Annotated in this window: 58 protein-coding genes and 1 pseudogene (1 of these 59 only partly in view); 28 read left to right on the forward strand and 31 right to left on the reverse strand. The window is 44.8% G+C overall.

The window, feature by feature from the left end; genetic code table 11:
• Window positions 1-260, reverse strand: a pseudogene (locus ACTJKG_RS25920) (cytochrome b/b6 domain-containing protein); the annotation flags it as partial.
• Between the two features lie 208 nt (window positions 261-468).
• Between ACTJKG_RS25920 and ACTJKG_RS25925 the strand changes: the two are divergent.
• The 6 genes from ACTJKG_RS25925 (at window position 469) to ACTJKG_RS25950 (ending at window position 5,962) form a co-directional block, all read left to right on the forward strand.
• Window positions 469-1,143, forward strand: a complete 675-nt coding sequence (locus tag ACTJKG_RS25925; RefSeq protein ID WP_440740799.1) for a response regulator transcription factor — start codon at window positions 469-471, stop codon at window positions 1,141-1,143.
• Entirely contained in the window at window positions 1,143-2,393 is a 1,251-nt protein-coding gene (locus tag ACTJKG_RS25930) for a sensor histidine kinase (protein WP_440740800.1), read from the forward strand. The genes ACTJKG_RS25925 and ACTJKG_RS25930 overlap by 1 nt, the downstream gene beginning before the upstream one ends.
• Before the next feature lie 177 nt (window positions 2,394-2,570).
• A complete protein-coding gene (locus ACTJKG_RS25935; protein ID WP_440740801.1) occupies window positions 2,571-3,302 on the forward strand; it encodes a hypothetical protein in 732 nt (243 codons plus the stop codon).
• A gap of 384 nt (window positions 3,303-3,686) precedes the next feature.
• Window positions 3,687-4,850 carry an ATP-binding protein gene (locus ACTJKG_RS25940; RefSeq protein WP_440740802.1) on the forward strand — a complete coding sequence of 388 codons (1,164 nt, stop codon included), beginning with the start codon at window positions 3,687-3,689 and terminating at the stop codon, window positions 4,848-4,850.
• Window positions 4,851-5,086: 236 nt separating this feature from the next.
• Entirely contained in the window at window positions 5,087-5,395 is a 309-nt protein-coding gene (locus ACTJKG_RS25945) for a hypothetical protein (protein ID WP_440740803.1), read from the forward strand.
• Between the two features lie 270 nt (window positions 5,396-5,665).
• Complete coding sequence (locus ACTJKG_RS25950) at window positions 5,666-5,962, forward strand: nucleotidyl transferase AbiEii/AbiGii toxin family protein (RefSeq protein WP_440740804.1); 297 nt, start codon at window positions 5,666-5,668, stop codon at window positions 5,960-5,962.
• Here the strand turns inward: ACTJKG_RS25950 and ACTJKG_RS25955 are convergent.
• From ACTJKG_RS25955 to ACTJKG_RS25965, 3 genes are read right to left on the reverse strand one after another with little or no spacing between them, the layout of a single operon-like run.
• Window positions 5,843-6,211 carry a response regulator gene (locus tag ACTJKG_RS25955; RefSeq protein WP_440740805.1) on the reverse strand — a complete coding sequence of 123 codons (369 nt, stop codon included), beginning with the start codon at window positions 6,209-6,211 and terminating at the stop codon, window positions 5,843-5,845. The genes ACTJKG_RS25950 and ACTJKG_RS25955 overlap by 120 nt on opposite strands.
• Before the next feature lie 40 nt (window positions 6,212-6,251).
• Window positions 6,252-8,222 carry a PAS domain S-box protein gene (locus ACTJKG_RS25960; protein WP_440740806.1) on the reverse strand — a complete coding sequence of 657 codons (1,971 nt, stop codon included), beginning with the start codon at window positions 8,220-8,222 and terminating at the stop codon, window positions 6,252-6,254.
• On the reverse strand, window positions 8,222-8,425 hold the full coding sequence (locus tag ACTJKG_RS25965) for a hypothetical protein (RefSeq protein ID WP_440740807.1): 204 nt from the start codon (window positions 8,423-8,425) through the stop codon (window positions 8,222-8,224). The genes ACTJKG_RS25960 and ACTJKG_RS25965 overlap by 1 nt, the downstream gene beginning before the upstream one ends.
• A gap of 89 nt (window positions 8,426-8,514) precedes the next feature.
• Here ACTJKG_RS25965 and ACTJKG_RS25970 point away from each other — a divergent pair, with 89 nt between their 5' ends.
• The 3 genes from ACTJKG_RS25970 (at window position 8,515) to ACTJKG_RS25980 (ending at window position 9,687) form a co-directional block, all read left to right on the forward strand.
• The gene (locus ACTJKG_RS25970; RefSeq protein ID WP_243483820.1) at window positions 8,515-8,955 is read left to right on the forward strand and encodes an Hsp20/alpha crystallin family protein; all 441 of its coding nucleotides are present in this window, start codon (window positions 8,515-8,517) and stop codon (window positions 8,953-8,955) included.
• Between the two features lie 235 nt (window positions 8,956-9,190).
• Entirely contained in the window at window positions 9,191-9,484 is a 294-nt protein-coding gene (locus ACTJKG_RS25975; protein WP_440740808.1) for a hypothetical protein, read from the forward strand.
• Window positions 9,481-9,687, forward strand: a complete 207-nt coding sequence (locus ACTJKG_RS25980) for a hypothetical protein (protein WP_143013796.1) — start codon at window positions 9,481-9,483, stop codon at window positions 9,685-9,687. Before ACTJKG_RS25975 ends, ACTJKG_RS25980 begins: the two co-directional genes overlap by 4 nt.
• 133 nt (window positions 9,688-9,820) lie before the next feature.
• Here ACTJKG_RS25980 and ACTJKG_RS25985 read toward each other — a convergent pair whose 3' ends face one another.
• On the reverse strand, window positions 9,821-10,201 hold the full coding sequence (locus tag ACTJKG_RS25985; protein ID WP_440740809.1) for a single-stranded DNA-binding protein: 381 nt from the start codon (window positions 10,199-10,201) through the stop codon (window positions 9,821-9,823).
• Between the two features lie 495 nt (window positions 10,202-10,696).
• Here ACTJKG_RS25985 and ACTJKG_RS25990 point away from each other — a divergent pair, with 495 nt between their 5' ends.
• The 8 genes from ACTJKG_RS25990 to ACTJKG_RS26025 all read left to right on the forward strand — a co-directional run bounded on the left by ACTJKG_RS25990 (window position 10,697) and on the right by ACTJKG_RS26025 (window position 15,377).
• A complete protein-coding gene (locus tag ACTJKG_RS25990; protein WP_440740810.1) occupies window positions 10,697-11,551 on the forward strand; it encodes an SDR family oxidoreductase in 855 nt (284 codons plus the stop codon).
• Window positions 11,552-11,605: 54 nt separating this feature from the next.
• A complete protein-coding gene (locus ACTJKG_RS25995; protein WP_440740811.1) occupies window positions 11,606-11,785 on the forward strand; it encodes a DUF6496 domain-containing protein in 180 nt (59 codons plus the stop codon).
• A 21-nt stretch (window positions 11,786-11,806) separates the two neighbouring features.
• Complete coding sequence (locus ACTJKG_RS26000; protein WP_440740812.1) at window positions 11,807-12,811, forward strand: SDR family oxidoreductase; 1,005 nt, start codon at window positions 11,807-11,809, stop codon at window positions 12,809-12,811.
• 82 nt (window positions 12,812-12,893) lie between these two features.
• The gene (locus ACTJKG_RS26005; RefSeq protein WP_243483826.1) at window positions 12,894-13,439 is read left to right on the forward strand and encodes a YciE/YciF ferroxidase family protein; all 546 of its coding nucleotides are present in this window, start codon (window positions 12,894-12,896) and stop codon (window positions 13,437-13,439) included.
• Between the two features lie 99 nt (window positions 13,440-13,538).
• On the forward strand, window positions 13,539-13,727 hold the full coding sequence (locus tag ACTJKG_RS26010; RefSeq protein WP_243483828.1) for a hypothetical protein: 189 nt from the start codon (window positions 13,539-13,541) through the stop codon (window positions 13,725-13,727).
• A gap of 47 nt (window positions 13,728-13,774) precedes the next feature.
• Window positions 13,775-14,455: a flavodoxin family protein gene (locus tag ACTJKG_RS26015; protein ID WP_440740813.1), complete on the forward strand. Its 681-nt coding sequence runs from the start codon at window positions 13,775-13,777 to the stop codon at window positions 14,453-14,455.
• 27 nt (window positions 14,456-14,482) lie between these two features.
• Window positions 14,483-14,782 carry a DUF3175 domain-containing protein gene (locus ACTJKG_RS26020; RefSeq protein WP_090463195.1) on the forward strand — a complete coding sequence of 100 codons (300 nt, stop codon included), beginning with the start codon at window positions 14,483-14,485 and terminating at the stop codon, window positions 14,780-14,782.
• A gap of 112 nt (window positions 14,783-14,894) precedes the next feature.
• Entirely contained in the window at window positions 14,895-15,377 is a 483-nt protein-coding gene (locus tag ACTJKG_RS26025) for a CinA family protein (protein WP_440740814.1), read from the forward strand.
• A gap of 52 nt (window positions 15,378-15,429) precedes the next feature.
• Here ACTJKG_RS26025 and ACTJKG_RS26030 read toward each other — a convergent pair whose 3' ends face one another.
• From ACTJKG_RS26030 to ACTJKG_RS26050, 5 genes are all read right to left on the reverse strand, one after another.
• Window positions 15,430-15,984 carry a YciE/YciF ferroxidase family protein gene (locus ACTJKG_RS26030; RefSeq protein WP_440740815.1) on the reverse strand — a complete coding sequence of 185 codons (555 nt, stop codon included), beginning with the start codon at window positions 15,982-15,984 and terminating at the stop codon, window positions 15,430-15,432.
• Between the two features lie 96 nt (window positions 15,985-16,080).
• A complete protein-coding gene (locus ACTJKG_RS26035) occupies window positions 16,081-16,569 on the reverse strand; it encodes a DUF421 domain-containing protein (protein WP_440740816.1) in 489 nt (162 codons plus the stop codon).
• Between the two features lie 144 nt (window positions 16,570-16,713).
• The gene (locus tag ACTJKG_RS26040) at window positions 16,714-17,196 is read right to left on the reverse strand and encodes an inorganic diphosphatase (RefSeq protein WP_440740817.1); all 483 of its coding nucleotides are present in this window, start codon (window positions 17,194-17,196) and stop codon (window positions 16,714-16,716) included.
• A gap of 3 nt (window positions 17,197-17,199) precedes the next feature.
• On the reverse strand, window positions 17,200-17,661 hold the full coding sequence (locus tag ACTJKG_RS26045) for a low affinity iron permease family protein (protein ID WP_243483844.1): 462 nt from the start codon (window positions 17,659-17,661) through the stop codon (window positions 17,200-17,202).
• Window positions 17,658-19,874, reverse strand: a complete 2,217-nt coding sequence (locus ACTJKG_RS26050) for a hypothetical protein (RefSeq protein ID WP_440740818.1) — start codon at window positions 19,872-19,874, stop codon at window positions 17,658-17,660. The genes ACTJKG_RS26045 and ACTJKG_RS26050 overlap by 4 nt, the downstream gene beginning before the upstream one ends.
• A gap of 197 nt (window positions 19,875-20,071) precedes the next feature.
• Between ACTJKG_RS26050 and ACTJKG_RS26055 the strand changes: the two genes are divergently transcribed.
• Genes ACTJKG_RS26055 through ACTJKG_RS26075 form a run of 5 tightly spaced genes read left to right on the forward strand, consistent with a single transcriptional unit; the run spans window position 20,072 to window position 22,423 of the window.
• Window positions 20,072-21,019, forward strand: a complete 948-nt coding sequence (locus ACTJKG_RS26055) for a manganese catalase family protein (protein ID WP_440740819.1) — start codon at window positions 20,072-20,074, stop codon at window positions 21,017-21,019.
• Window positions 21,019-21,180 carry a hypothetical protein gene (locus tag ACTJKG_RS26060; RefSeq protein WP_243483848.1) on the forward strand — a complete coding sequence of 54 codons (162 nt, stop codon included), beginning with the start codon at window positions 21,019-21,021 and terminating at the stop codon, window positions 21,178-21,180. The genes ACTJKG_RS26055 and ACTJKG_RS26060 overlap by 1 nt, the downstream gene beginning before the upstream one ends.
• Window positions 21,181-21,196: 16 nt before the next feature.
• Window positions 21,197-21,370 (forward strand): hypothetical protein, encoded by a 174-nt coding sequence (locus ACTJKG_RS26065; RefSeq protein ID WP_183566016.1) that lies wholly within the window; start codon window positions 21,197-21,199, stop codon window positions 21,368-21,370.
• Window positions 21,371-21,378: 8 nt separating this feature from the next.
• Window positions 21,379-21,801, forward strand: a complete 423-nt coding sequence (locus ACTJKG_RS26070) for a DUF1810 domain-containing protein (protein WP_440740820.1) — start codon at window positions 21,379-21,381, stop codon at window positions 21,799-21,801.
• 40 nt (window positions 21,802-21,841) lie between these two features.
• Window positions 21,842-22,423 carry a DUF4142 domain-containing protein gene (locus tag ACTJKG_RS26075; protein WP_440740821.1) on the forward strand — a complete coding sequence of 194 codons (582 nt, stop codon included), beginning with the start codon at window positions 21,842-21,844 and terminating at the stop codon, window positions 22,421-22,423.
• A gap of 100 nt (window positions 22,424-22,523) precedes the next feature.
• Here ACTJKG_RS26075 and ACTJKG_RS26080 read toward each other — a convergent pair whose 3' ends face one another.
• The 3 genes from ACTJKG_RS26080 to ACTJKG_RS26090 all read right to left on the reverse strand — a co-directional run bounded on the left by ACTJKG_RS26080 (window position 22,524) and on the right by ACTJKG_RS26090 (window position 25,591).
• Window positions 22,524-23,417: a glycoside hydrolase family 130 protein gene (locus tag ACTJKG_RS26080; RefSeq protein WP_440740822.1), complete on the reverse strand. Its 894-nt coding sequence runs from the start codon at window positions 23,415-23,417 to the stop codon at window positions 22,524-22,526.
• Between the two features lie 172 nt (window positions 23,418-23,589).
• Entirely contained in the window at window positions 23,590-24,054 is a 465-nt protein-coding gene (locus ACTJKG_RS26085; RefSeq protein WP_440740823.1) for a hypothetical protein, read from the reverse strand.
• A complete protein-coding gene (locus tag ACTJKG_RS26090; protein WP_440740824.1) occupies window positions 24,044-25,591 on the reverse strand; it encodes an FAD-dependent oxidoreductase in 1,548 nt (515 codons plus the stop codon). Before ACTJKG_RS26090 ends, ACTJKG_RS26085 begins: the two co-directional genes overlap by 11 nt.
• Before the next feature lie 270 nt (window positions 25,592-25,861).
• On the opposite strand from ACTJKG_RS26090, the gene ACTJKG_RS26095 reads away from it, so the two are divergent.
• Genes ACTJKG_RS26095 through ACTJKG_RS26105 form a run of 3 tightly spaced genes read left to right on the forward strand, consistent with a single transcriptional unit; the run spans window position 25,862 to window position 28,669 of the window.
• Window positions 25,862-26,716, forward strand: a complete 855-nt coding sequence (locus ACTJKG_RS26095) for a COG1470 family protein (RefSeq protein ID WP_172338304.1) — start codon at window positions 25,862-25,864, stop codon at window positions 26,714-26,716.
• A 23-nt stretch (window positions 26,717-26,739) separates the two neighbouring features.
• Complete coding sequence (locus ACTJKG_RS26100; RefSeq protein WP_172338303.1) at window positions 26,740-27,720, forward strand: ABC transporter ATP-binding protein; 981 nt, start codon at window positions 26,740-26,742, stop codon at window positions 27,718-27,720.
• The gene (locus ACTJKG_RS26105; protein WP_440740825.1) at window positions 27,671-28,669 is read left to right on the forward strand and encodes an ABC transporter permease; all 999 of its coding nucleotides are present in this window, start codon (window positions 27,671-27,673) and stop codon (window positions 28,667-28,669) included. Before ACTJKG_RS26100 ends, ACTJKG_RS26105 begins: the two co-directional genes overlap by 50 nt.
• A gap of 124 nt (window positions 28,670-28,793) precedes the next feature.
• Here the strand turns inward: ACTJKG_RS26105 and ACTJKG_RS26110 are convergent, their stop codons facing one another.
• From ACTJKG_RS26110 to ACTJKG_RS26190, 17 genes are all read right to left on the reverse strand, one after another.
• The gene (locus ACTJKG_RS26110; RefSeq protein ID WP_440740826.1) at window positions 28,794-29,102 is read right to left on the reverse strand and encodes a DUF1275 family protein; all 309 of its coding nucleotides are present in this window, start codon (window positions 29,100-29,102) and stop codon (window positions 28,794-28,796) included.
• Window positions 29,103-29,424: 322 nt separating this feature from the next.
• Window positions 29,425-30,714, reverse strand: coding sequence for a TolC family protein (locus tag ACTJKG_RS26115; protein WP_440740827.1), 1,290 nt, complete (start codon window positions 30,712-30,714; stop codon window positions 29,425-29,427).
• A 12-nt stretch (window positions 30,715-30,726) separates the two neighbouring features.
• Entirely contained in the window at window positions 30,727-33,828 is a 3,102-nt protein-coding gene (locus tag ACTJKG_RS26120; RefSeq protein ID WP_440740828.1) for an efflux RND transporter permease subunit, read from the reverse strand.
• A gap of 18 nt (window positions 33,829-33,846) precedes the next feature.
• A complete protein-coding gene (locus ACTJKG_RS26125) occupies window positions 33,847-34,968 on the reverse strand; it encodes an efflux RND transporter periplasmic adaptor subunit (protein WP_440740829.1) in 1,122 nt (373 codons plus the stop codon).
• 94 nt (window positions 34,969-35,062) lie between these two features.
• Window positions 35,063-37,774, reverse strand: a complete 2,712-nt coding sequence (gene mgtA, locus ACTJKG_RS26130; RefSeq protein WP_172338298.1) for a magnesium-translocating P-type ATPase — start codon at window positions 37,772-37,774, stop codon at window positions 35,063-35,065.
• A 20-nt stretch (window positions 37,775-37,794) separates the two neighbouring features.
• Entirely contained in the window at window positions 37,795-38,502 is a 708-nt protein-coding gene (locus tag ACTJKG_RS26135) for an MgtC/SapB family protein (RefSeq protein WP_440740830.1), read from the reverse strand.
• A 387-nt stretch (window positions 38,503-38,889) separates the two neighbouring features.
• Window positions 38,890-40,257 carry an ATP-binding protein gene (locus tag ACTJKG_RS26140; RefSeq protein ID WP_440740831.1) on the reverse strand — a complete coding sequence of 456 codons (1,368 nt, stop codon included), beginning with the start codon at window positions 40,255-40,257 and terminating at the stop codon, window positions 38,890-38,892.
• Window positions 40,254-40,934 carry a response regulator transcription factor gene (locus ACTJKG_RS26145; RefSeq protein ID WP_440740832.1) on the reverse strand — a complete coding sequence of 227 codons (681 nt, stop codon included), beginning with the start codon at window positions 40,932-40,934 and terminating at the stop codon, window positions 40,254-40,256. The genes ACTJKG_RS26140 and ACTJKG_RS26145 overlap by 4 nt, the downstream gene beginning before the upstream one ends.
• A 297-nt stretch (window positions 40,935-41,231) precedes the next feature.
• Window positions 41,232-44,288, reverse strand: coding sequence for an efflux RND transporter permease subunit (locus ACTJKG_RS26150; RefSeq protein ID WP_440740833.1), 3,057 nt, complete (start codon window positions 44,286-44,288; stop codon window positions 41,232-41,234).
• Window positions 44,285-45,229: an HlyD family efflux transporter periplasmic adaptor subunit gene (locus ACTJKG_RS26155; RefSeq protein WP_440740834.1), complete on the reverse strand. Its 945-nt coding sequence runs from the start codon at window positions 45,227-45,229 to the stop codon at window positions 44,285-44,287. Before ACTJKG_RS26155 ends, ACTJKG_RS26150 begins: the two co-directional genes overlap by 4 nt.
• Window position 45,230: 1 nt before the next feature.
• Window positions 45,231-46,430, reverse strand: coding sequence for a TolC family protein (locus ACTJKG_RS26160; RefSeq protein WP_440740835.1), 1,200 nt, complete (start codon window positions 46,428-46,430; stop codon window positions 45,231-45,233).
• Window positions 46,431-46,611: 181 nt separating this feature from the next.
• Entirely contained in the window at window positions 46,612-47,871 is a 1,260-nt protein-coding gene (locus ACTJKG_RS26165) for a sensor histidine kinase (protein WP_440740836.1), read from the reverse strand.
• On the reverse strand, window positions 47,868-48,545 hold the full coding sequence (locus tag ACTJKG_RS26170; RefSeq protein ID WP_172338290.1) for a response regulator transcription factor: 678 nt from the start codon (window positions 48,543-48,545) through the stop codon (window positions 47,868-47,870). Before ACTJKG_RS26170 ends, ACTJKG_RS26165 begins: the two co-directional genes overlap by 4 nt.
• A gap of 105 nt (window positions 48,546-48,650) precedes the next feature.
• On the reverse strand, window positions 48,651-49,655 hold the full coding sequence (locus tag ACTJKG_RS26175) for a YncE family protein (protein WP_440740837.1): 1,005 nt from the start codon (window positions 49,653-49,655) through the stop codon (window positions 48,651-48,653).
• Between the two features lie 489 nt (window positions 49,656-50,144).
• Window positions 50,145-50,897 carry an MBL fold metallo-hydrolase gene (locus ACTJKG_RS26180; protein ID WP_440740838.1) on the reverse strand — a complete coding sequence of 251 codons (753 nt, stop codon included), beginning with the start codon at window positions 50,895-50,897 and terminating at the stop codon, window positions 50,145-50,147.
• A 353-nt stretch (window positions 50,898-51,250) separates the two neighbouring features.
• The gene (locus ACTJKG_RS26185) at window positions 51,251-53,683 is read right to left on the reverse strand and encodes a TonB-dependent receptor domain-containing protein (protein ID WP_440740839.1); all 2,433 of its coding nucleotides are present in this window, start codon (window positions 53,681-53,683) and stop codon (window positions 51,251-51,253) included.
• 122 nt (window positions 53,684-53,805) lie between these two features.
• Window positions 53,806-54,153: a hypothetical protein gene (locus ACTJKG_RS26190; protein WP_440740840.1), complete on the reverse strand. Its 348-nt coding sequence runs from the start codon at window positions 54,151-54,153 to the stop codon at window positions 53,806-53,808.
• A gap of 114 nt (window positions 54,154-54,267) precedes the next feature.
• Between ACTJKG_RS26190 and ACTJKG_RS26195 the strand changes: the two genes are divergently transcribed.
• Together ACTJKG_RS26195 and ACTJKG_RS26200 are read left to right on the forward strand one after the other, a co-directional pair.
• Window positions 54,268-54,816, forward strand: coding sequence for an RNA polymerase sigma factor (locus tag ACTJKG_RS26195; RefSeq protein WP_440740841.1), 549 nt, complete (start codon window positions 54,268-54,270; stop codon window positions 54,814-54,816).
• Window positions 54,817-54,819: 3 nt separating this feature from the next.
• The gene (locus tag ACTJKG_RS26200) at window positions 54,820-55,230 is read left to right on the forward strand and encodes a hypothetical protein (RefSeq protein WP_440740842.1); all 411 of its coding nucleotides are present in this window, start codon (window positions 54,820-54,822) and stop codon (window positions 55,228-55,230) included.
• 254 nt (window positions 55,231-55,484) lie between these two features.
• Here the strand turns inward: ACTJKG_RS26200 and ACTJKG_RS26205 are convergent, their stop codons facing one another.
• Window positions 55,485-56,066, reverse strand: coding sequence for an RNA polymerase sigma factor (locus tag ACTJKG_RS26205; RefSeq protein WP_440740843.1), 582 nt, complete (start codon window positions 56,064-56,066; stop codon window positions 55,485-55,487).
• A gap of 139 nt (window positions 56,067-56,205) precedes the next feature.
• Between ACTJKG_RS26205 and ACTJKG_RS26210 the strand changes: the two genes are divergently transcribed.
• A protein-coding gene (locus tag ACTJKG_RS26210) for a FecR domain-containing protein (RefSeq protein WP_440740844.1) crosses the window boundary here: on the forward strand, window positions 56,206-56,667 show its 5' portion. It continues 699 nt past the right edge of the window; the window shows 462 of its 1,161 coding nt (coding positions 1-462); its start codon is at window positions 56,206-56,208; its stop codon lies off the right edge, out of view.

The following is a 56,667-nucleotide window of genomic DNA, read 5'->3' on the forward strand; positions in this document are numbered from 1 at the left end:
TTCCAGACGCTATCGCCAAGCGCGTGTGCAACTGAACCAGCCTGTTCGTTGCTTACTGTGGCACCGGCATTTTTTAATTGAGTTTTAATCAATGTTGATACAGGTCTTTCATCGGTAATAGTTGAATTGATCAACACGGTAATCAGTGAACCGCTGATAGCAATGGTGTTGGCCCAATGCCATAAGCGCAGTGAAGCAGAATATTTTTTTATAGGCTCGGGATGCCAAGTATCTTTACGGACAGGTGATATAATTGCCATAGTGGTCTTAAGTTAGTGCTGGCTTCTAAAGTCATTTTGACGTTAATCAGATTTGATCTATTGATCTTGATCAATTGTTTGTAAATTACTGAATGAATATGAAGCAAATCTGTAGTCGCGATACGATTATCCAATTAATAAAATGATAGGTCGCATTATACTTCAGGTTCTCTTCAATTTTAAGCTTTACATTTGAATAAAAGCAGCTTTGAAAATCCTGGTAATAGAAGACGAGCAAAGTTTACGTGAGAATATCACAAACTATTTGAATGTAGATGGCAATATCTGCGAGAGCTGTAGCGCGCTAAATCCAGCCCTGCAGAAACTATCAGACTATGATTATGATTGTGTTTTGCTGGATATCGGGCTGCCTGATGGAGAAGGGCTAGATGTGCTGCAATACCTTCGGACCAACCAGAAGAACGAAGGGGTATTGATCATATCTGCCCGGAACTCCCTGGAGGATAAATTAAAGGGACTGGATATCGGAGCTGACGACTACCTGACCAAACCTTTTCATTTAGCAGAGCTCAAGGCCCGCCTGATGGCAGTTTATCGCCGAAAGGCTTTAAATACCAACAATAAGTTAATATTTAATGAAATTACCATCGATGTGCAGGGCCGGACGGTTGAAGTTAATGAAGCCTCTATTATCCTCACCAGAAAGGAATATGATATGTTATTGTATTTCATTGCCAATAAGGGAAAAGTTATCTCTAAAAATGCCATAGCTGAACATTTATGGGGCGATGAGATGGATATGCATGATAACTTTGATTTTATTTATACGCACGTCAAAAATCTGCGCAGGAAGTTATTGGATGCAGGTGGTAAGGACTATTTAACTTCCATTTATGGGATTGGTTATAAATTTATAGGTTAATGAAATTATCGGCACATTATACCAGGACGAGTATTTATATTACTTTGACCGTCTTACTGGCCGGGGCCGTCATCTATTATTTTGCTATTAATTACATTGCTCAACAACAGCTGGACCAGGGACTTCAGCAACAATTGATAGAAGCAGAAGAGTATGTCAGGAGCAGCAATCTGAATCCACAACAGTATGACCTCGATCGCGACCATGCCGTGTTTACCAGAACCAATGAGCAGGAATTACGGAAGCGTTTTTTTGATACTACTTATTTCAACCCTAAGGAGCAGCGGAAAGAAGCTGGACGTGCCGTTGAAGACCTGGTTAAATTAAAGGATACGAATTACAAAGTTGTTATAACCATCTCCAGAGCAGGGCAAAAATATCTCATAGAGGTTATTACCATCATTACACTGGTGCTGCTTGCTGGCCTGTTATTGGTGTTATTTATCACCAATAAGTACATGCTCAACGGGCTTTGGAAGCCATTTCAATTAACTTTGAAGGAGATTAAGCAATTTAACATCGCGGATGTTGACCAGTTTAAAGGAAAACCAAGTAAGGTAGATGAATTTGCTGAACTCAACGAAGCTATTAGGGAAATGTCGTTAAGGGTAACCTATGATTACCTGAGCCTGAAACAATTTACGGAGAATGCCTCTCACGAAATGATGACACCTTTGGCTGTAGTGACTACAAAGCTGGATACGCTGATCCAGGATGAAACATTAAGTGCCGGGCAATTGGAGCAGATCACAGACATTTACGGCTCGATCAATAAATCCACCCGACTTAACCAATCGTTATTATTGTTGGCCAAACTGGAAAATAAATTGATTACCGAAAATGAGTCAATTAATCTGGAGGCAGTACTGTCCGAGAAAATGCTGCAGTTTCAGGAACTGATGCAAACTAAAGCCCTTTCGTTTGAGCACAGCCTACAGCCAAAACGGGTGCTGGCCAGTAGATATTTGATCGATATCTTATTAAATAACCTATTTAGTAATGCGATCAGGCATAATAACCCTGGCGGCATAATTATTATTGAATTGAACGGAGCGCAATTATCCATTAAGAATACCGGTGCTAATCACTCGTTAAATGAGCAATTGATCTTTGAGCGTTTTCAAAAAGGGAAGGAATCGCAGGGTACTGGCCTTGGATTAACGCTGGTTAAAAATATCTGTCAGCATTATGGTTATGGTATTCACTATGAGTATGATTCCGGGTGGCACACTTTTATCCTCAAGTTCTGAAAAACCTTAGGTAATCCAAGATTAAAAGTCCCTGTTCTGTCAATTTTTTAATACAATTAAGATCTACCATCCAACTACAATTTTGCTTCAGATTGCGGAGATAGTTTTAGGACGAATGTGATTTTACATGCGTTTTAAAGCTAAATACTAATGAAATATCTATGCTTGCTAATCCTTATGTTTTCTATCCTGAAACTTAAAGCACAGGACAATTATGAGATCCAGGTTTATGGTTCTGAAACAGTTGAAAAGGGTAGAACAATGTTGGAGCTGCACAGTAATTTTACCCTCAATGGAAGTAAAACGATCACTAATGGTGAGCTTCCAACAAATCATGTAGAACATGAAACCATTGAGATAACCCATGGCTGGACTACCTGGTTCGAAACCGGTTTTTATTTTTTCAATTCTGTGGGAGATGCCGGACGCACTGCTTACGTAGGCTCGCATATCAGACCAAGAGTTGCCGCACCGCAGAGCTGGAACTGGCCCATAGGTGTGAGTATTTCGACCGAATTTGGCTTTCAGAAAAGTGCATTTTCAGCAAATACCAGCACGTTGGAAATAAGACCCATTGTAGATAAAAAATGGAATAAATTATATATTTCCATTAACCCAACACTGGAGAAAAGCTTTAAAGGCCCGGATGAAAACCGGGGATTTACCTTTTCACCTAATGTTAAAGGCAGCTATGATGTAACCAAAGTTGTTGCCCTCGGATTAGAATATTATGGTAGTACCGGGCCCTTTTTTCATTATGACATTTTCAAACAACAGGATCACCAGTTATTCGTAGCAACCGATCTGAATTTTGATCCGCAATGGGAATTTAATGGGGGAATAGGTTATGGCTTTACACAAAATGCAGATAAGGCCATTATCAAAATCATTATAGGCAGAAGGTTTTAAATAATCTCAACTCTTCATCAATTGCTACTTCATTTAAACAACGCAAAGCAACCCATGTTTAATCATCATCTTTTCTTTTCGAGGATAACAAAGGCACTTCGCTTGGGTGCCGGCATTACGGATCCCTCCCCTTTTACTGATTTTCCGATCACTTCATTCAAATCGAGATCGGGTACGGCATCCTCCTTGGCGAAATTGAATTGTTGTGAATGTTTAGAATCCCCACGGACATGCGGGGATTTGGTATCCTTTACTTTCTAGCAGAATTGGTTATCATCCATAGTTTAGTATAAATCTCCATTTTATGTATATTGCCAATTAAAGTCATGTAAATTGAAAGTTTTTGCTATGTAAATTGTAACTTTGTCTGTAATTTCGTAAGAGATGAGCAAATTTATACCAAGGCAGATAGCACCTATTATTAAGGCCCAACAAACAAAATTTCCTGTTTTAGCTGTTACTGGTCCCCGGCAATCAGGTAAGACAACCTTGTTAAAAGAGCTTTTTAGTGATTATCGTTATGTAACACTGGAAAATCCAAATACACGTTCATTCGCATTAGAAGATCCTATTGCTTTTTTGAATCAATACGATCAGAAAGTTATTTTGGATGAGGTGCAACGAGCGCCAGCTTTGTTTTCTTATATACAGAGCAGGGTTGATGAATCCAAAATAATGGGACAATATATTCTATCGGGCTCACAAAACTTCCATTTGTTAAATAGCATTACTCAAACCCTGGCCGGCAGGGTAGCCCTGTTCAAATTACTCCCTTTGGATTTTACTGAATTAAAGCGTGATGACTTGTTAGCAGATTCCTATATCCAAACCTGCGTTAAGGGTTTCTATCCGGCTATTTTCGACAGGGATATTGACCCTGTTATTTTTTATGCAAATTACATTCAAACCTATATAGAAAAAGATGTAACAGAATTAATGAATATCAGGGACTTAAAACTTTTTAGGACATTCTTAGGTTTGTGTGCAGGGCGTGCAGGGCAATTATTAAATTTCAGCGCATTAGCTAATGAGTGCGATATTTCACATACAACCGCTAAAGCTTGGTTATCTATACTCGAAAGCAGCTACATTATATTTCTTTTGCAGCCTTATCATCAAAACTTTAATAAGCGCCTGGTCAAAAGCCCCAAATTGTATTTTTACGATACCGGCCTGTTAAATCATTTGTTAGGAATAAGAACTGCTGAAGAATTGGAAGAAAACAGATTGAAAGGGCACATATTTGAGAATATGATACTGGCTGAATATCAAAAAAAGAACCATCACTTATATCTGCACCAGGATTATTATTTCTGGCAGGATAGTAATGCGCATGAGGTTGATCTGCTAATGACAAAAAGCCAAGGGTTTTCTATTTTTGAGATCAAGGCAACTCAAACCATTAGTACCGGATTATTTAAAGAAATGGATCGTTTTGAAGAAATTGCTGCTCCAGCCGAAGTAAATAAAACACTGATCTATGGCGGTGCTGAAAATGAAAAAAGAACAAAATATAATGTTCTTAGCTGGAAAAATATTTCAGAATAAAGGGCATTTTAAGACAATGCGTTAAGAGGCTGCATCATGATTTATGGTACAGCCTCTTTAATTTACATTTTCATCCCTGCCATATCGCTGTCATTCCCATTTTTTAAAATAGCTTCACTACTCCCAAAGTAATTGCCCAATAAGCAAATTTAATGACATATATTTTGCATGAATTTTCAATGAAAATATTTACATATTGATTATATTATTGCGATCCTCGTAAAAGGAGAATAGCGATGAGCAAATTGGATGAACTTAAAAAACACTTGAAGCGGGGGTATGTTTACTGCAGGGAGGAGCTCGCCCCCTGGTCAAAATCTGTTGACCGGCATTTAGGTGCTCCGGTCGGTGATGGCACACTCCAAAAGCTTTCACAGGGCGTTTATTATTATCCCAAAGAAACGGTATTCGGCCAAACACCGCCGAAAGAAGAGGTACTTGTCCGTAAATTTTTAAAGGATGATCGTTTTTTGCTAACCTCTCCCAATGTTCATAACCACTGGGGGGAAGTTCGATTTTCAGGTAAAGCCACATTTTCCGACTAAGGCGAGTCCTGAATTTTTAATGGTAGACCTAGTCAACGATTTGGATAAACTGGCTGAAGATAATAGGCAGGCCGTATCAAAGAATGTACTGAACAAAGCCCAGTCGACGGACAAAAGGACGCTGAAGCTGTCAGTCAGCACTTATGGGAATGTCCGGGCCAAAAAACTTTTTGAGCCTATCCTGCAACATTCAAACACATAATATGGCTACGGATACTAGAAAATGAGAAAGGAATACAGGCTGGGTTGATCGAAAAGGATTACTGTATTATGCACGTATTATTCGGGTTGAATACTCAGGGTTTTGATTTCGAGCTGAAAGGCGGCACATCCCTATCCAAAGGCTTTAAGATCATCGAGCGATTTTCTGAGGATATCGATATCCACATCAAACCTCCTATCGAGCTCAACGTTACTGAGAATCCTAATAATGTCCATATTCCCGGATCACGACGCCAACATGTACTCATCAACCTTCGCCTTGAACTGATTGATGTCAAAAGGCTTGCTGATAAATCCGTCGCTATGGGTATTTCCCTGGATTTCCCTCTTGCTCCGGTGTGCTGACATCAGCAGAACCGGAATATGAGTGGTAGCCGCATCCTCCTTCAGTTGCCGGCAGATTTCGACGCCGTCGCCGTCCGGCAGCATAATATCCAGTACAATTAAATCCGGTAATTCCAGGGAAAGGCCCTTTTTAAGCGTGTTTACATCTGGAAACAGCTGCACCTGGTAAAGATCATCTTTTAGGATATAATCAATGAGTAACCTAATGTCCTCATCGTCTTCAACAACAAACACTTTCTTAGTGGACATACAATTTCAATTATATGTGATATACGTCTATACGGCTGTTTTAGTTTGTAAAAGCTGGTAGAGAAAATGTAAATGTCGCTCCATGACCCGGGGTGCTTTCTACCCAGATCCTCCCCCCGTGCCGGTCAATAATGTCCTTGGATATGTAAAGTCCCAGGCCAAGCCCGGAGGTCTTTCGCTCCTGCTCTTTAACACGGTAAAACTGGCTAAAAATGTGCTGCTGGTTTTCGGGCAAAATACCGGGACCCTGGTCCTTCACAGAGATGCGAACCTCATTCCCGGTCCTGATAGCAATCATGCTTACCTCTCTGGCGTCCGGCGCATACTTCACGGCATTTCCAAGTAAATTCGTGAGCACCTGTTCTAATCGCATTTTATCGCCCGAGACCCAAAGCTCTCCATCTGCCGCCATTTTCAAATTATAGTGGGCATGGGTCTGTCCAAACGTGTCGGCGATTTCGTCTAAAAGATCCGAAAGATCAAAAGGTTCAAAATTCAACTGTAGTTTACCGGCCTGGATTTTAGATATATCAAAAAGGTCATTGACTAAGTCGTTGAGTTTGGCCAATTGCTTCAGTGCCTTTTCTGCAAAACTTTTGGCAATACCGTCCGGAACCATTCTTTCTAAAATCTGCAAAAAACCGCTCATCGAAGTCAGTGGCGTCTTAAGCTCATGGGAGGCCAGAGCGATAAACTCATCTTTTTTATTGCTCAGATCTTTTACTTCCTCAAAGAGCCTGGAATTATCTATGGCAACGGCAGCCTGTGAAGCTACGGTGACAACCAGGTCCTCGTGCTCTTCTTTAAAAATGCCAGCCTGTTGATGACCAAAAAACAGCCCGCCGATGACCACACCCGAATGGGTAATAACCGGAACCGCAAGGTAACTCACAACCGGCAAATGGCCTTCTGGCATACCAAAATATGGTGAATTTTTTCCATAACGTGGGTCTTTTGTAACGTCATCCACCCGGACCACCCCCTCACCGCTAAATGTTGGATGGAAAATGGCCGTGTTGCGGGGCATGGGGAAATTCTCAAAAGCCGCCCTTGGAGCGCCCGAAATAGTATAAAGCCAATAAGATTCGCCAGCCTGGTCCACCTGGTTATAGAAGAAAGCACCAAAGTCCGCACCGGTAAGCCTGGTAGTGGCATCGGTCACTTTTTGTAAGATGTGTTGCAGATCGAGGTCTTCATTGATACTTTTACTGATTGAATTGAGGATTTCCATACGCTCCATACTTTTAGCGATGGACCGTTCCGCTTCTTTCTGCGCTGTAATGTTCCGGGCAATTTTGGAAGCCCCGATGATTTCGCCGGCTTTGTTGAGGATGGGCGATACCGTAAGTGATATGTGCAGCTGCTGTCCGCCTTTAGTTCTGCGGATAGTCTGGAAATGATCTACTTTTTTTCCGGCACGAATATTTCCTATAATTATATCTTCTTCATCCAGACGTTCCGGCGGTATTAGTAATGAAATATGTTGACCGATAGCCTCCTGCTCCGTATAGCCAAACATTTTTTCTGCGCCGATATTCCAGCTGGTGATGATGCCTTGCAGGCTTTTACCGACAATCGCATCGTCCGAACTGGCGACAATGGCGGCCAGCCTGGCCTGTTTTTCTTCGGCAGTATTTTCTTCGATGATACTGCGGGCAATCTGGGACGATCCTATAACTTGTCCCTCCTGGTCCCTGATAGGCGAAATGGTTATAGACACGGGGATTTCAACGCCTTCCCTGGTTCTGCGAATGGTTTTAAAATGTCCGATCCGCTTCCCTTCCATAATATCACGCATGATCTCCATTTTTTCCTGCTGCCTTTCTTCAGGGATCAGCAAGTAAACAGATTCATCGATTATTTCCTCATGACCATAGCCGAATAACCGTTCGGCTGCCGGATTCCAATGGGTAATCCGCATATCAAGGTCGTGGCAAAATATCGCGTCGTCAATGCCTTCAAAAATAGATTGCAGGGTTGATAGTTCTTGTAAATGCTGAAGTCTGGTCATTAGTGTGCGGTGTGGCCAGAAAACGGCATTATCTGTTCAGTGGCTCCTGTTGTTTGATTTATCTTATCATAACCTTTAAAACGCAGAAAGGTTTTAAGCCTTTGAAAGAGGTCAGGCCGATGAAAATCTGGCAGCGACGCTGTAAATTTTTCAGCTGCTCGCTGCAAAAATTTCAGTTTTAATTCCATTTCTGGCTTTGGCATTTCACTTGTAGTATTACTGCCGAACAACCGTTCTTTAAGTTTAATGAATAAATGGTTTGATCCTTTTAAAAACAATTAAAAGAAAAATTATGACATTGGTTAAATTTAATCCTGAAAAAAGAAACAGTTCACTATTACCAGGTTTTAGTGATGTTTTCGATTCTATTTTTAATGACACCTTTTTTAATGACCGTATGGTAACCCGCGTACCTGCTGTCAACATCAGCGAGACGGAAAACAACTATCATGTGGAACTGGCTGCACCGGGTCTGAAGAAAGAAGATTTCAAACTGAACCTGGAACGTAACGTACTGAACATTGCAGTTGAACAAACCGCCAGTCAGGAAGACAACCAGAAAAATTACAGCAAACGCGAATATAGCTACAGCTCGTTCGTGCGTTCTTTTACGCTGCCAGAAAGTGCGGATGACAGCCAGATCAGCGCAAGTTATACCGATGGCATACTCCGCATCGATATTGCCAAGCGCGAGGAAGCAAAAAGCCTGCGCAGGCAGATCGAAATAAAATAATCGACTCCATCATATATCCGGAAAGGCTGCCGTCATGGCGGCCTTTTTCAGGATATACTAAGAAGTTAGTTTAATTATAGTGGGACTTTAAATTTAAAGTTATTCGATTTAACCGCTTTGCTGACGCCCAAATACGCGGCCGGATGGCTGCTTTTAAAAGGACAGCATCTGATATGTGCCAGCGTTAAAAAAGCAAGTGCTCCTCTTGCAATGGCCCTTTCATTTATAAACCGCTATGAAAACACAATTCTATATTTTATTAAGCCTGAAGACGCCGCGCGGCTTTGTCGACTATGGACAGTACTTCTTCGGTGACGACCGCGGTACCGCCTATGAGTTATTCGGGCAGTTAAAATGTCACCAAAATTTAAAAGATTCTTGCCTTTTACATATTGACCTGATGGAAACCGTCGATGAACTACCGGTAAAGGTCAAAACCATCTGCTGTACGCTGGATGAATTGGCTTACAATTGTAAATTGATCGCAAGAGAGGTTTTTCGCTTAAAGAACCTGGAGGAAATGGAATGATGAATAAGTTATTTTTACTTAGAACACTGATCATCTCCATGATGATCTGCATGTTGATCTTTGACGTGCTGCGGATAATGAGCCATTCGGCTGATGCCTTTCCCGAGCATAAAAAGCTATTACTGACCGGGATTTTATTATGGATCGTTTCCGTAATTACTAACCAGGGCAGTAATGACGACGATTGGGCAGGAGAGATTTAGGAAAATCTGGCCGATTAAAAAATTGCAGAATGCGGCAAAGACTAATATTTGAATAAATCTGCGGCATCTCGAAGCAGCCGCCAACAGGCATTATGTCCATTTCCCTCTCAAAGCGTGTAGTAGCTGAATGCTTCTACTTCTGTGAATGAGTCACATTTTCCAGCAATTCATCGATTTCAAAATCACTACTTCGCCCCAATAATGTAAAGGTTTCTGAAATAATTTTCGTAGTGTAACGCCTAATACCTTCTTTATCTTCAAAAGAACGTGTACGGCATTTACCTTCTACATATATCAGTTTTCCTTTATGGAGTGTTCTGTGGCCCGCTTCCGCCGGTGACCGCCACATCACGATGTTGTGCCATTCTGTATGTTCTGTCTTAACACCGTTTTTCATAATAATCTCGGACGTGGCAAGCGGAAAACTTAAAACGGCGATATTGTCTTGTAAATATCTTAATTCCGGGTCTTTTCCTAAATGGCCGACCAGGATAACTTTGTTGACTCCTGACATAGCTTTTGAATTTAAGGTTATTTCAATTTCCCCAATGTGATAACACCAGTTACCGCATTGGTTTTTAAACAATTAGCCTTCTTGATATTCTTTAAAGCTGAAATTGAAATCTCAGAGTTCTGCTCGTCAGCCTCTATACCTCATTGAACACCTCTGTTCTAAATTAATGACACATATAGTCGATTTTAGTACAATTATTAAATTAAAAAGAAATAATTTTAAGTATAGATAGCTAAAATGTAAAATATTTTTACTCATATATCCACTACTGGAATAATATTGGAGGTGATTTATTCAGATTATTTTGCCGCTCCCGCCCGCTTTCTGCCGCCGCCAATTTTACTCATTTATCAAAGAATGAATCTGTATGATGCAAGCAGTAATTTTTCATAAATCAGGCAGCATTGCCAATAAAGAGAGTTTATGCAAATAGTTGATCTGCCATTCCGGGCTAAAATTGAAAAAGTAATTTGAAGGAGAAAACATTTGACCGATATGGAAACGAAAACAAAAAAGCCACAAAAACAGGATCGCCAGAGGGGTATTGAAGCGGAGATGGATCCGAAACCGGAATATATTAAGGATAGTTACAAGGCCGCCGGCAAACTCCAGGGCAAGATAGCCCTGATCACAGGTGGTGACAGCGGCATCGGCCGGGCTGTCAGCGTCCATTTTGCCGAAGAAGGTGCGGATATAGCCATCGTTTACCTCGATGAAGATAATGACGCCGAAACAACCAAAAATTTGGTGGAAGCCGCGGGCAGAAATTGCCTGCTTATCAAAGGAGATGTGAAGGATGCTGCCTTTTGCAAAAACGCGGTCGAAAGGACCGTTAAGAAATATGGAAAGCTGAATATCCTCGTCAATAATGCAGGAATGCAATTTCCACAAAAAGATGTCAAGGCGATTGACCCCGAGCAGTTGGACACCACTTTCCGCACCAATATATTTGCTTATTTCTACTTCGCTGAGGCAGCAGTGGTGCATATGCATGAAGGTGATAGTATTATCAATACCACCTCGGTAACCGCTTACCGTTCCTCTCCTTCGCTGATTGATTACTCTTCGACTAAAGGAGCTATTACAACCTTTACGCGCTCACTCGCAACAAATCTTGTTGAAAAAAAGATCCGTGTAAATGCTGTTGCTCCCGGGCCGGTATGGACACCCCTGATCGTATCCACCTTCGATGAGGAAAAGATCAAAAGTTTTGGAAGTGAAACAGCCATGAAACGGGCTGGACAGCCTTCGGAGCTTGGACCTGCCTATGTTTTTCTGGCTTCGGATGATGCTTCTTTTATAACGGGCCAGGTCATCCACGTAAACGGTGGTGAAGTAGTCAACGGATAAGGTTATATAATCAACGGAATCGTTTATACTATGAATAACAATTAAATCAAAAAAATGGCAAAGTATTCAGAAAAGGCACAGGACAAGGTCCACAAAGCCTTACATGAGGAAAAAGAAGGAACACTAAAAAGTGGCAAAAGCTATAAAAAAGTAACGTCCAGAAAACAAGCTGTGGCAATCGGATTGTCGGAAGCCCGCAAGGAAGGCGCTAAGGTTCCAAAAAAGAAATCATAACAAAATACATCCTACACTACCATGAACGAAGAACATAAAATCACCCGGCGGCAAGCGGTCGCCGGGTTAGGTGCCACTTTAGCTGTCGCGGCAGTAGCACCTGTCTTCGCAGCAGGCGGTAAAACAAACAGTATAATGGAAGCAAAAGCATTAGAAGATCCGATCACCAAATACCCCAAGCCGCCTTTTGAAGGCCAGTCACAGCCCTGGCCAGGCTTAGCCAGTAAAATGAACCCCAAACCGGATCACGGCGAAAAAAGCTATAAAGGTTCGGGACGGTTAGCTGGTCGCAAGGCGTTGATCACCGGTGGCGATTCGGGGATGGGACGAGCTACCGCCATAGCCTACGCCCGTGAAGGTGCTGATGTGGCGATCAATTATTTCCCGACAGAGGAAGAAGATGCCAAAGAGGTGATCGCATTGATCAAAGCTGAAGGCCGAAAAGCCATCGCAATTCCTGGCGATCTGCGTGATGAAGCTTTTTGCAAAAAACTCGTAGACGAGGCGGTTAAGGGTTTGGGCGGTTTGGATATTGTAGTAAATAATGCAGGGAGGCAGCAAAGCAACCAGTCTATTTTGGACATTTCTACAGAACAGTTTGACTGGACGATGAAAACCAATATTTATGCTCCTTTCTGGATCATTAAAGCGGCTTTGCCGCATTTACAGCCAGGCTCGGTTATCATCGGTACCACTTCTGAACAGGCTTACGATCCTTCACCCGATCTTTATGATTACGCGCAAACAAAGGCTGCGACAATGAATTATGTCAAGTCGCTGGCAAAACAATTAGGGCTGAAAGGCATCCGTGTAAATGGTGTCGCACCCGGACCGATCTGGACACCGTTACAGGTTAGTGGCGGTGCCAGCCAGGAAAAGCTGAAGCAGTTCGGCGGACAAACACCATTGGGTAGACCCGGACAACCCGCAGAACTGGCCTCTATCTATGTACAATTGGCTGCCTCAGATGCCAGTTACGCAACCGGACAGATCTATGGTTCATCCGGCGGCTCGGGACAGCCTTAATACATAGCGGCTCGCCTGGCCATGATCCAGGCATCGATCCAATTTAAAGAAATTACTAAATCATTTATCAAAAACAAATATCATGGAAACACAAACCGCACAGACTACCGATTCAAAACTCAGGGAGTTTTTTGTCGATCAATTAGAAGACTTGCTTTGGGCAGAAAAAAAACTGGTTAAAACCTTGCCGAAATTGCAGGAAGCCGCTACATCCGCCGAACTGAAGGATGCCTTCGGCAATCACCTCACACAAACTCAAAACCATGTTACCCGGTTGGAACAGGTCTTTGGTCTGATTGGCGAAGACGTGGACACCACCAAATGCGCGGCGATGGCCGGTATTGTTGACGAAGGCGAAGATATTATAGATGAAACCGAAGAAGGCACCGCGCAACGGGATGTAGGTTTGATCTTCGCCGGACAAAAGGCAGAACATTATGAGATCGCCACATACGGCGGCATGGTCACACTGGCTAAAACTTTAGGATATAATGATGCGGCCGACCTCCTGGTCCAGACCCTGGAGGAAGAAAAGGAAGCAGACAACCTGCTGACCCAGATCGCTGAAAATAATATCAATTACCAGGCAAGCACCGAACCCAAAGAAGACAAGGGATTTTTTTCCTGATCTTTTTACAGCGCCTGTCATCAGGCAGGCGCTGCCGAACGCAAATGGAAAACAAGGGTGAAATGAAAGCGTATTTAGGAAACATTTAAAAATTAGCTTATGCCATGGTATAACGGAAACTACCCGCCATCTTATAAGAACCAACCTAAGAAAATCAGGGAAAAGGCAACGGAGATCGCCAATGAAGTGTTGCGAACAACCGGCAATGAAGGGGAAGCAATAGCGACTGGTTTAAAGCAGGCGCGCGCTCATTTTGCAAAAGAAAAAAAGAAGAACAGTGATAGCTGAATCACATCAGGCTGTTATTTTTCTAACTAATTATTAAAACAAACTTCATGAAAGCATTACTTATAAACTGTACGCTCAAACGCCATCCAGATTTTTCCAACACAGGCGCATTGGCTGACAAGGCGGCAAGCCAGCTTCGTGAGCAGGGGTTTGAAACGGAGATTATCCGTCTTAATGATTACCAGGTACTTACCGGTAATTCTTCTGATGAAGGAGGGGGTGACCAATGGCCGCTTATCCTGGAAAAGATCAAATCCTGCCAAATTTTTATTATCGCCACGCCCATCTGGATGGGACACCTGGCCTCGACCGCTCAAAAAGTGATTGAACGGTTAGATGCTATTTTCCGGGACGAAGAACTGAGCAGTCAAGAAAACGGACAATATATGCCCTATAATAAAGTAGGCGGCTGCCTGGTTACCGGCAACGAAGACGGTGCCCATAGCTGCGCCGCGCAAGTACTCTGGGCTTTGCAGGAAGTGGGCTTTACAATTCCACCAAATGTTAACGCCTATTGGGTTGGTATGGCCGGAGGAGAAAAAGATTATGTGGAAGCTGGCGGCGAACGGTATTTATATACCAATAAAACCTTGCGTTATATGACCGCAAACCTGGCCTGGTTTGCCAAATTATTAGCCGCTAACCCTATCGGTACCAATCTACTGGAAGAGGATAAAAAAGCGGAAGCAGAAAGCGACAAGCAAGAAGGTTATTATCAACGATACTAAAATCATTTACTGATAAACTATACTTCTATGACTACGAAAACAAAAAAAACAGTAAACAAATGGTCTGCAGATGTTACAGAGCACAGCGATGCGATGGATCTGGAGAAAGATATTTTTAAATCCGGAGATCCGGATAAGATCGCGGCATCAGTAAAACATTCGGCGGAGACAAGCAAACGGCGAAAATCTTCGCCTTATCAAAGCGCGATGTCTATGCTGACCTTTTACGAGAACCGGGCCGGGAAGAACTTAAACGCAGACGAAAAAGACACGCTGGAAAAAGCAAAGGATAAGCTGAGGGAGTTATTCGGTAAGGACGATAAGTGATAAGTAGTAGTCGGTCTGTATACGGAATTTATGATTGTTGAGAAAAGACCTGATGCTTGCGCCAAATGTCTGTATATCCAAACCATTTTCAGAGCCAGATCGTTAAATATAAATGGCGGAAAGCAAAATCATCGGTTGCAGTAAACTCATAGCTCAACGAGGGCTGAGTATCGCTTTTGCAGAAAGCGCGACAGCGGGCTGGCTCTGCTCCGAATTTGCGCTGACCGAAGAATCTGGTAAAGTGCTTAAAGGGGGCATTGCCTGTTATGACGCGAGTTTGAAAGTCAGTTTACTAGGTGTACCACAGGAACTCATTGATAAATACACGCCGGAATCGATGGAAGTGACCCGGGAGATGGCTTGCCGCTTAAAAACAATAATCGATTCGGATATTCAGGTAACCGTTACCGGCCTGACCACTCCCGGCGGCAGCGAAACACCGGAGAAACCGGTCGGCACCATGTTCGTTTTTGCTTTGATCTGTGGTCGTGAAGCCAGCTTCCGTCAAGTGTTTTCCGGTTCCTGTGAGGAGGTCATTCATCAGACCATCGAGGCGACCGCTGAACTTTTGATCGCGGCGCTAAGCAAAACTTAAACAAAAAAGGGATACCTTCCGGTATCCCCTGAAAGATCACAATTTGCTTCTTTTATTCTACTTCAGCGGCAGCGGCTTCATTCACATAATTTTCGGCTACTTGGGTCAACAGGGTATCGGCATTTTTTTCTTCAGCTAAGGTTTCGTCAAACAGGTTCTGTGCTTCACTATAGCCCAGGGTTCCGGCTAAGGTGCGCAGGGTACCATAAGATGCGATCTCGTAATGTTCTACCTTTTGAGCAGCAGAAATAATAGCTACATCCCTTACTTCTGTGCCTTTGTCTGTATCGGACAGTAGTTCAGTAGCTTCGTTTAGCAGGCCTTCCATGGCCAGGCATTTCTTAGCCACTGCTTTTTCACCGATCGAAGCGAAAGCGCTTTCCAGACGGGTCACATGGTTCTTGGTTTCTTCCAGGTGGTTGCTAATGGCTTGTTTAAGGTCTTCCGAGGTCGCTCCCTTGATCAGTTTCGGCAAAGCGGAGGCTAAATGTTTTTCCGCCCAGTAGATGTCCTTGATCTCATCAATAAATAATTCTTTCAGCGCACTTTCAGCTTCTGGTGTGCGGCTGGCTGCTGCTGCAGACTTTTTGTTGCTTTTTGTAGGCATGATTGTAGATTTTATTTTGGTTAAAACTATAATGAACAACGCTGTTGTTAAAAAAACAAGAAGCGTTCCAAACTCCCTGAAAAATCAGAACAATTTTCATTTTTTCCGGATTGCGCTGATCTCGCCGTTTCTTTCCATATAAACTGTTTCAACCCCCTCCATATCTTCGGTTAGCGCTGACTTCCGGACACCCTGCATGATATCTTCTTCACACACTAACCCTTTTTCCATATGGCTTTTAATGAACTTTCCCTGATCAAATAGCAGGATTTTATCGCCTTCCACAAAGCGGCCGAATGCCTTATGATGAACGATCAGCCAGCCAAAGACCCGGTGCAGGAAAACAATCACAAAACAGCAGACGATTACCGGTACAAAAGCTGATGCACCCACAACCGCCCGGCTCATGATGGCTCCCAGTGAAATGGTAATAATGTTGTCGAGCGGCGTCCGCACGCCAAACGAGCGGCGTCCCGAGACGCGGATGAGCAGGAAGGCAATTATAAAAATGACTACGCCCCGGCTGCTCATCTGCAGGGCATTGAGGTCTTTGCCCTCACCAAAAATTTTTAACAGCAGTTCCATAGCAATTGATTTGATTCTTATTTAATTCATTTACCGCAGACAGCTGCGGGCTTCTTTAATTCCGCAGCCGGCTTACGGTTAACGAGCCAGGCGGTACTTTACAGTGATGCCAGCATGACCGGTATGAGCAGCTGCTTTATTTCTTCACTCACTTAATAATTTGGCGGCCTGCGGGGCGTTTAGCCTCGCAGTCACGTTAAATTTCTTGCCCGCCTGTTCGTTATAATTTTTGAAAAAGGCTTCGAGCTGGTCAATGAGAACCTGTGGCAGTTCCTCCAGTGTATGGATGTCCGAGTATAACAGGGAAACATCCGGGATGCCGATAAAACGGTCATTCCGTACCTTGTGCCCGTTCCGTTCGGTTTGCTCTGCTTTTAGCCCACCGATGATCCGGCAATCTACCAGGCAACCGGGGAAAGCGGAACCTTCAGAGATCACGATGATATCCAGCGGGTCGCCGTCCTCACCTTTGGTTCCCGGGATCATCCCGAAATCAAAGGGAAAGACAAGTCCGGCGGGCAGGATCTTATTCAGTTTAAAACGTTTTTCCGCCGGATCATAGTCGAACTTCTGGTTCGATCCCTTCGGACATTCGATCATCGCGGTGATTGTAGTTGGCTTATTCATGGCTCAGGTCTTTTTAATCGGCTTCCGTGTCTGTGATTTTCTTTTCTGGTTTTCTGCAGCAGCATCTATTGAATGCGTGCGGGTCAGATCATTTTCCTTTTCTGCCAGATCGGACAACCGGATATAAAATTTATAAAGATGGTCCAGTTCTTCCTCGGTCAGGTCCTCGATATTCACCATGCGGTTACTGGTGCCCTCATGCGAAGCTAATAATTCATTTAACTTCAGGTGGATGGCTTTGGAGTCCTTATTCTGCGACTTCTGAATTAAAAACACCATCAGAAAGGTAATGATCGTCGTGCCGGTATTGATCACCAGTTGCCAGGTTTCCGAGTAATGAAATAACGGTCCCGTAACTGCCCAGATGAGCACGGTGGATGTAGCGATGATAAATGCCGCGGAACTTCCGGTGGCCGCTGTGGCCCAGTTGCTGAAACGTTCGAACAAATTCGTCTTTTTTTTCATAAGGCTTTCCATTTGATATGAATTTCACTGTCACCGGGGATGGTAAACTCCAGGTGGCCTTCTTTTGTTTTTTTGCCTTTAGCAGGCTCTTTACCGTCGTTCAACATCACCGTAAATTCCGGCATTTTACCTTTATCCGTTTTAACCAGCATCAGGCGGCAATTAAGCCGCGCATCTCCCGCCAGTCTGAATCTGGCCGGAAGGTGCTTTTTTGGCGAAAAGCCATAAGTGGGATAATCGGTGTAGATCATAAAGGGCTCATCTTCCACCTGCATATAATGGCGCGGCAGGATACCGAAAGCATTTCCCGCGCCGTAAACCTCCTGCCCAACTTCGCCGGACTGTTCCCAGCCATCATGCATGTCTTCCAGGGCGATCCATAGGCTTGCGTCTACCTCGCCGGTCTTTACCTCATCGGATAACATTTCTTTGGGCAGCATTGTCGGGTAATAATACACGGCACGGTCTACCAGATACCGGATATATTCAGCCATCAGTAATCGGAGCGACGGCAGGATCTCGACACCCTCCGCCTGCCTCAGGTAATCATGAAAGGCACAGAAGACTTCCTGCTCCTCGTAAACCGCCGTATAGGGCGCATCGTTCAACGGGAACAGGGCAAAAAAAGATGGAAAATTCCGACCGTAGCCATAATTGCAGTCCCAGAGTTTTACGTTCCTGAACACATTAGCCAGGCATAAATAACTGAGCTCTTTATATACTTCTTTTTGGGTGATCTTATACAGCCGTAATAAGGCACCTGCCGAGAAGGAGGTATTATTCGCCTGGTAGAATAAGTCAAAACCTAAACCTTGCAGTTTTAAAGCGCCTCTTTCAGCTTCGGCCAGATAACGTTTGTTGCCTGTCAGTTCCCAGGCCTGCAGCATCACATGTGCATACAAACCCGGCACATCCTTTTCACCGCCTTTTCCAGGTTGTGTTTCCGCTTTGATCACCTCGAGCGTATCCATTTTATAAAACACCGGCCACCTGTAATTGAAATGACGGGCCACCTTTATTGCGAATTCCAGCGAATCCAGGAACAGCTTTTCGGCAACTTTATCCCCTTTGAGCGCTAAGCGTGACAAGTTCAGCAGCGGGTGATGCAGATACCAGGAATCCATAACCATTGGCTTTTTGTGTTCTTCTTCGCCTTCCATCTTATCGGCCACTTTAGGGTGCCAGCGCATGATCGTGCCAAATTCCTCATTATAAAAAGCGGGCAGGCCTTCCTTGATCTTTTTCATCACTTCCAGCTGGCCATCGCTCCATTCTACATAATCCAGCAAAGGCAGGAGTACTGCCAGTTGTACCATGATCTCGGGTGGTGTTGCATAATCACAGACATAAGCATTCAGGTAATGATTTCCGTTCACCTGTGACCAGCAACCCGGGCTTTCGGTCAGGTCAGTTAAACCTTTTTGTAAAGTTTCAGGCCAGTTTTTATAAGTAGTGGCGGGTTTTGGCAATTCCAGATAAACTGCCGCTAATAAATCAAGATACTGGCGTACCATGGCTCCCTCATCTGCAGGTACTTCTTCAGAAAAGACGATAAACGCGTCACTCAGGGCATACGTTTTCCCGGCTTCCAATGGTTTATTTTTCAAAGTAGGTGGCAGGGCAAATCCAATTTCCGGCCATTCACCACCCACCGTATCACCGGCCGAGGTCTCGGTCTGCTGGTTATAGTCCGCCAGTGCGGTCAGATTCTGTAGGTAAAGCACAGAACCCGCCTTCGGCCGGGTCAGGCTAAAATAGAGCTGTCCGGAACGTGTGCCTACCTGGCTGACTTTGATCTCACCTTCAGCTATCTTATCGCTGCTAACTGCGCCGAGCGGCACGATATCCCTCGGCCAGAAAGGGAACAAGATCGGTGCTGCCGCTCTCAGTGTTGTCGTAAAACGCAGCACGGGGATTTCTCCAACCGGTAACCGGACAACAGCCTCGTATTCCCCCATCAGGGAGGCGATCCGAAAAGTAATGTTTTGATCCTTCTCCATGACTTTCCTGAGTTCCAGCTGATCGTTGGGTGAATAAGCAAGCCGGAAAGCGATCCGGCTGCCTTTCGGCCAGGCTACAACCATCCAGCAGGAGTCATCAATCAGATAAACTTTAAAGGCATAACCTACTGCCTGCTGTTCATAAACAGCGGTCAGGCCGGGACTGTTCAATTTTGAATTAACAGCCAATAGCCAGGCTGAGGTTGCATTCATGGTAAAAAAAATAATCTTTCAACAATTGGCATAATTACGCTGCAAACGCTTGCGGAAAGCGCTTAAAAGGTAGTACAACAACTATTTTCAGTTAAATATTGTTTTTATATTTCTTTATAAATTATTTAATTAATTAAAAACATAATATCAACTCCTGTAGTTTTATCATTATACATTTACCTAAAACAAATAATATTATGTTTCACCATGTAAAAGACCTTCAATTCAATGCCAGGGTATCTCGTCCCGATCCGCGTTTTGCGAACCTGTTATTGGAGCAATTCGGCGGCGAAAACGGTGAGCTGGCCGCTGCCATGCAATATTTCACCCAGGCCTTCGGCGCGAAAGTTCCACACCCGGATAAATACGATATGCTGATGGACATCGCCACCGAAGAATTCAGTCACCTGGAGATCGTGGGCGCTACCATCCAGATGCTGCTGAAGGGTGTGAACGGCGAACTCAAAAACGCTGCCGATAGTTCCGAAATCATGCAGGTATTAAACGGCAAGGCCGCTAAAGAGGATATTATCCACGCAGCGGTATTTGCTAATCCGCAGTTTGGCATCATCACCGGAGGCGGCGTCACCCCGCGTAACAGCCAGGGCATTCCCTGGTGTGCTTCCTACATCCACTCCAATGGCGACCTGACCGTAGACCTGCGCAGCAACCTGGCTTCTGAATCACGGGCCAAGCTCGTTTACGAGCATTTGATGAAATTTACAGAGGATCCGTACATCCACGAAACCTTATCCTTCCTGATGACCCGGGAGGTTACACACTATAAAATGTTTGAGGCAGCTTTGAACAGCATTCAGCCTAATTTTCCGCCGGGAGTATTGGCTGCCGATCCCCGCTACCTGCAAAACGTTTACAACCTATCCGCCGGTACCGTTCGCGGGCCGTGGAATGAGGGTGAGATCAAAGGCATGGGCAAAGAATTTAATTACGTTGAAGACCCCATTGCACAGGTACAAGAAACAGAAGGCCAAACGAAATTGCCGGATGATTTCGGCGCGGAGGTAAAAGAAAGCGAAAAACTCAATAAAGACATGAGCAAGATCAAAAGTGCTGAAGTAAAAAATGCAGAACCAAAAGGTGTCGCTCAATGGAGTGCCTATGGCGCTGAAAAGGTACAAGTATAATGGATGAGCACCTATTTTTGAAAGGACAGCGTGTGATCACTCCTTCAGGTGAAGGCGAGGTTGTTGACGCTATTGGCGATAAGATCGTCGTCAGGCTGGATACCGGATCAACAGAAACTTATCCCTCGGACGACATACAGGATAATAGCAGCGCAGGGTGAACATAAAAACATAACCATGAAAAAAATCATTGTGCCGGTGGCCATCCTCATGATGGCCGCCTTATTTACAAGCTGTACCGCCATCGCAGGTATTTTCAAAGCCGGCGCGGTGGTGGGCATTATAGCAGTCGTGATCGTGATCGCCATTATCATATGGATCATCTCGCTGTTCAGGGGGAAAAGCAACTAAGTAAAAAAATGAAAGAGCACTTACAACGTTTTAAAACTGCGCAGGACCGTGATTATGATACCGCGCTGGCGGAAATCAAAGACGGCCGCAAGCAAGGCCACTGGATGTGGTATATCTTCCCGCAGATCGCAGGTTTGGGCATGACCGAAATGTCACGTTTTTACGCCATAAAAGATATAAAGGAAGCGGGAGACCTGCTGATGGACCCGGAACTCGGGCTGCGGCTGACGACTATCTGTAAAGCGCTGCTGGAATTGGAAACAAATGACCCGCATGCTGTTTTCGGTAGCCCCGACGACCTCAAGCTTAAGTCGTCAATGACCCTATTTGATGCTGTGCCCGCGACCTTCCCGGTTTTTAGCCGTGTACTGGACAAGTTCTATCATGGCGAACGCGATAAAAGGACGCTGGAAATACTTGGTATAAAATAGCTTGACGATAAAAGAGATACAAATTAACAAAACACCCACCATGAAAAAGCTCATGTACATCAGCCTGATCGCAGGTGTCACCTGTATGGTACAGGCCTGCAGCGGCAACAAGGACAGCAAAGCCAGCGCAGACAGCGCGAATACAGCAAAAGCTGACACGGCCAAAAAGGATTCATCCGCATCAGCAGTCGACAAGGACGATGCGAAATTTGCCGTGGCGGCAGCTAATGGCGGTATGGCAGAAGTCGAGCTCGGCACGCTCGCCCAGCAAAAAGCTGCCAACCAAAAAGTTAAAGATTTCGGTGGCATGATGGTCAGTGACCATAGCAAAGCCAACGAGGAAATGAAGGCCCTTGCAAAATCCAAAGGGATCACCTTGCCAACAACGATAGATAGTGACGAACAAAAGGTGAAAGATAATCTCTCTTCAAAATCAGGCGCGGACTTTGATAAAGCCTATGTTGATAATATGATCGAAGATCACAAAAACGACATCAAAGAATTTGAGGATGCCACTAAAAACCTGAAGGACCCGGGTTTGAAAGCATTTGCGGTGAAGACATTACCAACCTTAAAGATGCACCTCGACGCGATCCAAAAGATCCATGACAGCATGAAATAAGCATAAGCTTATGAAGCGGCCGCCTTTGCCAGGGCGGACTTTTTTATTTTCCTGCGATAGTTCGATGGTTTGCAGCGTTGCTGAAGAAACTTTCGATATGCTAATAAGAAACCAATTGTTCCAGTATTGCACTGATGGAAAAATGCGCGCCGCACACGAACTCATCTGCCGCGCCATAGTACATCGTCAAGCGGTCACCATCAATCAGGTGCCCGTTGGTAAAAACTACATGCCCAAAAAAGCCGCTTAATTCATATGGTTCCGTAGGCACCATAATGGGTTCAACGGTACGTGAAATGATCTTCGAAGGATTATCCAAATCCATCAGGAAAGCGCCCAGGCAATACTGGTGCTCCGTATTTGCACTGTGATAAATCGCCAGCCAACCCCGCCCGGTACGGATCGGTGCCGCCCCGGCACCGACGCGTGCACTGTCCCAAAGGCCGGGCCTGGTCTTGATCAGGCATTGATGGTTCCCCCATTGTCTGCCGTCGGAAGATTCGGCCAGCCAGATATAATTGCCGCCGATCTCTTTGCTGCTCGGCCGGTGCAGGCAATAATACTTACCGTTGATGGTTTCTTCAAAGATGGCGCAGTCTTTATTATGCGGCGGCAGGATCATGCCAGCATTTTCAAAGTGTTGCCAATCTCTGGTGGTTTGCAAACCTACGCCAACACCACTATCAGAGACTGCGGTATAGGTCAGATAATAAGTGTCACCTATCTGGCTCACCCGGCAATCTTCGATGCCGAATCGTTCCAGGTAGCCCTGTCCAAATATGGGAGCATAGTCTCCCGGCTCGGTGAAATGCACACCATCATCACTGGATAATAAGCGTAAATGTGAGATTGTGGTCAGGTAATCCAGGCCTTTATAGCTGATTACACGGGCATCGATAGCGATCAGGTCGGGATCGTTTAATGGTACTTCGATGATCTCGGTATTCCCAGTCGCGTTCAGGGCGGGGAAAAATAGTACGCCTTCCTTTTGCACAGCACCTTCCGCTACCCTGACCAGAAGCCATATTTTCCCCCCGTAACGGAATACGCCCGGATTCAGCAGGCTAATGATTTGTAAACCACCGGCGCTGGGCGCAAGGTCTTTAGGTAATAACAAAGGATTTTCCGGGAAACGTTGGGCCAGATCCGTCCTGCTTTTTTCCGCCTCATCGATGATCTGTAACATAATTTGCTCTTTTTAAGATTTGATAACCGATCCCGGCGAAGACTGCAAAGACCAGGTGAGCCGGAACGAGTTGCAGGTAATATTTATTAAAACTTAACGAAGGCGGCAGCGGGTGCATTTTAAATGTGGCTTTCCAGACCGCGACCGCCAGCAAGCCACTTAAGCCACCCAGCCAAAGGTTCGTTTTCAGATCAGGTTTTAATTTTCCGCGCCGCCAAAGCTCCACATAGACTAGTGCAAAAAGCAGGCCTACCCCATAATGACCGAGCCAGCCTAAAGCCTGACTCTGCTGCTTGTCCAGTTTCGGAATGAGACGGCCAGCCAGTTGTCCGAGGCGCTCCGGTTCGCTGAAGTTTTCGCCATCGGCCAGCGAAATGAGGTAGCTGAACAGGGTCATGAAAGTTGTACCGGTAATTCCGCCGGCTAATATTTCCTTAGTTTTCATCGCTGCTGATCTTGGGTAGGTTTTTGGTTGCCGGTCCTGTCAATACATTTCCGTCAATATCATAACGTGCACCGTGGCAGGGGCAGTCCCAGCTTTTTTCTTCACCGTTCCAGTTCACGATACACGCGGCATGGGTACAAACCGGACTGAGCGCGTGGACGGCTCCTTTTTCATCCCGGTATGCCGCTATCTTCTCACCGTCTACTTCCAGCACCTTGCCGGTACCTCGCTGAAGCCGTTTTAATGAATCCGTTTCGTGAATATGAAACCTGTCTGCTATAAAGTGGTAAGCTACATCCACATTTTCTTTAACAAATTCGCTGAAGCTATCCACTGGTTTGATCCGTGAAGGACTGAACAAGTCCTGATATCTATTGGGCCGTCTCCTGACCAGGTCGCTGAGTATTTTGCCGGCGATACTGCCCAGCATCATCCCGTTGCCGTTATAACCGGTTGCGCAGTAAATACCGTCCGCCGCCAGCGGCATCTGTCCGATATAAGGAAGGCCGTCCACAGGTACATAATATTGTGATGACCAGCGGTATTTAACCGACGACACGTTATAATATTTCCGGATATATTTTTCCAGATCGGCAAAGGCTTTTTCCGGGTCAGCATGACCCGTTTTATGATCATTACCACCGGCGATCAAGAGTTTTTCCCCGTTAAGTACCTGTGTCCGGAAATAATGATAAGGTTCCTGCATATCGTAAACCAGGGCATCCGGATAAGTATCCGTTTTTAATTTCAGGCCCAGTACATAACTGCGGTAAGGGGCGCACTCAAAATTGAACAGGTTGATATTGGGCGGCGTATGCGTAGCGTAAATTACCGTTTTAGCCCTGATAACACCTGTTGGCGAATGCGCGGTATGTACGCCATTGTCAGTTTCGATACCGGTTACCAACGTGTTTTCCAAAACTATACCACCTGCTTCCCGGTAAGCTTTTTGTAAACCCCGCAAATATTTTAACGGGTGAAACTGTGCCTGCCTATCGAAAACCAGGGCCTTTAAATATTCTACCGGTGTCGGCACTTCTTCCGTATAGTTTACAGGCACACCTACTTTTAAGGCACCATTGTAGATCTCGTCGAGTTGTTTGGCCTCGTCCCCGGTTTCTGCATACAGGTAGCCAGGATTGATTTCGTAATCGCAATCAATCTGGTAAACATCAATATTGGATTTAATGGTCGTGAAACCTTCGTTGATCGCATCCGCGAAAAGTTGCGCTCCTTCTTCGCCGAAAGCGCTCGCTACTTCCGCATAAGTAGTATCCGCGAAGGTATTGATGTGGGCGCTGGTCCCACCGGTAGTTCCAAATCCCGGTTTATGCGCTTCGGCGATCACTACTTTTTTTCCTGCTTTCTGAAGAAACAGTGCCGTTGTGATACCGGTAATGCCGCCACCTACGATCAGCGCATCATAAATGGCGGTGGTATCAAATAAAGCTTTCGAAATTATAGTCGCTGCGCCATACTGCCAGGGAGCCTGCAGTGCTCCGTCGCGGGCTAATACGGTATTCGGTGTCTTTCCCATAATTCTATTACAAAAATTAGCATCACTCTGTTTGGCAATAGTTTACCTATTTATCAAACAAATCCGCTCATATACCCGATCTTTTATAACCCGGCGACAATGGGTGTCAGGGCTTAATCGTTTAGGCTAATATCTAATTGTTAAAAAATGTTAAAACTATTTGAAATTTTTTGGCTGATTTTTTTCTTTGAACCATCAATTTTTAAAAATTAAACCATTATCGAAAAAGCATTTTTGAAAGCTATCATTAACCATTTTAGTTGTTAGATCATGTTACCCCAAATCACTATTACCCATTTAAGCGTAGCGCGCAGATTTACATTTCTTTTATTATTTCTGGTATCCGCCTTCGAATCACAGGCACAACAACCAGTCACCTGGCCGGCTGGCAAGTCGGGCTTTACCGCCAAACTGATGAACATCGAGGCCGCAACCAATGAAACCTTCCGTTACAGCACGACGCTCCATAACGGCTCGGCCAGCGCCAAGATCTACGAACTTAAAACCGATATTCCCTTTGGCTGGGCAATCGCTTATAAAGTGGACGGTAGCCAGGTAACTTCCATTAATATGGATGCCGGCAAAACCCAGGATATCGCCATCGAGATTAATGCCACGGCTACCGCCTCCCCAAAAAAATACAAGGTTCCGATCAGGGCCGTATCCGGTTCCGATACCCTATCGCTGAACCTGGAAGCCGTAGTTAAAGGCTCCTACAGCTTGACATTAAGCACACCTACCGGAAGATTAAGCGACGAAGTAACCTCGGGCAGCCAAAAAGAGTTGCAGCTAACCGTCAAAAACACCGGCTCCCTGCCGTTGAATGATCTGCAGGTTACCGCACAATTGCCTACCGGCTGGGAATCTACTTTTGAACCCGCGAGTATCAAACAACTGGAAGCCGGGAAAACCATCGATGTTAAAGCGACCGTAAAAGTGCCGGACAAAACCATTGCCGGGGACTATGCTGCTAATTTTTCGGCAACTAATAGCAATACCAACTCACAGATCGCTTTCCGACTGGCGGTCAAAACGTCCTTGCTTTCCGGCTGGATCGGCGTTTTGGTCATTCTATTGGCCATTGGCATCGTTTATTATCTCATTCGTAAATATGGCAGAAGATAAAATAGCCAATCCATTTTTTACCAATGAAAGATCCTATTATACAATTAAAGGGCTTAACCAAACAGTATGGCGCTGTTAAAGCGGTAGATGGTTTAAACCTTGATATAAACAAGGGCGAGATCTTCGGATTGCTGGGGCCTAATGGCGCAGGCAAAACTACCACCATATTGATGATGCTCGGGCTTACCGACCCGACGAGCGGTACCGCTTTTGTTTGCGGGCATAACGCTACCAGCAACCCTATTTCGGTTAAGAAAAAAGTGGGTTATATGCCTGATAGCGTCGGTTTTTATGATAACATGACCGCGCTGGAAAACCTGGTGTATATCGGCAGACTGAACGGCGTACCGGAAAATGAACTAAAAAAGCGTTCGGCCGAAGTGCTGGAGATTGTGGGACTTGCTGCAGACCAACATAAAAAGACTTCGGCTTTTTCCCGAGGCATGAAACAGCGACTTGGTCTGGCCGATGTGCTGATCAAGAACCCCGAGGTCATTATCCTGGATGAGCCAACGCTTGGTATAGACCCAACCGGCGTAAGAGACTTTTTGGCGCTCATCAAACAGTTGAGCCGGCAGCAGGGACTTACCGTTTTACTCTCATCGCACCATTTACACCACGTCCAACAGGTGTGCGACCGGGTTGGGATTTTTGTGAAGGGCCAATTGCTGGCACAGGGAGATATCGGCGCGCTGTCCGGTCAACTATTCGGCGCCGATAGCCATGTCACTTCAATCAGGGTAGCACAACCCGTTTCACAACCCTGGCAGCAGGAGCCGGAACTCCAGGCATGGGAAGCCATTACCCAGATTCGCATCCACGAAAATGAACTGGAATTTACCAGCAGCCGCGATGTAACTGCCGCTCTTGTTCGCTTTCTGGTTGGAAAAGGCTACGATGTAATCGGTGTCAATCAAAAAAATTATGGACTCGACGATATTTACCAGAAATATTTTGAATCAAATAGTACTAAAAATACAAGCTATGAAAAGTCAATCTCTTGATCCGGGGCCTTTTGGAGTTATGATTCATAAGGAAATAGCGGATCATATACGCAGCTGGCGCTTCAGCATATTGATTGCGCTTATTGTTCTTACTTTTATCGCCGCAATGTACGTATCACTGGCGAATATTAAATCAGCGATAGGAAATACAAAAGATCCGGATCATCTTTTTTTATATCTGAAATTGTTAACCACAACCGATAATTCCATCCCGCCATTTCATGTGTTCCTGAGTTTTCTGGCACCGTTACTGGGTATCAGTTTAGGTTTTGACGCTGTTAATTCCGAGCAGAACAGCGGTACTTTGACCCGCCTGATGGCGCAGCCCATTTACCGGGATAATTTGCTGCTGGCGAAATTTGTGAGCGCCCTGGTTATCGTTAGCGGTTTGTTTGTTGCATTAGCTTTGCTGATGATAGGAGGAGGGTTAGTACTGACTGGCGTGCGCATGGAGCCGCAGGAGCTGCTTCGCATACTGGGGTTTATTGTGATCACTATTGTTTATGTGGCTTTTTGGTTAAGTTTATCCATCGTGCTTTCCATCCTGTTTAAGCAAGCGGCAACTTCTGCACTTACGGCCATCGGGATCTGGTTATTCTTTACAATATTTTACCAGATTGTCATTAATCTTATTGTCAAGTCCTTCTTACCTGATCCAGCTTATCTTAGCCAGGCAGAAATCATCGGTTATAATGATCTTATTTTGAATCTGCAACGCATCGCCCCTAATCAGCTTTACTCAGATGCCGTTACGACTTTGCTGATGCCATCGGTTCGCAGCCTTGGTCCTGTAACCATGGAGCAAATGGCGGGCGCCATACCAGCGCCATTGCCGTTTAAGGAAAGTGTCATGATCGTATGGCCGCAAGTAAGCGGTTTAATGGCATCAACAGCAGGGTGTTTTGCATTTGCTTATTATTTTTTCATGCGGCGTGAGATACGTAGCTGATGAGAGATCAAATGGTGTAAGAAGTATGGGTAGATAAACTCCGTTTGATTTAACCCAGACAAGTCTGTTTGGAATGAGTACTTTGAATCCAGTGTTGGGTTTCGCCGAACAGTTCTGTCTGTTTTTATTGAAACTTAGCAGGAACGGAACAGGTAAGCGCCACCGAACGGGCCGCACATACAGAAAAAAATGATCGCCAGCCGCAGCCTGATGCGCGATTTAAGCAAAGGCCGGCCAGTGTTTGATTTTGCAATACCTGCGCGAACTCGATACAGAGGTCAATAAAGGTGCCTGTCAAGTGGGTGGTACGGACTAAAGAACCGAAAACAATGGAAACCAAGGCGTTTTGAATGCCCATCGCAAAAAGCAGGCTGCCTGCAAACATTTTCTTAGCCAACAGACTGCCATGATAACGGTAACCAGGCAAGGCCATCAGTAGCAAAATAATTATAAATAAACCGACAATGCTTTTTCAAAATTAATTCCTTAAGTTTGGCTTATTAGATAATGTTCTTTCCAAAAATCGCTAAAATAGAATCAGCGTTATAGGGTAACATTTAGGGTAACAAAGGCGACAATAGATTTTATAATTACTTCACAATAAGGAATATAGTAGCGCATGGGTAAGCCAAAACTGGTCCCGTCCATTCCGCTTCATCAATTGCAAAAGCCTTCAAATGATATCATTTGAAGGCTTTTTGTTTTTAGGCTAAATACTTTTCTAAGAAGCATAAGAAGAACGATTCATAATAATCTTATTGAAGATCCCATATTCCCGCCGAACGTTCTAGCGTGATCAATGCAGCTGCGTAATTGTATAAAGATTGATAGTAGCTCTCTTGTAAGTCGTTGTAGGTTCGCTGGGCATTCAAAACTTCCAGCAAGGAAGTCTCACCCCGTTTGTAGCTGTATATTTTACCATTCAGCACTTTCTCGGCATCTGCTATTAAACCGTTTTTGTATTGTTGAACTTGTTTTTGAGCTGATTTGTAATTGAAATACGATTGAGTCACATCTGCCTGGATCTGCTGTAAAACCTGGTGGTATTGAACGGCTGCCTGTTGAATGGTAAAATGAGCCGCTTTCAGATCTCCTTTGTAATGATTGGAGAACTTTAATGGTACACTGAGTCCTGCATTAACGGAGTGATAGGTAGGAGTAGGAGCAATTTCATTGGTAGATGCGCCGCTAAATTGCATGCCAGTGTTGATCCCTAAATCAATTATCCGGTTTGCTTTTACGAGCGACAGGTTTTTTTCGGCAACAGTTTTACTGTTTTGAGCAGCTACAGCATCGGCCCTGTTGTTTTGGGCGTTATTAATTAATTGTGCCAGTACGAATGTTCGTTCCAGGTTATCAGAATTTTTAACAGGAACAAATACCGTGTCCATATTTTTATTCCCGGTAAATATACTCAGTTGTAACAGGGACGATTTCCAGTCGGATTCATTTTGTATAACGGAATTCAAAAAACTGCTGGCTTCTAATTTTGATTGCCTGGCATCCATTTGAGCAATAGCACCAAGCTTAAAACGGATAGAATCGGCATCAGCAAGATGCTTCATAGCTTGATAAGAGTTTTCCTGTACCACAAGCAAATCCTTTTGCTGAATAGCGTTATAATAGGCCATAGCGGCATCAGCTCTCAGGTTCCGGAGGTAATCGGTCAGTAAAGCTTTGCTCAACTCAGTCTGACTTTTGGCCAGGTTAATCCTGGCGCTACGCTTTCCGCCTAATTCAAGCGTAGTTCCCAAACTAAAATTTACACCCTGGCCTAAATGTAGTTTTGATTCCTGGTTGTTATAGGCGCCCACAGATAGCTGAGGATCTGGAAAAATTTTGGCACTTTCTATACCCGCTTCGGCAATACTTACATTATATTGTTGTGCAAGCAATCCCAGGTTTTGTTTGCCCACCAGATTGAGATATGGAATAAGTGAAATGTTCTTTGAGTACGTTAAAATAGTATCTATTTGCGCGTAAACATTAACGGCAATACCAAGGGTAAATGCGAACGTTAAAATGTATTTGATGATGTATTTCATAAATATTTATGATTAAGCGTCTTGGGTTGAAGGTTGAAAATCACGGCTACCCCATTTGCTTTCCATTAGATAATACAAAGCCGGCAAAACAAACAGGGTAATGGCTGTAGCTACAAACAGACCGTAAACAATTACTGTTGCCAATGGTCGTTGCACATCGGAGCCAATGCCTGTGGCTAAAGAGGCTGGCAACAATCCTAAGGCAGCGACGGTGGCCGTCATCAGTACAGGGCGGAAACGGTGCCTGGTGCCCTGTATTACGGCCTGGAGTATATTAGCCCCTTTTTTGCGCAGATCATTAATATGCGAAATCAAAATAACACCGTTTTGTATAGCAACACCAAATAAGGCGATAAAACCTACTGCCGAAGATACATTCAGCGTCATGCCGCGGACGTTGAGGGCCAACATGCCGCCGAATAAAGCCAGTGGGACGATGCTTAGAATAAGTCCCGCCTGCCTGAATTTACCGAAAGCCCCATAAAGCAGCAGGAACATGATGGCCAAGGCCAGAGGCACAATAACTGCCAGTTTTGCGTAGGCCCTGTTTTGGTTTTCAAACTGACCTCCCCATGCTATCTGGTATTTTTCTTTGTCGTATTTAACCTGCTGGTTTATTTTTGCCTGTGCTTCTGCTAAAAAGGTTGATAAATCTATTCCCCTTAAATTAAGGCGAACAGTAAGCTGGCGGCGATTCATTTCCCTGGAAATGGAGCTTTCTCCAATATCCGTTTTTATTTCGGCCACCTGCGATAAAGGTATTTTGGCCCCTGATTGAGAAGTGAGCATCAGGTTGGCGATTTTTTCGGGAGTATTTCGGCTCTCTTCTTTGTAGCGGCAAATCACATCGTAAACCTTATCTGATATAAAAACCTGGGCTATGGCTTTACCACCGATAGCCACCTCAATTAACTCTGCTACATCACTCATGTTGAGCCCGTATCTTGCCACAGCATCGCGATTTACTTGGATCTGCAATTGCGGAAGTGGTGGTTCTTGGTCAATAGCGATATCAACCGCGCCTTTTACTGTTTGTAAAGTAGATACCGCAGCTTCGGCAATACGCCGGGTTTCTTTGAAATCATTGCCAAAAACTTTCAGCACCAGTTCGCTGTGGGCTCCGGCAATTTTATCCATTACCCCATCGATCATTGGCTGCGTAAAAGCGACAGAGTATCCGGGCATAGCTGCGTATTCTTTCGATAACTCATTAATCAAATCATACTTGGTTTTGCCGCCTTCCCACTCGTTGTATGGTTTTAGGCCCACCGAGACCTCAAAGTGCGATGGGGTAAAGTAATCGGTGCCATCATCATTGCGGCCGGCCTGAACCGTTACATAGGTAATTTCGGGATGTTTAAGCGTAGCAGCCCGTAAAGCATCGCTCATTTGCTGCGACTTTTGAAGCGTTATGCCTGGGGGCAAAGAAACTTGCAGCCAGATGGAACCTTCATCCAAAGGAGGTAAAAAATCCTTACCCACGGTTATCGACAAAATAATCGCACCTGCGAAAGCCAGTGCCAAAGGAATGAAAACCCGCTTGGGTTTATTCATGATCTTAGTGATCCGGTTTTCATATTTGGCCGACAGGTACTCCAGCCATTTGTTATGGTAAAGCTTCCTTGGTTTACGATACACTGCATAGGCTAAACCCGGAATAAGCAATAAGGCTACGGCTAATGCACCCAAAAGCGCGTAGCCTACCGTGAAGGCCATCGGGGTAAAAAGTTTCTTCTCTACACGTTCAAAAGAGAATAGGGGCAGATATGCGGTAATGATGATGATGGTAGAAAACAGGATAGGTTTTGCTACTTCCAGCGCTCTCGCGCTTATACTTGCTTCTTCCAGTACTTCATCGGGATTTTTCTCTCTTTTTTTAAGGATGGTTTCCATCATTACGATAGCGCCATCTACAATGATCCCAAAATCAATGGCACCCAGGGAAAGCAGGTTAGCCGGGATATTGGTAAATTTCATCAAAATAAAGGCAACCAATAGAGCCAATGGAATGGTAATAGCCACAATGAGCGCGCCACGCCAGTTACCCAAAAATACAATGAGCACAATGATCACCAGGGCCATCCCTTCCAGTAGCGTATGAGAAACTGTATAGAGGGTCTTATTGATGAGGTTGGTGCGGTCGAGATATGGTCTGATCGTAACACCTTCGGGAAGTATATTCTTATTGAGGTTATCAACAGCCTGGTGTATGCCCTCCAACACAACAGAGGGATTCTGGCCTTTCAGCATCACCACGATCCCTTCAATGCCATCGTTATGATCAACCTTTCTATCGGTATAGCCCAGCACGCCTTTGCGTTCCAGGTTGCCAAATTTAAGCTCACCTACATCTTTGATCAGAACAGGTACGCCGTTAACCGATTTAACAACAACATCTCCAAGTCCCTGAAGATCTTTTACCAATCCTATTCCACGTACCACATATCCCTGTTCGCCACGGTTTAAAACACTGCCACCGGCGTTGGTATTGTTGTTGTTGATGGCGGTTTGCACATCGGTAAGCGAAAGATGATATTGAGCCAGTTTGTCCGGATCAATCTCTACCTGGAATTGTGTAGTAATGCCACCGAAATTGGCTACATCGGCCACGCCGGTAACTTGCTTGATGCGGGGAATGATCACCCATTGCTGCAGATCAGTCAAAGCCCTTAGATCATGGTTGGTGCTTTCAATGATATACCGGTATACTTCACCAGTTGGTGAGGTTAAGGGGTCAAGACCAGGAGCGGCGCTAAACGGCAGCTGAACGCCGGCCAGGCGCTCCTGGATCCTTTGCCGGGCCCAATAATCGTCAACCCCATCATCAAATACCAGTGTGATGAGGGAAAGACCAAAGATGCTGCGGCTACGCATTACGTGCATGCCCGGCAAACCATTTAATGCGCGTTCAATAGGTATGGTGATCTGTTGCTCCACCTCTTCGGCTGCCAGGCCTGGAACCTGTGTTACTACCTGTGAAGTTACATCAGCAATATCGGGATAGGCTTCAATAGACAACTGTTTCCAGGAGTAGTAACCAAAGAAAGCCAGCAATACAAATAAGGCCACAAAAAGCCAACGCTTTTTTATCGCGGTAAATATTAGTTTTTTCATGTTATGTGAGTTATAGGTTTACCGGGCTTCCAGCAAGTAAAAGCCGCCTTCTGAAATGATCTCTTCGCCGCTTTTTAAGCCGGAGGTGATGACTACGCGGTCATTGTCGTTTCCGCCGGTTACTACTTTTCGTTTGATATATTTTCCGTCGGACGAAGTCACAAAAACGAAATTGGTTCCGCTCATTTGTAACAGAGCAGTTTGAGGAATAAGGACGGCAGATGTAGGGGCGTCAATGAAATCAACAGTGGCATACATGCCGGGTTTAAGTGTATGGTCATTATTGTTGCACTCTATAAGCACCTGTACACTTCGGGTATCATCATCAACCATATCATTTACGTGATATACTTTTCCTTTGAGGTGTTTCCCGGGCAGGGCAGATACCTGAATGTCGCACTTATCATGCTCATGTACATAGCGTATGTCTTTTTCTTTCACTTGCCCGGCTATCCATACTTTTGACAGATCGGCTATGGTGGCCACACTGGCGGCATCATCTTTTATAAATTGTCCCAGTACCACCTTGTTATCCACCACTTCGCCGGTAATGGGAGCATGTACCACCAATGGCTGACCCAGGGATAGTTTTTCAGGATCGGCTTTGAATATCTTAATACCGATAACCGCATTTTCATACTCTTTTTTTTCAACCACATAAGCGGTTTGGGCTTCTTCCAGATCTTTTTGCGTGCCTACGCCGTTTGCCATCAGATCCTGTTGCCGTTTTAAGGTTTTCTGGGTCTGCAGCATCTGTGATTTTTCCTGGAAAAAGATCTTTTGCGCGGTTATAAAATCCGGTGAGCTGATCTCAAACAGTGGTGTTGATGGTGTGGTTTTCATGCCTAAGTGCAAATACGTTTTGGTAACCCTCCCCTGAAAAGGGGGCGCTATTTCGGCGTATTGCGTTGGGATAGCTTTGATAACACCTGTTGTGATGACCTGTAAACTGTAAGGTTCGTTTTTTAAGGTAGTTGTTTTAAGCTTGTCTTTTAAATGGGAATGAGGGGCGACAGTAATGGTATCGCCCTTTACTGTAAGTAAATTAACGTTTTGTTCTGTGCTATGTTCATGGCACGAGGCGGCCATGAGCCCTGTGCATATGGCGCACAGGACTACATAAAAATTGTTTTTCATCATGTTGAATTATAGGGGTTTAAATATGTTATGAGTGTTGTGTTGCTGAATGGCCCTCCCCGGATCTTTGCGCCTTGTTCCTGAAATACTTATTGCATCAAAGCCATTGATTGAATTTTTTAATGTACCAGGTTTTAACCAATTGAGTGAGTATACAGTAGGCTGTCAGTATGCCAATTAACCAGGGGAAATAAATCAGCGGCAGCGGCTGCATCTTTAAACTTTCGGCAAATGACGAAAACGGGATCAGGATACCTATCAGCATAATCATTGAAGTTAACGCGATGATAGGAGCAGTAGCCCAGCTTTGTATGAAGGGTATCTTGCGTGTCCGGATCATGTGTACGATGAGCGTTTGAGATAATAAACCTTCGATAAACCACCCGCTTTGAAACAACTGCTGATGAGCCTGGCTATTGGCCTTGAATACAAAGAACATAACCGCGAAAGTGGCATAATCAAAAATGGAACTGATAGGGCCGATGTACAGCATAAACCGGGTGATGCCCGATGCATCCCATTTTTTGGGTTTCTCGATAAATTCCTCATCCATAGTATCCCAGGGAATAGATATCTGCGATACATCATACAGCAAATTCTGAACAAGGATCTGAACCGGAAGCATGGGCAGGAAAGATAGCAGCGCGCTTGCACCCAACATGCTGAACATGTTGCCAAAATTGCTGCTGGCGGTCATTTTAATATATTTGATGATGTTGCCGAAAGTCCTGCGGCCATAGATCACACCTTTGCGCAGAACCATCAGATCCTTTTCGAGCAGAATAATGTCGGCGCTTTCTTTGGCGATATCCACAGCCGTATCTACAGATATACCTACATCGGCATCCCTTAAAGCAGCCGCGTCATTGATGCCATCGCCCATGAAGCCAACAGTATGCCCTTTGGACTGTAATATTTTAACCACCCGTGCTTTTTGCAGCGGACTAAGTTTGGCGAGGATAGAAACATCATCTACCTGGTGTTTCAGCTCGTCATCGCTCATTTGTTCTACGTCGCTTCCAAGCAGGATCCGGCTGTAAGGGATACCTACATCGCGGCAGATCTTTTTGGTAACGATCTCATTATCCCCGGTAAGCACTTTCACATTAACGCCAAGCTTTTGTAAGGCCTCGATGGAGGTTTTTGCCGATGGCTTTGCGGGATCAAGAAATCCGATAAAACCGGTAAGGATCATATCTTTTTCATCATCTACAGAATAGGTGAGGGCGCGGTCGTCAAATTCTTTAATAGCCACCAATAAAACCCGCAGACCCTCGGCATTTAACTTTTTAGAAGTATTGAGGATCATGTTTCTCCGGTTTTCATCCATTGGCATAACCTTGTCTGATTCGATATGCAGCTGTTTATCCTCACCGGGGTCAAATGCGTAATTACACAAATCCAGCATCTCCTCTACAGCGCCTTTGCATATGAGTAAATGTTTACCGTTTCGTTGTTTTAAGATAACAGACATCCGGCGGCGCTGAAAATCGAAAGGGATCTCGTCAACTTTTAAATAGTATTCTTCTACTTTTAGGTATTCATGAATTTCTATATGCTCCAGGACAGCCACATCCAATAAGTTTTTGAGGCCGGTTTGGTGAAAACTATTGAGATAGGCCCACTTTAATACTTCCTCATCCTCGTCTCCAAAAATGTTCAGATGTTTTTCCAGCACAATTTTATCCATGGTTAATGTGCCTGTTTTGTCGGTGCACAGAATATCCATGGCGCCTATGTTTTGAATGGCGCTAAGCCGTTTAATGATCACCTTTCTTTTGCTCATGTTAACGGCGCCTTTAGCCAGGTTGGCGGTTACAATCATGGGCAGCATTTCGGGAGTTAACCCTACAGCAACCGCAATGGCAAATAGGAGAGCTTCCCACCAGTTACCTTTAACAAAGCCGTTGATTAGGAATATCAGGGGAACCATCACCATCATGAAGCGGATGAGCAAATAGCTTACCTTGTTTACACCCTTATCAAAACTGGTTTCGGCCCGTTTGCCAACAATGTCTTTACTAAGCGAACCAAAATAGGTTTGATTGCCGGTGTTTACGCAAATGGCCATAGCCGAACCGCTCACCACATTGGTGCCCATAAAGCATATATTATCCAGATCCAGCAAGGGTTTACTTTCGGCATCTCGAATAGGCAAGCTCCTTTTTTCAACCGGCAAAGATTCGCCGGTTAACATGGCCTGGCTTACAAAAAGGTCCTTGGATTGCATGATGCGGCAATCCGCCGGGATCATATCTCCGGCCGAAAGAAATACAATATCACCCGGTACCAGTTTTTTAATATCGAATTCTTTTTTACCAACTGATTTCCGTAAAACGGTTGCTGTGGTAGTAACCATGCTTTTCAGCTGTTCAGCAGCCCGGTTGCTCCGATATTCCTGAACAAAGCGTAATATGGCGCTGGTCATCACCATAATACCAACCATGAACACGGTTTTATAATCAGCTTCTCCGGGTTTGGCCAGCCAGACATCCAGTATAAATGATATGGCCGCTATAATTAATAAGATACCAATGAAGGGATTAATAAAAGCCTCAACCAGTTGCCTGAACCAGGATGGCGCTTTTTCATGATGCACTTCATTCAACCCAAATCTGTCCAAACGATCCTTAGCCTGGGCTAAGGACAATCCTTCCGCACTGCTATCCAGCATGGCCAGAAAAAAATCCTGATCGTGGCTTGAGGCATTTTTGAGTTTGGTTGCTGCAGCGTCTTCATTACCGCTCAACAGGATTTTTTTACTGTCGGCGGCTACTTTTCTTAGGGAGGCTTTATTGATAGTGAGCATTACTTAATATTTTATATGTTTTACAGATCGTTTTCATGGCCGGCTTTATTCCAGCTTACTTCATAAACCTGGTGCTCTATGGTAAGGCGGCCTGCTATTTTTTCCATGGCGGTATCTTCATTTCCATTAGCCAGGATCTCGGCGGTGATAACGGCTATGCTGTTGTCATTATCGTCGGTACTTTTAAGCGAACGAAGCAATATCTTTTCATCATGATTGGTAAACTGCAACAACAATACCCGGAGATGATTTTCAACCTCCTGCCTGCATTTAATGATGATGAGATAGTGCACCGGAACGGAGGTGTCTTTATTCAGAGGCAGACGACTAAGCCGTGTATCAAGCGGGCGCATCACCACATGGGTAAGAATGATAAATGCCGACCCGATGCAAGCTTCCGCAATAAACCCGGTACCGCATGATGCGCCTACTGCTGCCGAGCACCACAGTGTAGCAGCAGTGTTTAAACCCCTGATGTTAACGCCATCTTTCATGATGACGCCTGCACCCAGGAAGCCGATGCCGCTTACCACGTAAGAGGATATACGGCCCGTGGCATCACCCCCTATGCGTACTCCAAGGGCTACAAACATACATGCCCCCAAAGCAACCAGCATATTGGTACGGAGGCCTGCCATCCGTTGCCGCCACTGGCGCTCAGTACCGATCACGGCCCCGAGCATAAAGGCCACAGTTAGCCTTAAAGTGAAATCATAAATTGTGAGCATGGCGAATCTTCCTCCTTTTTTTTTGTTGACGGTAATCGAAGAGTTCGCCTGCGGGGCTGCTGAAAAAGATCTGGGTAGAAAATACTTCTTGTTCTGCACCGTTATTGGTAGCAGGCATATGGTTTGAACTTCCACCATCTCCCAGATAGTGGCGGTTCAATTTGCTGAAAGTCAGAAATTTGAACATAACGCTGTTGTTGTGCCGGCCTCATCAGCATAACAGGGTTATGTAATAGGCGGGCGGTTAACTGTTAATTTTTAAATACGATTCGGGGCCTGAGTCCATCTGTTGTTTTTTTATTGTGCTGCAAAAGTAAGGCGACTTTTTGAAAAAGGCCGTTAGAGGAGAAACAGAAATTTATTAGAAATTTATTAGAAAAATAAAGGTTAAACGTGGTGGAGCGTAATGGTAAAAGTGCTGCCTTTATTTTCTGTTGAGGCTACGCTAATGCTGCCTCCGTGCATAGAGATTATTTTATCGGTTAAGGATAAGCCTATGCCATTTCCCCAGGTAAAATCCTTATTGGTGCCGCGATAAAATTCCGAGAAAATATGCGGGATGTCCTGTGCTTTGATGCCTATGCCGTTGTCTTTAAAGACCAGGATTACCTTGTCCTGCAGATAAGTGATGGTTACGGTGCATAGATGATCGGGCGAGAATTTGCAGGCGTTTTCCATAAGGTTGATAAATGCCACTTTTAACAAGTATTCATTACCCATCACAGAAATATTATCATCATCTTCTATTTCCTGCTCAAACAATACATCTACATTAAAACCATCCATTGTTTTGATAACGGTTTCGCGGGCATCCATTAATAATTCATCCACCCGCAGTTCTTTCATCCTGATCTCCTTTTGGTCAAAACTGGCTTTGGCCAGGTCGAGCAGGCCGTTGGATAGTTTTACCAATCTTTTGGCATCATGAAGCGATAAGCCAATCACCTCTTTATATTCTGCTATGGAACGGTCTTTTATAAGTGCAAGCTGTAGTTCCCCAACCACTGTGGCAAGCGGCGTGCGGAGTTCATGGGATATGTTATTAACAAAACTTTTTTGCGCGTTAAAGGAGTTCTCCAAGCGATCAAGCATTTGGTTAAATGTGATGGCCAGCTCACCAATTTCGTCTTTTTCACTTTTAACAGGTACGCGCATATCCAGGCGGGTTGCCGTAATTTCCTTTACATTATCAATAATCTCGGCAACGGGTTTCAGGGCCCTGCCGGCAAAGTAATAGCCGGCAATAACGGTAAAACAGATAATGATGATGAACGACAGGATCAGCGTGTTTTTTAATTCTCCCAGGCGTTGCAGACCATACTCATCATTAGCAGCCGCTGTAATGACATAGTTTTTGCCATGATGCGTGTATAAAAGCCCCACCACCTGCAAACGGCCTTGGTCAAAGGTGATCTCTTTTTGCTGTACGATCTGGTCGATCATTTGCCGGGTTTCTTTTACCTTATCAATTTGTACGGCATCATGATATAATAAATCGAACGAGGTATCGTAAATAGCCACTTCTTCTTCAAAGAGGGCATTGGAAGAACTTTTATAAATCAGTTGTAATACCGATGGAGCAACTTTAGCATCAAAAAGCAGGTTGGCTTTGGTGATGGCCTCCCTTTTTAGTTGGTTGTAATATTCGTCTTTGCGGGTTTGCGCCGAGGATAAGTATATAAATATGGAAAACGCGAGCAGGAGTACTCCGAACAATCCTAAAAACAACAATAAAAGTTGGGTCCTGATCTTCATCCTTCTTTGAAAATAAAGCCCATGCCCGGCTTGGTGTGTATGAGTTTGGTAGCGAAGTTCTTGTCGATCTTTTTCCGGAGGTAGTTGATGTAGACATCAATAAAATTGGTGCCCGAATCAAAGGTGTCCCAAACTTTTTCGGCTATCTCGGTTCTGGATAAAACGCGCCGGGCATTCTTCATCATATACTCCAATAAGCGAAATTCTTTAGGTGTGAGGTCAATCACCTCATTATTCCTGGTCACGATCTTGGTTTGCAGGTTCATTTCCAGATCGGCAAAGCGCAAAATAAAGCCCTGGTTAAAAGTATTATTGTGCTGAACCCGGTTGGTTAACGCACGGATGCGTGCATGAAGCTCACGAAAGTCAAAAGGTTTTACCAGGTAGTCGTTTGCTCCGGCATCAAAGCCCTCTACTTTATCATCTGTAGTACCTAATGCGGTGAGCATGATAATTGGGATATCAGGTCGGGAGCTTCGTATTTCCTTACATAGGTCTATCCCGTTGATCTTGGGAAGAATGATATCCATCAGAATAAGATCAAATTCTTTTGACAGGGATAGTTTTTTCCCCATCTCCCCATCGTATGCCAGCGTTATCTGGAAGCCGTGTTCTTCGAGCCCTTTTTTGATCAGCTCGGCTACTCTTTGTTCATCTTCAATAACGAGTATGTGCATAGGATATCATTTACCTGCAAATCTCTGTATAATATTTGGAAAACCGCTGTGGCTTTGATCGTATGATTGGAAAACCAGTCGTATATCAACTCACCCCGACATCGCTGCGCCCGTTACCCCTCCTCCGACTGCTATTTCTCTACGCGTCATTGCGGGCGATAGCGTGGCAATCCCTAACTACACAGAGTGGCTCTGCACATTGGGGATTGCCACGTCGTTCCTCCTCGCAATGACGCGTGTATTAACAGCGTAGATCGGGTGAGTTAATTCTGCGACCCGGCTTTAATTACGCTCAAGCTACGTAGTTACCGGCCTATGCACAAATGTATGATTACGATAAAGCAACCATAACATACTGGGCAGTACGATTAACAACAAAGGCAATGCTGCCAGAAATCCACCGATAACCGCGATAGCCAATGGCTGATGAAGTTGCGCGCCGGCACCGATGCCCAATGCCAATGGCAACAAGGCAATAATGGCCCCAAGTGCGGTCATTAATTTGGGCCTTAAACGGGTAGAGATAGAATAGATAATAGCCTCGTTGATATTTTTATGCCGGGTACTTTCCCTGAACTGCCAGAAAGTAAATATGGCATTTTCGCCGATGATACCCACAATCATGATGAGGCCGGTATAGCTACCCACGTTCAATGGCGTTTGCGTTAACCATAAGGCCAGGAAACTACCGCCGATACCCAATACCGCCACTACCAGGATGAGCAGCGCGATGCGGAACTGTTTAAACAGGAAAAGGATCACACCAAAAACCAACAGGCTTGAAGTAATCAGGATGATCAACAGCTCCTTGAATGATTGTTGCTGCTCGGCATAAGCACCCCCATATTCCACATGGTATCCGGTGGGCAGATTGATGGCGCTGATATTTTTTTTGATGGCCGGCATAACCGAACCAAGATCTACATTATCCAGCCGGGCACTGATAACACCCATGGCCTGCAGGTTTTCGCGTTGTACCTCCGCGTCGCCCGTTCTTAATTCCACATTGGCCAGCTGACTGATAGGCAATGGTTTGCCATTGGGTAAAAACACGGTTAGTTTTTTAAGGCTGGCCACATCTAAAGAGCGATTACCGGGATAAACCATGCGGATGGGTGATTGTTGTTCTTTCTCAAACAAACTACCTATCACATTACCCTGTAATGCGGATTGTACCTGCGTTTGCAGATTGGCCGGCGTCAAATTGTACTGCGCCAGCATGGTATAATCGGGTATAATGTTTACCGATGGCCCGGCAACCACAATGCCATCAAATACATCGGCTGTGCCTTTTACATTGGTTACAGCGGCGGCTATTTGTTTGGATAGCTGTTGCAGTTTAACCTGGTCGTCGCCAAAAACTTTGATCTCGATGGGCTGGGTAGATGTCATCAGGTCGCCTAACATATCACCAATCACCTGTCCAAAATCTACCCTTAGGGCAGGCTGGGTCGATTCGATCTTCTGGCGCAGATCACTGATCACTTCTTCGGTAGTTTTATCGTGACCTTTTTTAAGCTGTATCAGGTAATCGCCGGTGTTGGGCTCGGTTATAAAGAAACCCATTTGTGTACCCGTTCTGCGTGAATAGGCAGCCACTTCGGGTTCTTTGATGATGATCTTCTCGATGTCGCGCAACATTCGGTCGGTTTCCTCAAGCGATGTTCCTGGCGGCGAAGTGTAATCCAGTACAATGCTGCCCTCATCCATGTCTGGTAAAAAGCCCGTTTTTAAGCCGGCAGGAATAAAAATAATGACGGCAGCAAGCGCCAGCATCATAATGATGCTTAAATAAGGACGGAGAATGAAAAACGATACCCAGCGCTGCTGTTTTACCCCATGCGCTTCTTTTACCTGTACACTGTTGGTTTGGTGGTTGCGGGTAAGCAACAGGTATATGACTGGTAAGCCTATCCAGGTTACAAAAAAGGAGCAAACCAAGGTGATGATCATCGTGTCGGTCATTACCTTAAAATAGGCACCGGCAACACCACTCATCATGATGAACGGAATAAAAATAACGATGGTACTGATGGACGAACCAACCATGGCCGGGAAAAGATAATCAACCGCCCGTTGTAGTAGGGTAAGGGTTGGCTCTTCCGGATGTTCCTCATGCGTGCGGTGGATCTGCTCTACAACCACAATGGCATCGTCAATGATCAAACCTATGGCTGCTGCTATGGCGCCCAGCGTCATGATATTAAAGGTATAACCCAAGGCGTACAGAACAATCAGGGTGAGGCAAAGCGTAACCGGGATGGTGATCAGAATAGTGGCGCTGGCTTTTATCGACCATAAAAAAATAATAGCTACAATAATAGCGAGCGCCAGCCCCACCCATAAACTGTCGCCTACGCTTTTTACAGAGGCATTTACAAAATCGGCTTGAACATAGTATGGTTTGATGGTAACGCCGGCCGGAAGGATCTTCTGCAGATCGGCAACCTTTTGGGTCATGGCATCAGAGAGGTCGATCAAATTAGCATTGGGCTGTTTGATCACTGCGATCAGAACACCCTCATGACCATTGGCGTTTACATTGGTATACTCAATACCGGGATTGATCTGTATGCTGCCGATATCTTTAAGCTGAATTACCCGTTTCCGGTTATTGCTGATCACCATGTTTTCCAGTTGTTTGCTGGTATTTACGGATGCGTCGGTCACGGTTAGATACAGCATTTTATAATCCGACAGATAGCCTTCTGATTTAATAAAACCTGTTTGCGCCATCGTATTGGTTATGATGTCTGGCGTAAGGCCCAATGAGCTCATCTTTTGGGCGTTCAGCACCAGCCAATATTCTTTGGTTTTACCGCCGATAACCCTGATCTCGGACACGCCATCCACTTGCGACAGAAATGGTTTTACCGTATAGGTGGCCAGCTGTTTTAACTCAATGGGCGATTTACTATGGCTCTCCAGCGTATACCCGCTTACCGGCAGGATAGAGGGATTCATTTTCTCGACGCTGATATTCACATCCGGCGGGAGGTCATTCTTGATCTGATCTATACGCGATTGGATCTGTTGCTGACTCAGGTCGATATCCGCATTCCAGTTCATGAAGGCTGATATTTCGCAGCTTCCGCGGCTGGTAGTGCTCCGTACATATTGCAGATTAGGCACCTGCTTTACGGCGTTTTCCAGTGGTTTAGTCACCGTGATCATCATTTTGTTTACCGGCTGCAAACCGGCATCGGCTATGATCTTGATCTTAGGAAAAGTGATTTCCGGGAACAAGGAAGTTTGTAAGCGCGAATAGGCAAAACCGCCACCCAGCAATATGATGAACAACATCAAACTGATAGGTTTTTTATGCGTGATGAAAAAGTTATTCAGGTTTTTCATGGCTTCACAATTTTCACTTTGGCAGTATCAGCCAATCCATAATTACCGGTAACCACAATTTTATCCGCCGGGCCAAACTTTGGCGAAAGTATCTCTACCTGGGTGCCTGTTTCAATTCCCTTTTGTACTGCCACTTTGATGGCGGTGGTATCATTAATGAGTTTCATCACCCAGAAATCGGTTTGTGTTTCATTAGCTAACACAGCCGATTTGGGTAGCGAGGGTACATTACTTTTTGCCGATTTAATGATATGCGCCCGGGCCACCAGGTTTTCGGGGATAGGATCGGCGCTGTTTACCCTGATCACCACACCCTGTGTTTGCGACAAGGTATCAACCGAAGGTAAAACTGAGGCTACACGACCGTTGAGCGTGTGTCCACCGGGTAAAGTAAGTGTAATATCCTGGTTGTTGTGCAGTGTGCTTTGAAGTTCGTAAGGCAGCTGCATCACAAAGGCAAAACTTTCTTTATCACTTATGGCGGCCAATTGTTCACCATCTTGTACATAGTCGCCAACCTGGTGCAGCAGTTGAGTTATGTAGCCGCTGCTTGATGCTTTGATCCGATTTACGCCCGAAAACTTAAAGGTCGTATCCAGCACATTGATGGTATTGCCAATGCTTTGCGCCTCTTTGGTTTTTATAGTGAACAGCAATTGGCCCGCGCTTACATATTGCCCGGGCTTTACATATACGCGTTGTATATAGCCTATGGCGTTGGCTTTTACATAGCTCTTCTGCATGAACGATGAAGTGGCGTTGAGCGTGATAGAATCGGCCATGGTGCCATTACTGATGGAAGTTACCGTAACCGGTGTTTGTGATTGTACAGGGGCATCGTCTGCGGCAGCGGTATCATGGTTACATGCCGATATGGTTAATATCAGGCACGCGCACGCGAAGGTTAAAAATTTAAAATATGGCGATGATAAAGTCTTCATATTATCGGTTCCAGTAGTTGAGTTGGTTAATGAGCAGCAATCTGCTGATGGTATTTTGCGTTAGCAGGTTACGGATGCTGAGATAATTATTGATAGCCAGTATCAGATCAGCCATCCGCAGATCGCCGGTTTGTAACAGTTGAGTATCTACTTTGATTAAAGTTTCGGAGTATTTGAACTGGTTGTTGATATCTGCTATCAGCGTATCATAGCCATCTATCTGCTGGTTCAGCTGGATGATCTGCTGACTATATTGCTGGGCAAAAAAGCTCTTATAGTTTTTGCGGGATTCTTCTTCCAGCGATAGTTTTTTGTATGATAGCTTACGCTGACCGCCATCGTAAATAGGTACAGTAAGGCTAAAGCCAATACTGGTACCAAAATGTTTATAATAAAGGGCGGTCAGATCGGAGTTATAACCACCATCGGCAAAGGCTTTTACCTGGGGTTTGTAGGTGTAATCGATGAGTTTGCGGGTATTGAGCAGCCGTAAGCTGTCAAGTGCGTATTGCCTGAAAAATATGCTGTTGGTTTTGTCGGCATTGATCGCTCTTTGCAGTGCCGGTTTTTGTAGTTCAGCAACGGTAGTATCTGTAATACCGGTAAGGTAATTCAGCGTCGCAAAATCTGTTTTATACTGTAGCGTGGCCTGCGAAAGTTGTAATTGTGCCTGTTTTAAAGTAACCAGGAAGGTGAGGTAATCACTTTGATGGTACACATTATTCCGGGTGAGTTTTTTGAGCAAGTCTTCTTCACCGCTCAACAGGGTTACCACTTCTTTATTAAACTTTACCTGTTGCAAACTCCCATAAGCGGCTATATATTGCGCGGCAATGGTACGGCGCAGATCCTGCTCAGAGAGTTTAATATTATTGCGCAAAGAATCGCGCTGAAGGCCGATACCAGCATATTGCGCCTTCAGATAACCATTGCTGATGAAGGATTTATTGACAGATAATAAAGCATCAAGCGTTTGCCCATTGGTAATGGCCTGCGAATAGCCATAGCCACGAATAACCGGGGCATACAGACCCGCGCTTCCCGCGCTTACCTGGGGTTTTAAGCCGGCCTTTATCCGGACGCTATCCAGTTGTGCCGATAATATCTGGTTGTTGAGGTCCTTTAACAGCGGGCTATTCTTTACGGCTACCTGTAAGTAGTCGTCCAGTGTTTTTTGCTGCGCGAAGCAAAAAGAACTCATCAGTAAACATAGAAGTGATACGAGCAGATGTTTCATAAGTTACAATGGGCCCATACCGGTTACGCAGATGGGGTTAGGCTTAGCGACCGATAGTCTAAATCTAAGCTTTATAATTAATCTTTAAAAGTTTCAATACAATTCCATTTTTTGGATGTTACTAAGCTAAATATCAATTCTGGAATTATTCTGTAACGGCAAAGCTTATGGTAAAATGGTGGGTATTTTGGCTAAACTGGTATTGCAGATTGAACCCATAATTATTGCAGATCTGCCGGCAAATGGTAAGACCAAGCCCGATGCCCTCAGAAGCCGAAGATTTTTGGAACCGTTTAAAGACACGCTCAATATCAATCTCTCCATCTTTCCCGCTATTGCTGATCTGTAACTGTTGCTGATCGAGCGAGACAGTGATTGAGCCGCCTGGCAGGTTATGCCTGATGGCATTACTGATCAGGTTGTTTATCAATACTTCCATTAACAGCGGACTGGCCTGTACTTCACAGTCGTCAAGCTGGGTTGTTAGTTTGATATTCAGGCTGCCAAGCAATTCTTCATATTGCCAAAAACTCGTGCTCAGTAACTCTTTCAGATTAATGTTTTGCTGGTCATGTATCAGGCCATTCTCAATTTTGGTGAGTAACAGCATGGATTTGTTAAGCCGGGTTAAGCGGGCTACCGTATTATAGATATCATTAAGCAACTGGCTTTGCGAATCGGAGAATTGCCCGGTTTGTACCAGCGTATCCAGTTTGGAATTGATGACGGATATGGGCGTCATCAGCTCATGAGCGGCATTTTCTGTAAATGCTTTCAGGTTAAGATAATCATCCTTGGCTTTGGTGGCCATGATGCCTACTGCTTGGTCAAGTTCTGTAAATTCATCAATAGTTGAGGGTACGGAGGCAACGGCCTTATCCTCGGCCAGGTTAAATACTTTAAGCTGATTAAGTATGGTATAAAAAGGCTGCCAAATGCGTCGTAATATCAATCGGTTTGATAAAAACAGTGCTATCACCAAAACAACAATAAGTATAATGGTGATCAGGAAAACATCACCTATCAGATCCTCGGTTTCTACTGTTGATTGTATTACGGTGATCTTGTATAGCTGCGAACCCACGGTTACCGATGTGATAATGGCACGGGCCGGCTCCATGTCCTGATCTTTGGTATCACGATAGGAGGTATCAATAAATTTTCTTTGAACCGGACCGTTAGCGGGTGTAAAGATGATCTCCTGGTGGTTGGTCCTGAACACCTGCGGCAAGTGATGGTTAAGCTGAACGTAATCAAATACCTCACGCTCTTCTACCAGTAAAGCTTTATCAACCTGGTGGGTAAGTATGGCATGGATAGTGAAGTAATAGATAACACCCGTAACCAGCATAATAATTACGGTTACGCTGATGTTGATGCGGTTATATTTGTCAAGCAGCTTCATGCATCGGTAAACTTGTAGCCCATGCCGTAGGCGGCCTGGATATAATCCTTACCACCTGCCTCCACCATTTTTTTGCGGATGTTTTTGATGTGCGAATAAATAAAATCAAAGTTGTCGGCAATGTCTATGCTGTCGCCCCAAAGATGTTCGGCAATGGCGCTTTTTGAAACCACCTTGCCTTTATTGGCTATAAAATATAAGAGTAAGCTATACTCCTTGCGGGTAAATTTAACCGCTGTTTGGTTGATCTTTACTTCTTTGGCCGTTAGGTCGATAAAGATCTCATTGAGTGTAAGGATATTGTTGCCATTAAATGCTTTACGCCGGACAATAGCCGCAACCCGCGCCCTCAATTCCGAAAGGTGGAAAGGTTTGGTGAGATAATCATCGGCGCCCAGATCAAGCCCGGTTAGGCGGTCGTCTAATGAGTTTTTGGCCGAAATGATCAAAACGCCATCGGCCTGTTGTCCGGCTTTCAGGTGTTTTAATATATCCAGACCACTACCATTGGGCAGGGTGATATCCAGCACAATACAGTCATACCGGTACAAATTAACCTTGGACATGGCCGAAGAAAAATCATGCGCAGTTTCGCAGATATTTCCCTCTTCGGTAAAGTACGCTTCGATACTATCCCGCAGGCCTGCCTCATCTTCTATGATCAATAATTTCAAGCTTTTTTTTTAAAAATACGAATAATTTGGGTTCGGGGATCGAGGGCCGGGGTTCGTTTTTTAAGGTTAGAGCCTCGAGCCACGTCTCTCGAGCCTTGAACCTGTTTATTTTAGTTTATAAACCAGTACTTTAAAAGTGTTAGGCAAAGCGGTTCGTGTCCCCTTTACAAACTCGGCCACGCTTAAATAAATTTTGTGCGTTTTAGGGTCAAGGGCCATGGTTTTAGCACGATAGGCAGTTTGCAAGGTCTGGATCACTTTATACTCATCGGCCGATTGCTGTTTGATGATGGTAGTTACCCCATCACCGCAGGAGCAGAAGATGAGCTTGGTTTCCGGGTCATAAATAACGGCGTCAACGCCAGCGCCTATAGGAAGGGTAGTCACCACTTTGCCGGTATTGATATTCACTACGCTTACCCCTTTATTTTCGCGGCAAACGGTAAATATCCGCTGATTTACAGTATCTAAAGCTAAACCGGTTGGCCCGCCACATGGCGCAAGCGGATAGTTTTTGATCACTTTGAGGGTTTTACTGTCGATGATATTTAAACTGCTTTTATCTTCCAGGTTATTGTAAATTTTGCCTTTACCATCGGCTACGGCAAACTCAGGTGCGCCGCCTAAGGCAACTGTACCAACCTGTTTTAAAGTATTAGCATCAACTACGGACGAATTATTGCTTTCGCCATTAAAGCTGAAAACACGGTCGGCAAAGGGATCGTACATAATGGCATCGGGGCCGTTGGCGTCTGTGAGGGGTATGGTAGCTATAACCTTCAGCGTTTTGAGGTCAAATGCCACCACGGCGTTGGCTTTGCCATCGCTGATAAAGCCGCGGTTGGCTTTATTGTCGATAGCAATACCGTGTACACCTTTCATATCGCCGATAAGACCTGCCGGTTTTTCGGTTTTCAGATCGATCACGTTCACAGCCGTACCATGCGACACATATAAACGGTTATTAACCTTATCTATCGACAGGTAATCATAGCCACCATCGCCAGGCAGGGGGATAGTTTTATCCAGCTCATAGGTTTGCGCATGCAGTAGTTGCGGGAGCAGGCCAATGGACACCATCAAAGCCAGAGCCGATACAAATTTTTTCATGGGTTCTTTTTTTTGATTTAAAGTTCAACCTTGATTCTGTAGAAAACTTGTAAAAACCAGAGTCGGTCCTGCGCGCTGTTCAAAAAACTTTTTAAACCTTAAATTTTAACAATTCTTAACCAAAAATGGGGTGAAAACGCTTGCTTTTTGGCCGCTTTAACTAAATTTTAACGCCATTTTAACACTTTTTAACAAATTTTAAACAGGATTTATATGATTTAAAAAGATTTACATGATTGGCTGTAAGTGAGCTAGATATCAAACGGTCGGTTTGTGGTCTTGTTGTTCCCTTAACCAAACAGCCCGGATGTCTGCTGAATGACATCCGGGCTGCTGATTGATATAAATATACGAAAAATTGGGGAGATTACCCAGCTCAACTTTGTTATTATCCCCTCTTTCCGCCGCAGGCGAAGAGAGGGGTGGCAAGCGCAGCGATGTCGGGGTGAGTCGTCTGCGCCAGAAATCTTTAGAGGGGTATAACCAACTTTACGTTAGCTGCGTTCTCTCACCTAGCGTTAAAATCCGGAGCCTGTCTGCTATACCCAGGGCGGTGAATGATTGTTGAAGTACCTCGCCGCCTTCGGTGTAATGCGACCAGCCTTCAAAGTGTACCGGGATAATGGTGGCGTTCGGGAAAACCGAGGCGGTGTCAATAGCATCGTTGCTGCCCATGGTTACGTTGAAAGGGCCGCGGGGTTTGGCAGCACCTGCGAAAATGAAAACGTATTGGGGATTGTACCTGGAGGCTATTTCTGTGATTCCTTCATAAAAAACGGTGTCGCCGGTGATATAGATCTGCAGTTCGGGGCTCTCTACAATAAAGCCGGTCACGTCTCCCGTTAGTTTTTCGCTGCCTGCTGGTCCGTGCCTTGCCGGTGTGCCGGTTATGGTAACCTGATCATTTAAGCGGATGGTTTCCCATGGCGCCAGCCCGGTAGCATCCGGCCCAAGCCGCTCTGCGCCAATGGTTGTTGTGAATGTATTTCCAACGGCTTCCAATAACCGCCTACCTGCATGATCCAGGTTATCGCCATGCTGATCATGACTGAGAAGCACCGCATCTATATGCCCAACCTCCGTAGTGGCCGGCCCCGAAGTTTTCCAGTAGCCTGGTTTATCGCCGAGCATAAATGTTTCGCCGGCGGGATCAAGCGTTGGGTCGGTTATCAATCTTAATCCACCTATTTCCAGGATAATGGTGGGCCCGCCCAGGTAGGTTACATTAACTATATCTTTCATGTTTTATAAATAAATTTAATTTCTGTGTTGCGATCTCGGGTGTTGGAAAGAAAAAGAGCGGGAGGTAAAAATCAAACGCGTGGTATCGACTCACCCCGACATCGCTGCGCTCGTCACACCTCTCTCCGCCCCGAGCATAGAGGGTCTTTCATTTTCCCTTATTCTTTTCTCTACCCTCTTTCCGCCGCAGGCGAAGAGAGGGTGGTCCAGCGAAGCGTAGACCGGGTGAGTCTGCTCTGCGTCGTGCTATTTTGTCTGTCATCTCATGGACTATATGCTCTTTCCAACATCTGTGATCGCAACACAAATCTATCAAACAGCAACCGGGAAACTGTGTGAGGCATGTCACAATACTAATTAGCCACATCATTATTCTCAATAGATCTCCTGCTTTTATTAACGCCATCGTTAAGGCCGCCAAATTTATAATTGAGGCTGATGCCGAATGAGCGGTAATAATCGCGGGAGGTATATAACTGGTTAAAATCAGGCCCGAAGGTGTGGGTGATATTGTTCCTGTAACCCCTGAATGGATTATTCACCCGGCCGGCAAGGCCCAGTTTGTTTTTGATGAGTTCCTTATTTACACTCAAAGAAGTACTTACAAATCCGTTTGAATAGCCTTGCAAGCCAGTAGGATTGCGGCTAACCACATTCAGGTCGACGTTTGCTGCCCATCCTTTATTGAAACGGAAACCATTTGAAAGGGAGAAGGAATACATCAGTCTGTCGTTACGTACTATACTGCCATCCGCGGTTCCCTGCAACCACAGGTACATCAGGTTACCGTTCAGGCTTACATTGTACAGCTTACTAACGGGGTAGGCAAGGGACAGGTTGCCGCCAAAGCTGCTTGCTTTGCCTGTATTAGCATAACTGGTGCGTGTAATTTGTGTGGTGGGGTCAAAGTCGGCCACCTGCAAGTCCAGGTTGTTCATGAAGGAATAATCCAACCCTATGTTTAATGACAGTTTTTTGCCGCTGCTGTAACCTGCCTGCACATCATTCAGCAATACGGGGCGCAGGTTGGGGTTTCCGGTTGATTCAAAATTAGGATTGGAGCGGTCGATATAAGGGTTAAGCCTGTTGATACCCGGCCTGCGGATGCGTTGCGAAAATCCAAAGGTAAGCGCGGTTTGATCGCTGAAATTTTTACTTATGGCGATGGATGGCAGCACGTTGAAATAATTTTGTTTGGCAACCGTGGAGGTACTGATAAAATCGGCCCTGATCACGGTTTCTTCTACCCGGAACCCGGCGTTGATGTTCCAGCTTTTTAAATTAACCTGGTACGAATTGTAGGCGCTGAATACATTTTGATTGTTGGTGTATTGGTTTGATAGTGCCGCATCTTCATCAAACTGCCCTGTGGCACTGTTAAAACTATTGTAGCCAAAATTGCTGTTACTGGCACGCAGGATGCCTTTTACACCCGCCTCAATATTTACCTGTTTAACCGGGGTTACAAAATCAACCTGTAAGGTATGTTCATTGAATTTTTGCCTGTCGGTTTGAGTATAATCCGGTGTGTTAAAATTTACCGGGTTGGTGATGGTTACGTCCCCATCGCGGTTATTGCGGTTACCGGAATACTGGTAAGAGAAAGTCAGTAGCCTGTTTTTAATCCTTTTAAAACCAACCTGGTAATTAAGGGCGGCATCCCAGCCATAACCTGTTCCTTTATTATTATTCAGCAGGTCGTAAGCCTCGTTTATCCCGGAGGCTCCGTTCAGGCCGGATACCTGGGTCATATGACTACTTGTACGACTACCATTGAGGTTAAACTGTCCCGAGATGAGGTGAAGCGAATCGATCTCATAGCTCATTTCGGTACCAAAGTAAGCTGTTTTATTGTTCAACCGGCGATCTCCGGTTTGCAGCAGGCTGGTTTGGGTTGTGCCGAATGTTTCCCTGTTGTTGATAAAAGTAGTTGTAGGATTGTTAGCGATGCTTGCGCCGCCAAAAGCAGCTATCACAAACTTGCCGCTTTTAGCCGTGAAAGATCCCCCCGCGCCAGGGCCGCCAACAGGGAAGCTTTCATTGGCGTTTAGTGATCCGCTGTATCCGTTATTTAGTTTTTTTACGGTAATAATATTGATGATGCCCGCCAGGCCTTCGCCATCATATTTTGATGGCGGTATGGTCATCACCTCTATTCTTTCAATAGTGGATGCAGGCATGCTTTTCAATATGGCGTTTAAATTGTTTTCGATACTGGGCGATGGCTTTCCGTTGATAAGAACTTTAAAGCTGGAATTACCTTTTAACAGGATGTTATCCTGACCATCCAGGGTAATGTAGGGGATCTTGTGCATCATCCCCAAAACATTGTTGGATTTGCTTTCCGGGTCGGCCTGCAGATCGTAAATGATCCGGTCGGCTTTTTGTTTAATAATGGGCCTGGTACCGGTTATAGCAACTTCTTTTAAACTGTTCACCTGTTGTTTCAGACCGATGGACCCCAGGTCTGTATCTTTTTGCAGATCAAGCAGCAATGTTTTGGGCGTGTAACTTATGGCTACCATTACCACATGATAAGCCGCGGGTGGCAGCGTTGAAAAAGCAAATGAGCCATCCTCCCTGGTAACACCGGCCCTGATGGTTTGACCTTTTTCGTCGTTTAGTTTTACCGTTACAAAAGCCAGTTTATGGTGTGTGGTCGAATCGGACAGGGTTCCTTTTAATATCAATTTGCCACTGTTGGTTTGGGCCAGGATGCTGCCGGTTTGCATGATCAGGAAAGCAAGCGATAAAATGATGCTAAAGGCATATGGTTTAGTTGTCATGGTGATTAAGATTTGGAGATGGAAAAATTTTGACAAAGCAATCCCCGTAAAGACCAGCAGCCTTTAAAATTTGCAGTATTTACCGGGAATGCTTTTTAGGGTGAGCTACCCTGATGATTGAATTAAAGCGGATGCTTATCGCGGTGATTGCGAATGAAAAGATAGTACAGGAAGAAACCCGCGGCTACAAACAGCATTTCAACCCCGTACGGAAGCGGTGAATCTTCGGCGCTGTAAGGGATAAACTGCATAACGATAAGCCCCAGGCCGGTAGTTGCCAGGATGATGGCCCATTTCATGGCTTCGGTGCCAAAGCCCGATAGCTGCTGTAAAAAATTAAGACCGATCTCATCCAAAGGGCCTGCATCAATAATACGTTTCTTTAAACGGTAGTTGTACAGGGCAAGTATGAATATGGCAATAAGGATAAAGAATATGATAACGACGATAAAGGGCATTAACTGTTTCATGATGTTTTAATTTAAATGATTTTGATACAGTAGTCTTTAAAAATAACAGAACGGTTGCAAATATTTTTCTTTAATTTTTGCAACCGTTAACTGGCCGATGCAGACTACTATAATATGTTTAATGAAGAGGAAGTTGTTTCCAGGATATTAAGGGGAGATTTCCACGCTTTTGAAGTATTGGTAAAACAATATGAGAAGCTGGTTTTCTTTGTAGTGAATCGCCTGGTGCAGCACCTGCAGGATAAGGAGGATATTTGCCAGGAAGTTTTTATTAAAGTACATCAAAGCCTCCCGAAATTCCGTTTTCAATCTAAGTTATCCACCTGGATTGCGCGGATAGCCTATTTAACCGCTGTTGACCATGTTAAAAAAAGCAAGGCAGCCCGGCAGGCCGATTATCCAGAGAACATAGATCATTATCATTTTAGTGAAGACAGCCCCGAGTCTGAACTGGTGAAAAAAGATACGGCGGCTTATGTTAACCTGCTGATTGCGCAAATGCCGCTGCAATACCGCACCGTTTTAACCTTATATCATTTAAACGAGTTTACCTGTCCCGAAATTGAACAGATCACCGGCATACCCGAAGGAACGGTTAAAAGCCACCTTTTTAGGGCGCGCAAATTATTGAAAGAAAAAGTTGAACACGATCTTAAAGATTAAATCATGAAAAAGCTGACCGATGAACAGATCCAAGCTATGCTGGATAGTGAATTAAAGCCATCCGGCGAAATGTTATCTGCTTCAGAAAAGCAGCAGATGGAAAGCTATCAGTCATTATTTCAAAAGCTGAATAAGGAGCCAGAACAGGGTTTATCCTTCAATTTTGCCTCAAAAGTTAGCCGTCAGCTCCAAATAAAACTGAAAAAACGGAGTGATATCCGCTTTAATTTACTGGCCTTATTAGGCCTCATAGCAGGGTTAGGTATAGTTTATGGTATTTTAACGATAGTGGATCTTAATTCCGGAAACCAATTTTTGCAGGCCATGCTTAAGTTTAAATGGCTGCTTATGCTGGGGACGTTGATACTGTTAGGTACTTTGATGTTTGATCAAAGGGTTGTTGAAAAGAATTAAGCGCTTGTATGCTGAAAAGAACTGGAAATTGGAGGCCTGACGCAATTTGGATCGTGTTCGGCATTTTGAATATGGGGTAGCCCAGTTGTTTTTGTACTATCCCTTCACGCGTCATTGCGAGCGCAGCGTGGCAATCCTCTACATACAGGGACACTGTGCATATCGGGGATTGCCACGTCGTTCCTCCTCGCAATGACGCGGAGGTAGAAAGATGCACCGATCGTGAGTATTCACAGCAAATACATCGGACAATTCTATTTAAAAATATACCACCATGCCATCATAACCGACGCGTGTTTTAAACAAACCCGCAGGTGTTTGAGTGCCATGGTGATCTGGTTTTCGACTGTGCGTTTGGAGATACCCAGCCGGCCGGCTATTTCCTGGTTGGAGAGATGGTCAATGCGGCTCATCTGGAAAATTTCCTGGCAGCGTTTGGGTAATTGCTCCAGGTATTGCCCCAATTCATGCAATAGCTCCTGGTCTTTGATGCGGCTTTCACCGGCATTATGATCCAATAGTTCGCTGATCTCCGCGTCGGTTATGGTTAAAACAACCGGCGATTTTACGGCCCGCATGCGGTTATAAACCTGGTAGCGGATGGCGGTCAATAAAAAATTGGGAAATGATTCGATCTCGAGCTCATGCCTCCTGTTCCAGATATTCAGGAACACATCATGCACCGCTTCTTCGCTGGCTTCGCGGTCTTTCAGGTACCGCAGCGCCGTTTTATACAACCGTATCCAGTACCGGTCAAAAAGTGCGGCAAATGCTTGTTCGTCATCATTACGGATGGCAAGCCACAGCTCAGAGTCATTAATCGGGGGATTGTGCATACAACTGGTTGGATAAAATTAGGAAAAGCCAGCCAAATAAATCCACAATTAACTGCCGGTTGAAAAAAAAATTAAAAATTAATGTGTGTGTCTATATAAAATTTACACTAACAAGGTATAAACCTGCTATTGTAGCCCAATGATAACCAAAGACGAATTCCTTGCTTTGTACGAAAAGTACATGAGCGGACAATGTACAGCCGACGAAAAAAAACTGCTGGATACATACCGCGATGAAATGACATTGGCTGATGAAGGCTGGGATGATGACCAGGTGAGGGAAGAAGATGTGCGTACCCGTATATGGCAGCGATTAAACGATAACCGCAAAGTAGTTCAATTGCCGCGGCGTAAGGTGGCCAGATACCGCTGGCTGCAGGTTGCCGCGGTTTTTGTGGCGGTGCTATTCGCGGGGGTATTTTTTATCCAGCGTAAAAAAAATCACGAAACTGGTACTGTAAAACTGACAAATAAAGTTCAGCCGCCTATATTACCCGGCGGCAATAAAGCCTATTTAACTTTGGCCAATGGCTCGCGCATTGTGCTTGATGATGCCAAAAACGGCAAGCTGGCAACCAGACCCGGGGTTACTGTAAGTAAA

It is taken from the genome of Mucilaginibacter sp. 22184, from assembly GCF_052045695.1.
Taxonomy (GTDB): domain Bacteria; phylum Bacteroidota; class Bacteroidia; order Sphingobacteriales; family Sphingobacteriaceae; genus Mucilaginibacter.

What these genes read in the sequence shown, in the direction of transcription:
- ACTJKG_RS25985 (WP_440740809.1), bottom strand. Translation starts at nt 10,201, where the DNA reads ATGTCAGGAGTCAACAAAGTTATCCTGGTCGGCCATTTAGGAAAAGAC.
- ACTJKG_RS26025 (WP_440740814.1), top strand. Translation starts at nt 14,895, where the DNA reads ATGGCGGAAAGCAAAATCATCGGTTGCAGTAAACTCATAGCTCAACGA.
- ACTJKG_RS25990 (WP_440740810.1), top strand. Translation starts at nt 10,697, where the DNA reads ATGGAAACGAAAACAAAAAAGCCACAAAAACAGGATCGCCAGAGGGGT.
- ACTJKG_RS26075 (WP_440740821.1), top strand. Translation starts at nt 21,842, where the DNA reads ATGAAAAAGCTCATGTACATCAGCCTGATCGCAGGTGTCACCTGTATG.
- ACTJKG_RS26030 (WP_440740815.1), bottom strand. Translation starts at nt 15,984, where the DNA reads ATGCCTACAAAAAGCAACAAAAAGTCTGCAGCAGCAGCCAGCCGCACA.
- ACTJKG_RS26090 (WP_440740824.1), bottom strand. Translation starts at nt 25,591, where the DNA reads ATGGGAAAGACACCGAATACCGTATTAGCCCGCGACGGAGCACTGCAG.
- ACTJKG_RS26110 (WP_440740826.1), bottom strand. Translation starts at nt 29,102, where the DNA reads ATGGCCTTGCCTGGTTACCGTTATCATGGCAGTCTGTTGGCTAAGAAA.
- ACTJKG_RS26145 (WP_440740832.1), bottom strand. Translation starts at nt 40,934, where the DNA reads ATGCACATACTCGTTATTGAAGATGAACAAAGAGTAGCCGAGCTGATC.
- ACTJKG_RS26195 (WP_440740841.1), top strand. Translation starts at nt 54,268, where the DNA reads ATGTTTAATGAAGAGGAAGTTGTTTCCAGGATATTAAGGGGAGATTTC.
- ACTJKG_RS26015 (WP_440740813.1), top strand. Translation starts at nt 13,775, where the DNA reads ATGAAAGCATTACTTATAAACTGTACGCTCAAACGCCATCCAGATTTT.
- ACTJKG_RS25965 (WP_440740807.1), bottom strand. Translation starts at nt 8,425, where the DNA reads ATGCCAAAGCCAGAAATGGAATTAAAACTGAAATTTTTGCAGCGAGCA.
- ACTJKG_RS25980 (WP_143013796.1), top strand. Translation starts at nt 9,481, where the DNA reads ATGATGAATAAGTTATTTTTACTTAGAACACTGATCATCTCCATGATG.
- ACTJKG_RS26040 (WP_440740817.1), bottom strand. Translation starts at nt 17,196, where the DNA reads ATGAATAAGCCAACTACAATCACCGCGATGATCGAATGTCCGAAGGGA.
- ACTJKG_RS25945 (WP_440740803.1), top strand. Translation starts at nt 5,087, where the DNA reads ATGAGCAAATTGGATGAACTTAAAAAACACTTGAAGCGGGGGTATGTT.
- ACTJKG_RS25935 (WP_440740801.1), top strand. Translation starts at nt 2,571, where the DNA reads ATGTTTTCTATCCTGAAACTTAAAGCACAGGACAATTATGAGATCCAG.
- ACTJKG_RS26005 (WP_243483826.1), top strand. Translation starts at nt 12,894, where the DNA reads ATGGAAACACAAACCGCACAGACTACCGATTCAAAACTCAGGGAGTTT.
- ACTJKG_RS26010 (WP_243483828.1), top strand. Translation starts at nt 13,539, where the DNA reads ATGCCATGGTATAACGGAAACTACCCGCCATCTTATAAGAACCAACCT.
- ACTJKG_RS26045 (WP_243483844.1), bottom strand. Translation starts at nt 17,661, where the DNA reads ATGAAAAAAAAGACGAATTTGTTCGAACGTTTCAGCAACTGGGCCACA.
- ACTJKG_RS25950 (WP_440740804.1), top strand. Translation starts at nt 5,666, where the DNA reads ATGCACGTATTATTCGGGTTGAATACTCAGGGTTTTGATTTCGAGCTG.
- ACTJKG_RS26160 (WP_440740835.1), bottom strand. Translation starts at nt 46,430, where the DNA reads ATGAGTTCTTTTTGCTTCGCGCAGCAAAAAACACTGGACGACTACTTA.
- ACTJKG_RS26155 (WP_440740834.1), bottom strand. Translation starts at nt 45,229, where the DNA reads ATGAAGACTTTATCATCGCCATATTTTAAATTTTTAACCTTCGCGTGC.
- ACTJKG_RS26190 (WP_440740840.1), bottom strand. Translation starts at nt 54,153, where the DNA reads ATGAAACAGTTAATGCCCTTTATCGTCGTTATCATATTCTTTATCCTT.
- ACTJKG_RS25940 (WP_440740802.1), top strand. Translation starts at nt 3,687, where the DNA reads ATGAGCAAATTTATACCAAGGCAGATAGCACCTATTATTAAGGCCCAA.
- ACTJKG_RS26020 (WP_090463195.1), top strand. Translation starts at nt 14,483, where the DNA reads ATGACTACGAAAACAAAAAAAACAGTAAACAAATGGTCTGCAGATGTT.
- ACTJKG_RS26140 (WP_440740831.1), bottom strand. Translation starts at nt 40,257, where the DNA reads ATGAAGATCAGGACCCAACTTTTATTGTTGTTTTTAGGATTGTTCGGA.
- ACTJKG_RS26000 (WP_440740812.1), top strand. Translation starts at nt 11,807, where the DNA reads ATGAACGAAGAACATAAAATCACCCGGCGGCAAGCGGTCGCCGGGTTA.
- ACTJKG_RS26055 (WP_440740819.1), top strand. Translation starts at nt 20,072, where the DNA reads ATGTTTCACCATGTAAAAGACCTTCAATTCAATGCCAGGGTATCTCGT.
- ACTJKG_RS26035 (WP_440740816.1), bottom strand. Translation starts at nt 16,569, where the DNA reads ATGGAACTGCTGTTAAAAATTTTTGGTGAGGGCAAAGACCTCAATGCC.
- ACTJKG_RS26180 (WP_440740838.1), bottom strand. Translation starts at nt 50,897, where the DNA reads ATGAAAGATATAGTTAATGTAACCTACCTGGGCGGGCCCACCATTATC.
- ACTJKG_RS26070 (WP_440740820.1), top strand. Translation starts at nt 21,379, where the DNA reads ATGAAAGAGCACTTACAACGTTTTAAAACTGCGCAGGACCGTGATTAT.
- ACTJKG_RS25955 (WP_440740805.1), bottom strand. Translation starts at nt 6,211, where the DNA reads ATGTCCACTAAGAAAGTGTTTGTTGTTGAAGACGATGAGGACATTAGG.
- ACTJKG_RS26185 (WP_440740839.1), bottom strand. Translation starts at nt 53,683, where the DNA reads ATGACAACTAAACCATATGCCTTTAGCATCATTTTATCGCTTGCTTTC.
- ACTJKG_RS26065 (WP_183566016.1), top strand. Translation starts at nt 21,197, where the DNA reads ATGAAAAAAATCATTGTGCCGGTGGCCATCCTCATGATGGCCGCCTTA.
- ACTJKG_RS26120 (WP_440740828.1), bottom strand. Translation starts at nt 33,828, where the DNA reads ATGAAAAAACTAATATTTACCGCGATAAAAAAGCGTTGGCTTTTTGTG.
- ACTJKG_RS25995 (WP_440740811.1), top strand. Translation starts at nt 11,606, where the DNA reads ATGGCAAAGTATTCAGAAAAGGCACAGGACAAGGTCCACAAAGCCTTA.
- ACTJKG_RS26085 (WP_440740823.1), bottom strand. Translation starts at nt 24,054, where the DNA reads ATGAAAACTAAGGAAATATTAGCCGGCGGAATTACCGGTACAACTTTC.
- ACTJKG_RS26175 (WP_440740837.1), bottom strand. Translation starts at nt 49,655, where the DNA reads ATGAAAAAATTTGTATCGGCTCTGGCTTTGATGGTGTCCATTGGCCTG.
- ACTJKG_RS26100 (WP_172338303.1), top strand. Translation starts at nt 26,740, where the DNA reads ATGAAAGATCCTATTATACAATTAAAGGGCTTAACCAAACAGTATGGC.
- ACTJKG_RS26150 (WP_440740833.1), bottom strand. Translation starts at nt 44,288, where the DNA reads ATGAAAAACCTGAATAACTTTTTCATCACGCATAAAAAACCTATCAGT.
- ACTJKG_RS26060 (WP_243483848.1), top strand. Translation starts at nt 21,019, where the DNA reads ATGGATGAGCACCTATTTTTGAAAGGACAGCGTGTGATCACTCCTTCA.
- ACTJKG_RS26125 (WP_440740829.1), bottom strand. Translation starts at nt 34,968, where the DNA reads ATGATGAAAAACAATTTTTATGTAGTCCTGTGCGCCATATGCACAGGG.
- ACTJKG_RS26050 (WP_440740818.1), bottom strand. Translation starts at nt 19,874, where the DNA reads ATGAATGCAACCTCAGCCTGGCTATTGGCTGTTAATTCAAAATTGAAC.
- ACTJKG_RS25970 (WP_243483820.1), top strand. Translation starts at nt 8,515, where the DNA reads ATGACATTGGTTAAATTTAATCCTGAAAAAAGAAACAGTTCACTATTA.
- mgtA (WP_172338298.1), bottom strand. Translation starts at nt 37,774, where the DNA reads ATGCTCACTATCAATAAAGCCTCCCTAAGAAAAGTAGCCGCCGACAGT.
- ACTJKG_RS25960 (WP_440740806.1), bottom strand. Translation starts at nt 8,222, where the DNA reads ATGACCAGACTTCAGCATTTACAAGAACTATCAACCCTGCAATCTATT.
- ACTJKG_RS26095 (WP_172338304.1), top strand. Translation starts at nt 25,862, where the DNA reads ATGTTACCCCAAATCACTATTACCCATTTAAGCGTAGCGCGCAGATTT.
- ACTJKG_RS25930 (WP_440740800.1), top strand. Translation starts at nt 1,143, where the DNA reads ATGAAATTATCGGCACATTATACCAGGACGAGTATTTATATTACTTTG.
- ACTJKG_RS26115 (WP_440740827.1), bottom strand. Translation starts at nt 30,714, where the DNA reads ATGAAATACATCATCAAATACATTTTAACGTTCGCATTTACCCTTGGT.
- ACTJKG_RS26165 (WP_440740836.1), bottom strand. Translation starts at nt 47,871, where the DNA reads ATGAAGCTGCTTGACAAATATAACCGCATCAACATCAGCGTAACCGTA.
- ACTJKG_RS25975 (WP_440740808.1), top strand. Translation starts at nt 9,191, where the DNA reads ATGAAAACACAATTCTATATTTTATTAAGCCTGAAGACGCCGCGCGGC.
- ACTJKG_RS26205 (WP_440740843.1), bottom strand. Translation starts at nt 56,066, where the DNA reads ATGCACAATCCCCCGATTAATGACTCTGAGCTGTGGCTTGCCATCCGT.
- ACTJKG_RS26200 (WP_440740842.1), top strand. Translation starts at nt 54,820, where the DNA reads ATGAAAAAGCTGACCGATGAACAGATCCAAGCTATGCTGGATAGTGAA.
- ACTJKG_RS26135 (WP_440740830.1), bottom strand. Translation starts at nt 38,502, where the DNA reads ATGCTCACAATTTATGATTTCACTTTAAGGCTAACTGTGGCCTTTATG.